Origin of the sequence: Legionella resiliens (genome assembly GCF_021344005.1) — a bacterium.
In the GTDB taxonomy this organism is placed as follows: domain Bacteria; phylum Pseudomonadota; class Gammaproteobacteria; order Legionellales; family Legionellaceae; genus Legionella; species Legionella resiliens.
Window position 1 is genome coordinate 403699 of sequence record NZ_JAJTND010000001.1, and the last position, 57671, is coordinate 461369.

Here is a 57671-nt window from a genome sequence, read left to right on the forward strand (position 1 = left end):
AATAAAACAAAAAGCGCACGATTTCACTTTAAAAATTTGGAGTGCCGGTTGTTCTTCAGGTGAGGAAATATATACCATTGCCATGCTGTTAGCTGAACTTTTACCGAATATGGATAGATGGGACCTCTATTTATTAGGCACAGATATCAATACTGCAGCACTGAAAAAAGCAATGGAAGGTACTTATGGACAATGGTCCATGCGTTCTATTCCCGAGAAATACATGCAACGCTATTTCCTGAAAAATAATCGTACGCATATACTTTCACCTGAAATTCGTGATTTAGTACAATTTAAATACCTTAATTTGTGTGACAACAGCTATCCATCCATAATTAATGGTATATTTGAAGTCGATTTAATCCTATGTCGCAATGTACTCATTTATTTTGATAATGAGCTTGTTGCTCAAATTATGAAAAAGATAAGCGCTTGCATGACTGAAGATGCTTATCTTTTATTGGGCGCATCCGATCCTATTGTTACGACGGGGACAAATCTTGCCTTTCATCATGATGGTGCGATCTATTTTTCACTGGATAAAGGTGATGAAACAAAAAAGGATTTTGAATGATGATACAAGAACAAAAGCATGCTTCAGAATTAATGCCTAAAAGTAAAGAAGCACTAAAGATACTGCATGCAAGAGCCAAACAACTTGCCCAACAGGAGCTCGATATCCGTAAAAATCATGGTATTGCTTTTGTTCGCTTCAACCTAAGCAAAAATGAAATTTATGGAATTTCTTATCAATACGTTCAAGAAATCCTGCATAATACCTCCATGGCGTTTCCCCCTTTCGCGCCCAATTTTATTGCCGGAGTAATTAACTGGCGTGGTGCGTTGATTACCGTGGTGGATCTCCTCAAATTTTTCCATCTAAATCATTCGAATTACAACAGTAAAAAGGATAATCAATTTATCATTGTTGTTCAGGCAAACAATATAACTCTTGGTTTGCTTGTTCATCGCATCGAGGGCAGTGAGACTTATGTGCCAAGTGAATTAGCGACTCCATTATCTTCTGCAAATGTGACCAATCCAGAATATATTCTGGGATTACATCATGCCGTCACAGCAATCATTAATATGGAGACTTTTATATCAAGCATAAGTCAAGAAATTAAAACACGTTTATACAAAATAGGAGAGGGTCATGGAAACTAAGGCGAATAAACGAGGTTTTGTTATCACAGTACGTGCCCGCTTGTTTATTGGATTTATGAGCCTTAGCCTACCTGTAATACTATTAATTATTTTGTTGTTGCCTAAAATAAATGAAATAGTCTATCTCAGTGGAAAAATTCGTAGTGAAAACTTACCCGAAATTCTTGATAGCCAAATCTATCAAACCCAAGACCTCCTCGAACATTGGGCAATGACAGGTGACCCACATACTAAAGAGCATTTGACCCGCTTGTGGAATGATATCAATGAGGTTAGGAATCAATGGGATCAAGTAATGCATTCGCTGGGCGATAAGCAATTACAGGAACAATGGGATAAATTGCAAGAATTGTATATCCCTCTTTATGATGTCCAAGCATCAATAATAAATGCCCCTAGAGATCCCAATAATGCAAATAATGTAGAAAACAGCAGGAACAAAACCAGGGAAGTCGAAAGCGCCATGATTGACCTTATTTTGGGCACCTATTCTGAAACTACAGGAAAGAGAACTGGTGGCTTGTACATGGTATTGGCACACGAAATTGAAAAAAATACAGACCAAATAAATCATAGCTTATATTCACTAAAGAAATACGCTTATGGGCTATTGATTTTGGCAATCCTTTTGACCCTTATCGTTCCTTACGCAACACAACGGTCTATAGCTCGTCCAGTGGATAATGCAATTAATATTGCCGAACGAATTGCTGCAGGCGAACGTAATATAGATATTAAAATTCGATCTGAAGATAAACTTGGCAAACTACTTTTATCGCTAAAAGCCATGCAAGAAGCAATTAAAGGGAATGAAGAAATTCTTCGCCAAAAAGAAGTAGAGTCTCGTGAATTATTTGAGAAATTAGTTAATTCATCGAAAAAATTTAGAATCCATAGCAGTAAAGTTGCTGCGGGCGATCTTAGAGAACGTCTTGAAATAGACCAAGAAGACATCTTACAAGATCTGGGCAAAGACTTAAATTCAATGACTGATGGATTGGCATCAATCACCAAAAAAATTAGTAAAGTCAGCAATGATATAGTCACTATGGTTGGAACCGTACTCACTTCAGCCAATGAACAAGCAGAAGGGATTACATCTCAAGCATCAGCTATAAATGAAATCAGTGCATCATTGGAAGAAATAGATAAGAGTTCAAAACAAACGATGGCTAAAGCGCAAACTCTGCGCGAAGTTGCTAAAAACACTTATGAGCAAGGAAAGTTAGGCACCGAGTCAGTAGAGCAAAGTATTCAAGGGATTAAAGCGTCAGAAGAAAAGATGAAGCTTATTGCACAAACTATTCTTGATTTAAGTAATCACACCCAACAAATTGGTGACATTACCTCTGTAGTAAATACACTTGCCCAACAATCAAAGATGTTGGCATTGAATGCATCGATTGAAGCATCAAAAGCAGGAGAGGCTGGAAAGGGTTTTGCCGCAGTAGCAACTGAAGTAAGAAATCTCGCTGAACAATCAGAACAGTCAACCGTACAGGTACAAAAAATTCTCGAGGATATCCGACGTACTACCGAAAAAGCGGTCACGGTTACAGAGGAAGGAGCCAAAACGCTTGATCTAGGGATTAAACTCATTGAGAAAGCAGGCAATGTCATCCAAGCCCTAAGTAAAATGATTAATGAAGCATCGATTTCGAGCCAACATATTGAAGTAGCCATTCGGCAAGAAGCTGTTGGGATTGAGCAAATCGTTGAGAGCATGAATGAAATTAATCGCACTACCTCAACTTTTTCCAGCAGCATAAAAGAGATGATGGCATTTATTCATAATTTGGATGATATTGCCAAACATCTAAAGGATGATGTGAATTTTTATAAAGTTTAGGGGCGCCATATGACTCCAGACGATCATTTATTAAAGCAGATTCTTGAAACCTTTAGTACGGAACTTGAATCATTATTGATGCTCATCACCGATCATTTAAAAAAGATTGAGCGTGGCGAATCAGTGAGTGATTTAAGCCAGTTGATGGAACAGATTTCTCGAGCAGGACGTAATATTAAAGTATCAGCACTTTCTGTAGGTATTGATGAGTTGGGGAAAATCGCCGAGTGCGTTGAAAAATTGTTTGAGCCTTCCCAAACCCTATCACCTGAACGAATTCATTTAACATTTCGTGCCACAGATGGAATGCGTGAAATCCTCCATGATTTTAGAGAAAAAAAGCCACTTTCAGCCGAGCTTCATGCATTATTAGAGCAACTCCAACAGACGTTAATTCATGAAGAAAAAAAAGAAGAAATTCAAATTATGGGGGAAAAACCGGCTTTATCTGAGCCTGCCCCTGTGACAAAGCCTCTGGCTAACGCTGCGGATAATGAATTTATAAAAAAACTCGTTGAAACATTCAAAGTGGAACTCCAGGAAAATTTAATCACGATAACGGATGGTTTGCTGCAGCTTGAAAAGGGAACTCGATCAGAAGAAGATTTTCAGAGTTTACTGGAAGAAATGTTTCGTGTTGCTCATAACATCAAAGGATCTGCACGTGGTATAGGCGTTAATGATATTGGTGAGATTGCCCATCATATAGAAACTTTATTTGCGGCGGTCCAGAAAAAAATCATTAAAATTTCCCCAGGGCTCATTAATCTGTGTCTGCAATCGATCGATTACATGAATGAAGCAATGCACTGTTACACGGAACAAAAACCCCTATCTTTTGATTTAGAAAACCACTTACGGCAGCTAGAACACTATACAGAATCACCTGCTCAAGAAATACCCTCCGCATTAGAACCCACGATTGAATCTTCAGCGACACTTGAAAAAGCACCTAAGACTCAAGAAATACAGGGTAAAACCAATGAATTTGAATCAATACGGGTCTCTTTGCAAAATTTAGATCGCGTTTCAGTTTATACTGAAGAAATCCAAGCCATTAAAATTGCTATAGAAGAATACTATTCCAAATTTACCAAGATGAATTACAAAATCGATCATCTGGTCCAATCATGGAAAAAAGATAGAGACTATTCCAATGCTTTTTCTGAAAATGAAATCAGCCCCTTAGCTACTTTATTCTCCGCAAGCCTTGTGGAATTATCTGAAATCAATAATTCAACTCACTTAATGCAAAGGGAGTTGCATACTTCGGTAAGCGAGTTATCCATTTTGTTAAATGCGCTACAGGAAGAAATTCGTACCTTACGGCTTATACCGGTAACGACTCAATTACGTTATTTACCGCGAATTGTACGTGATTTGGCGCATGAGCTAAACAAACAAGTGAATCTCGAAATAAATAGTAATGATGTAAAAATGGATAAAATGATACTTGATGGCTTAAAAGATCCTATAGTCCATCTTCTCCGCAATGCCATCGATCACGGCATAGAAAATAGCGAAGCTCGCAAAGCTGCTGGTAAAACACCACAAGGAAATATTTCGATTAACGTAAATCAAGAAGACAATCAGATCGTCTTTAGAATAATTGATGATGGTATCGGGATTAAAACAAATGATTTAATTCGCTCGGCACTACAAAAAAACATCATCAGCCAACCCGAACTTGAGACGATGAAAAAAGAAGAGCTTTACGAGCTCATTTTTCGTCCTGGTTTTTCAACTCGGGAAATTGCAACTGATATTTCTGGTCGAGGCGTGGGCTTGGATGTGGTGCGATCCAATTTACTCCGTTTAAAAGGCCAAGTCAGTGTTGAAAGTGAACCAGGGAAAGGAACTATTTTTTTCCTGAGAGTCCCGCTTACATTAGCTACAGAACGTGGATTGATTGTTGCATGCAATCACCAAATATTTGTGCTTCTTACCAACTCTGTAGAAAGTGTCATGTTATTAAAGAAACATGAGGTTATTACCGTGGAAGGAAGCCCTGCTGTTCTTGTCAAAGAACAACCAGTTTTGTTATGCTCTTTGTCTAAGATCCTCCGTCTTGATGAAAAGAAACAAAATAGAACAGAACATATCTCTGTTGTTATCATCAAAAAGAATGGAGATCGTATGGCCTTACTTGTCGACGAAATTATTGGTGAAAGGGAAATTGTACTCAAACCGTTGCAAGAACCACTATCAAATATACCTTGCGTCATCGGAGCTACTTTGACAGGCAACAATCAAATTAATTTCGTATTAAACTCTTCAGAGATTATTAAAAGAATGGTGCTATAGTGAACTACTGCCTATGATAAAAATTTTAATTGTTGATGATTCACCAACGGAAGCTGCAATAATTCAACACATCATAGAATCTGAAAAAGATATGGAAGTCATTGGTGTCGCAAAAAATGGCAAAGAAGCCGTTGAATTAACTGAAAGGCTGAAACCCAATCTTATCACCATGGATATTCAAATGCCCATCATGGATGGGCTTGAAGCCACACGTATTATTATGGCTCAAAATCCGACCCCAATTGTCGTGATCAGTTCTCTGGTGAATGATGAGTCACTCCATGCCACATTTCATATTCTTGAGGCGGGGGCATTAACTGCTTTGGCAAAGCCCGCGAATGTATTTTCTCCCTCTTTTGAAGAAAGCAGGCAACACATCGTTGATACCCTACGCAGCCTTTCTGAGATTCGTGTCATCAAAAAACCTTTAAAAAACCATTTGATTTTTGATGAGGGTAAAAAGCCTAAAACGGAACAGGCCAAAACAACACATTATGAGATCATCGCAGTGGGGGCTTCAGTTGGCGGCCCTATGGCATTGCAGACTATTCTGGCGCAATTAACTGCTGATTTCCCTGTACCGATTATGGTTGTTCAACATATGAGCCGTGGCTTTATTCGAGGATTTGCTCAATGGCTGGAAGAGAATGTAAGCCTCACCGTGAAAAATGCCGTAAACCATGAACCATTACAAAAGGGAACCGTCTATATAGCGCCTGAACACCAACATATGGTAATTGAACGTATTCATGAACAATTAGTCTGTAAATTAGTTGATGGCCCCCCTGTTTCGGGTTTTTGTCCTTCGATTACCCGATTACTGCAATCAGTTGCGAAAGTCTGTGGAAAAAATGCCATTGGTATTTTATTAACCGGAATGAGTGATGATGGTGCAGAAGGCTTATTGGAATTAAAAGAAGCTCAGGGGCATACCTTGATTCAAGATCAGGAAAGTTCCATAGTCTTTGGTATGGGAGCCGTTGCTCAATCATTGAATGCTGTAGATCAGGTCATTGAGTTGGAGCAAATTGCACGTTATTTAACAAAAATTTGTACCCGTGAAGATGAGTAACTCCTTTATGGAAAAAGAAAATCCGGTGATCTTGATTGTAGATGATAGCGCCACTATGCGTTTAATAACCTGTGATGCATTAACCAAAGCGGGTTTTAATGTCATTCAGGCAGAACATGGTGAAGCTGCCTTATCGCTACTCAAAACCACGAAACCTGACGCGATTTTGCTGGATGTGGAGATGCCTGGCCTCAATGGGTTTGAAGTATGTGCCGAGATTCGAAAATTACCTGACTTACATTATCTTCCCATCATGATGGTGACCGGTTTAGAAGACTATGAATCAGTGAATAAGGCGTACCAGGCTGGAGCTACCGATTTTACCACCAAACCCATTAATCCAACTCTATTAGGGTATCGCGTCCGTTATATGGTGCGCACCAATTCTTACTTTCAGGATTTACAGTTCGCGGAACAAAAGGTCAGGGCTCTCAATGAAGAGCTGATCAATAAGCTGGTCGAGATCCAGCAAAATGCAATTGCAGTAGCGCGTTTCGTCCCTCAGGATTTTCTCAAGGTGCTTAATCGTAAGAATATTTCGGATATTAAACTCGGTGATTGTGTTGAAAAGGTCATGACCGTTCTCTTTTTAGATATAAAAGCATTTACTACTATGGCCGAACGCTTATCGCCTGTTGAAATCTTCAATCTTTTTAATACACTTATGAGTTATTTAGATCCTGCCATTCTTAAAAATTCGGGTCTCATTGATAAATATATTGGTGATGCAATTATGGCTTTATTCAATGAGCCAGATGATGCGGTTGTTGCTGCATTGGATATGTTAGAAGCCTTGAAGGCTTTTAATGCCACGCGAATACGCGATAACCTGCCGCCCATTAATGTAGGAATTGGTATCAACACGGGTAATTTAATTCTTGGTACTGTGGGTTTTGAAAAACGTATGGATTGCAGTGTCATTAGTGATGCGGTCAATACCGCTTCCCGGCTTGAAACATTAACTCGAAATTTTAGTATTGAACTCATTATTGGTGAAGAAACCTATGAACAATTAAAACAAAAAGATGAATACGATCTGCGTTTCTTAGGTTTGACAACAGTAAAAGGTAAAAGTGTACCCATAAAAATTTATGAGGTCTTTAATCATAACCCTCCAGCCGAAGTGCAATTTAAAAAAGATTCAGCCTCTATTTTTGCCTCAGCATTGGAGCATTATGAGACGAAACAATTTGATGAAGCCGCAAGTCTTTTTGAACAAATCATAATAAGTAATCCCAATGACTTACCCGCAAAATATTTTCTGCAGCAATGCAAGGAAAAAATGAATTAGCAAGAATATACAGGAAATCTAATACATCTCTTCGAATTTTAATATTAAAGTCCAAATTTCTGGACCCCGCGGACAAGCCCTGAACGATCGTCAGTTTTTTAAATTTATCATGTACCCCTTAAGTTTCTCTACGTACCGCTTAAATTTCTCTACGTACTGCTTTAAATTTCTCTACGTACCGCGCTTTATGCCTGAGAGATGGTCACTTTTTGTGACCATCTCTCAGGGACAAGCCGCGGGAGGTAGGCAAGCTAAGCCTCAAACAGGAAACAGGTCGATTCTTAGCCCGTTCAAAGAAGCCTATGTTCAGAATCCAGCATTAAACCAGGTTTCACCGCTTCACCTTAACCTGCTTTAATTTGCTCAACTACTTGCTGATTGAGATGCGTCACGATAAGACTAACTAATTTAACTGCTTGATCATAATCGCGTTTATCAAACATCCCGGCTTGTTGATGCGCATAACGAATAGGAACACCAATATTAACACTAGGAACCCCTGAACCTGAGCCTTGTACTTTTGAACCATCTTGGCCATAACCTATTTCTGAGTCCAGCTGTACTTGAATGTTATTTTTTTGGGCTAAATCTAAAACCCAATTAAGTAATTCTTGATGGGGAATCATTATAGATTTAATTTTTTCATAACAAATGTCCTTATTTAAAATCCCGGCTAATCCCATTGAATACACCAACTTCATTATTTTTAACCCAATTATTGCGCCCATTATTCTACCATAAGCTCAACGTGACGTAAGAACCTCAGCAAGGTGCGGATTGAGCGTCACTATAGTAACCGTCTGATATTTAGGCTATTATTGGCTTTTTTTATATTGGACCATTTTTTGCCATGCACAGCGTCATTGTAATTCCTGCCCGTTACGCTTCAACTCGTTTACCAGGAAAACCTCTGGCAATGATTCGTGGCCAAACCATGTTGCAACGTGTAGTTCATTTATCACGTGCTGCTGCTGAAGGACTAAAAAATGTTTCTGTGCTTGTTGCAACCGATGATGAGCGAATTGTCCAGCATTGCAATGAAATAGGTGTTGCTTCAATAATGACCACACCAGAGGCACCTAGCGGAACGGATCGTGTCGCTGAAGCTATACGCTCTATGAAAAATAAACCGGATTTTATTATAAACATGCAAGGTGATGCTCCTTTAACACCGCCAGATTTTTTACGCGCACTCATTGATGCTTTTGCTGCCTCTCCTTGTGATGCAGTAACCCCTGTAACCCAGTTAAGCTGGAAACAGCTGGATGTGCTACGCCAAAATAAACTGACTACCCCCTTTAGTGGTACTACGGCTGTATTCAATGAAAAAACAGGCAATGCTTTTTGGTTCAGTAAAAATATTATTCCTGCCATTCGTAAAGAGGATGAGTTACGCCAGAAAAGTGATAAAAGTCCTGTATTTCGTCATATTGGATTATATGGTTATTCACTGGGCATGCTCGAAAAATACATTACCCTGCCAGAAAGCACATTTGAAAAAATGGAGGGGTTGGAACAATTACGTATCCTGGAAAACGGTTATACCCTTCGTTGTATTCCCGTTGACTATAAAGGCCGCGCCAGTATGTCAGGTATTGATAGCCCGGAAGATGTAATCCGTGCTGAAGCATTGATTGCCCAATACGGTGAATTATTAGAGAGTATGTAATTATGACCACACGATTACTTGTTGCACGCCATGGGAATACTTTTGCGCCTGGTGACGTGGTTAGACGAGTAGGAACCACCGATTTGCCCCTAGTCGATAGTGGTTTAAATCAAGGACGTATGCTGGGTATCTATCTTAAAAAGAATAATCTTATTCCTGACATCCTTTTCACTTCCCAGCTCAAACGTGCCAAACAAACTGCAGAAGAGGCACAAAGTGCCATGGGAATAAATTTACCTATTGAAACACTGGCTATCTTCAACGAAATTGATTATGGGCCTGATGAAAATCAACCTGAAGAGCATGTGGTTGCACGCATTGGGACAGAAGCAATTAATGCCTGGGAAACACAAGCCATAGTCCCTAACGGTTGGAAGGTAGATCCTACTGCGCTTATTAATAATTGGATGGATTTTTCCGCTCGTCTGCGTCAAGAGTACACGGGAAAAACATGTCTGGTAGTCACGAGTAATGGGATCGCTCGTTTCTCGCCTTATTTGACTGGTGATTTTGCAACATTCAGCGCGCGTTACGGAATCAAAATTGCTACAGGAGCATTGTGTATTTTTGAAAATGAAGAACCCTCTGAGATCTGGCATTGCCGTGCATGGAATGTGAAGCCAGATCGAACCATGTAACATACTCTGCAATGGATGAGAAAGGACTCTTGCGCACCTCTTTGCCTCCGCTCCGGCTTATCTGTGAGCTCCAATGTTTTTAGCGAAGAGCTCCCGGATCCGCGATAGCAGTAGGATCGGAGTAGAGTGAGGCTGGTTTTTCCGAGATATATATAAGATTCGCGGGAAGGTCCCCAGGCTGAAGTTTGAATTCAGGAGGGGGCAATAAATTACAATTCTGGAATATGATTCATGAAATTATGGGTGATGGGATTATCTTTGTTTATGAGTTTCATTTGCGATGAAGCTTTAGCAAATCAAGAAAAAAACCAATCGATTTCTCCTTTTTGTTTACCCACTCAATCCTGTTGGCCAACCAAAACGCAATGGGATGAATTAAATAGGCAAGTAAACGGGCGTTTGATACGAGGACATTCTCCCTTATATCCTTGCATTCAAAACGCTAAAAGCGCTGCATGCCAAGAGGTGCTCAACAAGCTAAAAAATCCTTATTTTATTGAAGCGCACCCTGGAGCGACACAATCGAATGGTTGGGTGGATGCCTGGCAATCTGCGGTAAGTCCTTATGTAATTGCTGTTGAAAATGCGCAAGAAATAGCTGCTGCAGTTAATTTTGCACGCAAACATCGCATTAAACTTGTTGTGAAAGGAACTGGTCATGATTACCTTGGCAGATCCAATGCACCCAATTCACTCTTGCTCTGGACACATAACATGCGTCAGGTGACCATTCACGATCATTTTATTCCCCAGGGATGTCCTCAGACGCATACCCCGACAACAGCCGTCACCCTTGCAGCAGGCACACGATGGCTAGAAGCATATAAAGAAGTCACTACGCATCATGGCCACTACGTTCAAGGAGGAGGGTGTGTCACTGTCGGCGCTGCAGGTGGATTTATTCAGGGTGGAGGATTTGGTAGTTTTTCTAAAAAATTTGGCACAGGAGCTGCTGGGGTTTTGGAAGTAGAAATGATTACTGCAGATGGAACAATACGCATTGTTAATTCCTGCCAAAATCAAGATCTTTTCTGGGCATTAAAAGGAGGCGGTGGAGGTACTTACGGCATCGTCAGTAAAATCACTTTGCAAACTCATGAACTCCCTGCCTTATTTGGGAAAGTCAAAGGAAGCATTACTGCAAAATCCGATACAGCGTATGCAAAACTGATTCATTACTTTATCCATTTTTATCGCCTCAATCTCAATAACGAACATTGGGGAGAGCAGGTTGCTTTAACGCCAAATAATAAGATGAATTTTTCCCTGGTTTTTGTTGGATTAAATAAAGCTGAAGTAGACAAACTTTGGCAGCCATTTCTGCACTGGTTAACAAAAAAACCGGAGCAATACCAAGTTCACTTCAACAGTATTACACGTCCAGCAAGACACTACTGGGATTTTGACTATTTGATTGAAAATGCTCCTGATGCCATCGAAGTTAACCAAGAAAAAAACGCATCTGCAGGCGAATTTTGGTGGGCATCGAATCAATCTGAGGTATCCGTATATATCAACTACTATCTCTCCATGTATCTTCCCTTCAAATTATTTGCCAAAGACAATTCAACGCATTTTGCCAGAACACTCTTTGCGGCATCCCGTTTTACTGAAGTCGTACTTCATTTCAATAAAGGGTTGTCGGGTGCCCCATCAGACGTTATTGCGCGTCAAAAAAATACTTCCATGAACCCAGAAGTACTCAATGCGGCAGCTTTAGTCATTATTTCTGGAGGCCAACAAGATACTTATGCCCATATTGCGGGTCATCAACCGGATCTCATCAAGGCCAAAGAGGCGATAAAGAAAGCCCGGAAGGCAATGGAGCTACTGCATGCTTTAAGTCCTGATTCAGGTGCCTATCCGAATGAAGCAGATTATTTTATTAAACATTGGCAATCCGCTTTATGGGGCAGCAATTATCCTAAGCTCCTGCAAATCAAGCACAAATATGATCCCCAAAATATATTTACCTGTCATCATTGTGTGGGGAGTGAATCAAGTTCAGGATCATAGAACTTTGAATTTACAATGTACATCCTAAGCCTTAATAGAATATCTACACCCATGGAACAATCCTCAGTGGGCCAATTTAAGTTCTGAATTATTGATAGATGGATCCCTGCCTTCGCAGGGATAACAGAATATGAGGGTTAAGAGTACGTAGGCTGGGCTGAAAACCCAGCAGCGAATGTATATCAGAACACCATTGATAAGGCTTTTCAGCCCAGCCTACGTTTATTCATTAAATGTTATCAAAGTAATTTTTTAACGTTTGTTGCACATCTAAATTGAGCTCGCCAGAATTAGGATCGATAGCACTTACCGTATCCCCTAGATAGCCAATTGCCCAAAAGAAAATGTTGTTTGTTTCCATATTCGCCTGTAAATAAGGCATTAGCGAATTGGTAAAAAATGCCTTTCCTTTTGCGGTTTTCCATGATGCCTCACCAAGCACAACGGGATAGCCTGCTTTATATAAAAATCCCCATGACCAATCGAAACGCAATTGACTTGGCATACCTGGTGCAGTTTCCCAACCAGCAACCTCAGCAGGGTATACATGTGGTGAAAAAACCAGATGACTGTTTTGAGCCTGTTCATCTCCCAACAACCATTGTAACGCAGACTGATTTATTCCTTGGGTGATTAACTGATTCCTAAATTTACTTTTATCAAATACAGCGATTCCATTTTTAGCCTGTTTTTCATCCAGTAAAGGCTTGAAATCCTCTCCCCAATTTCCTTTAAAAAACATACGCTCTAAATTGCCGCATAAAGAGGGGTCTGGAGAGTGGCTGTATCCGTTGTCATTCACTACCTGGGATTTAGGGACACAAATTATCGGATTATTTGCATCATCATTTCCTGAATCAGGACCTTCTACAAATAACAGCAAATTAGGATTGTTTTTCTGTACTGCATTCGCAGCAGTTGCTATGACTTTTGTCCAGGGTACTTGGGAGTCATGTGTTTTAAACCAATTTAAACGATAAGGCTCATTGAAAATATCAATTCCCAGTACATTATCTAAGTTGCGATTTTTAATTTCTGTAGCTAAAAGAGAAATATCATTTCCATATCGTTGCATATCATAAACAGTGCCATCTCGCATTGCATCGCCATACCCATGACGATGATGGATATCAATCATTACTTTGATATTCTTCTTTTTTAATTCCTGCAACACGATCCAAAACGCTTGTTGCGGGCTGACTGCTTTTTCGCAAGCGGTACCATTGCTCTGCCATGTTTTACAAAAAATACCATTCCCTGCGCTTGGGGAAGACTTGTCAGAAAGCGACTTATTTAAATCGACCTCATGTCGATCATCAGAAAGAACCTCGGGTTGGATAGGTAATCGCAAGGTTTTAAAACTTACTGATGAATTTTTATCTACCCCTGTACTAGGGAAATCCCATGGATGGCTAAGTAAATCCATCATTCCATAGGCTCTTGGATTGGAACCCAAAGATGGAATTGCATAAAAAGGATTGCTCTGTAAGCCTTGAAAAACATTCGTGTCCTGAAATCCAGACCATGATAGACCATCTACATGGACGATCTGACCCTTAGCATTGTAAATTTTACTTTCTCGGGTTTGGTAGGAGTGTGCATCCAATGCCAGCATTAATAATAACCAACATCCTAATACTTTCATTTTTTTCATTCACGTATCTCCAGAATACAAATACAATGTTTCAAAAGTGGTCGTAATTTAACCACTCATGAGCAAATTCAGGCTAACTTTTGGATGAATTTTACAAAAATCTAACAAATTAAGTGATTCAATTGGCGCAAAAAACAAACATCATGGCGGCCTGGGTGAAGCGTAACCTGAGTTTCGTACTCTCGAAATTCCCAGGTTACAACTAAAGAAAAATCTTTATCCTACGCTTGAAAAACGACGATCATTTTCATGAATTGAGCTTTTAACCAATTCATCCATATCTTCATTAGGCTCGCAGGGTTGATAAACAACTTTTAAGGGAGAAACATCCACAGTTGATTTGGTACTATCATTTTGCAAATAACCATCAAGGTTTCTGAAAGTAAGGTATTTATCTGTAGCAAACTCTTGGCACTGAGCCATGGTTTCATCTTGACATATTGAAAACTTAATTAAATGTTCTGCATGAAATGGTTCACGACTTTTTGAAAATACATACTGTAAATCGTACAGAATGCTATCAGCACCAGCACAAAAATAAGAACCGGATTGAAATTTATTATTCTCAAATACATCACTACGAATGAAGCGGCCTTCACCAGGTTGCAAGCCTGTAAGGGACACTTTGTGAGTTGCTATTTCTTTAGGATTGTCTGCAAAAGCATAACCAGTTAAAACCACACCCAATAGTAATGAGGCTATTTTCATCATTCTGTTTTAACTCCTAATATGAAATAAATATTCCCTGTAATGGTTATTATCCCTAAACCAATGCAAAGAACAATAAAAGCAAGAAATTATCTAAATAAAGGGATAACTCTTAATTTCAGTCCAACATTATACCCTATTTCATACGAATAGTGTAAAAATTTATAAATTAATTCTCAATTTGATCGAAAATCTTCTAATAATTCGACGTCCAATCTTGATAAAAACGAAGAGAATATCAAGGAAATGAATAAAAATCGCTTTCCTTCCACGGGCAGCTGAAGAGAGTTAATTTTTGATCTAATTGATTTTTTTATTAACTCAGATTCAATTATTTGTTATGCTTGTCCAACTAAAAAATAAATGTACCTTTATTTAATGGCCAAAACTTTAACTAAAAAGTTCAGAACTTCATTAATCCGTTATTTGAATAACCCCAATAATGTGAAAAATAAAAAATCACTAGCAGAGTCTTCTCTTGCAATATACGAAATTGCAACGACTCGATGTGGTAGTGAGCCTGATAAATTCATGGTTTGCATCGATGAAATCATAGGAATCGCTGTTCGTGGAATTAAAGTACACCCTCACCGCGGCGAACTGCTCGATTCGTTTAATCATCAATTAAGTCGATCAGAAAATGGAGCTGAAGCCCAGGCATTTCATGTGCTCACGCTGACCTATCATTTGTATTTAAAAAATAATTTAATTGACCCGGAACAAGCTGCTCGAGAGCAATTGGAAAAGCTACGAACAACGATTCAACAATTAACAGAGGCCAGTCCTTATGCTGAAGAACTAGAAAGCGCACTCGAACAACTTACACGAGTAGTTGGTGAACATTTTAAATTATCCCCTAAAATACAATTTCAACAGTATAAAGAGTTTGAAAAAAAGCTAAGATCAGTTTGTTCTGAATATAAAAGTACCATCGAAAATGATGCGTTCGTTAAATCTGCCTTTTACAGTTTTCTTGCAGCAATCCTCAACATCTTTACTTTGACAGATTCTGCTGAAACCTACCAAAGAAAAAGCAGGTTTTTTCAAGAGGTTTCTCTTACATCGCAAAATACATTGTCCGAATTTAATATTCCATCTGTTGAAGTTGAAAATATTCATGACGAATCAGAAGCAACATTGCCAATTCAAACTTACAATGCCAGTGGCTAAACATTCGAGTTCATTGAACTTATGCTTCTCAGAATGTTTAGGGTATATACCTAGATATAACCTCGATTAACTCATTACGGGACAAACACTTAATGCCTGGGGATCATCCTGCGCTTTATTCTGTAATGACTCTAATTTTTGATCAATACACTTTTTGATAGCCGCTACAGTGTCCGTTTCTCCGTAAACACCTCTGATTTTTTTTATTATCCAGATTTCCGATCGAAGTTCTTTAATAAATTTTAAATGTCCAGCAGGCTCTTTTCCTTTTAACTCCTCCCTTAATCGCAAAAGTTCTTCCATACTTAAATCTGCTTTTTCCAGCAATTTTACAGCATACACTTTATCTTGTTTTAAAGTCCGTAAAGGTTCTTCCCGCATTTTAGAGAGAAAGTGTTTATAGTCTGCCAGCGAATAAACTTTCGGAATCAGGATTGACGCGGAACTGGTTTTTTGTGCTTGAGCAATAACCAATGCATATTCATCTGCCGATAACCCATGCTTTGCCTTATGATGATGCAAATCACAAATCACATCTGCATAATAGACTTTCATCTGTACGTAATAAGGACCCAATGCTGACCTTGCAATTCCTGGATTTTTTAGTTTCTCTGCATATTTTTCAAAATTTGCGATTGCAAAATCCAATGCTGTATTTCCTTCACTGTCTTTATTATTCAGAATACCCTTAAAATATTTTGGTGTTTCATAACAACGATAACTTTGTGTTTGAATTGCAGCATGTAATGCTGGGGTATTTTTTTCGCATGCTTCCTGAATTGATTTCAACATCTTACGTGCTTCCATCTGATATCGCTTTATTTCATTGGGAGAGCAGTTTATTGCAATGCAATGTTGGTGTAATTCAGTAAGAATTGATTTGCTTGCCTCTTCATAATTATGGTGCAAATACTCTCTAAATTCCGGTATTGCTAAAAGCGCTACACGCAATTCGGCTATTTTGGAGGAGCTTGCCCGTTGCACAATGGTCAGAGTACTTTCAGTTTCAGGATCACTACCTACTTCATCCAGAGGCTGGTGCAAACATTTGGAAATAAAACTTTGCGGCATCGCTGCTTGCTTTAAAAAACGCATCCACTTTGCTTTCTGAAATTCAGGATCATCTTTTAAAGATTTATATGCAGCCCGATCTTCTTCATTATGATATGCTTTTGTACCTGTAGAAATAATAGCTCTTTTTGTCGGCCAATAATGATTTCCTGAGTCTTGCAGATCGGGAAATCCCAGCAAGTCGCGGGTAGTAATGCGAAATTTGTCACTGGAATAGCGAAGATTGGCAAAACGAGCATCCCGGGCAGCCATAATTTTATCACTGAACATCAAATCATGATCTATTTTAAAAAAATGAAAGCAGGGACGACTATTTTCATATGTAACATAATAACCAATATTTCCCTTGTGTAAATCATCTTCTTCTAGTCCATAGGCTGTAGTAAACACATCAGCCAATGAGTCCATATCAATATCTATTGCACCACGTTTTTTTTGTTCCAAAAGCCTCGCAAAGAAATTTTGTGGTAATTTGTCCTGAAAATTAACTCCCTCACCTACTCCATAGGTTTCCATTTCTGCTTCCAGTTTGATATTTTCTGCTTTTGTTTTAAGTTCTTGACATTTTCTTCTCAGCTTCTCTGCTTCAAAAATAACCTGAAGATGCGTAGACATCGGCTCTAAGATAGGTTTTAATTTTTGGGGAATTTTTTGGGCATCAAATCGAATAATTCCTTGATCTAATTGCTCATTACAAAACATAACTGCAACATCAAGATCTTTGGGATCTATATTTTTATATTCCCCTAGCTTTTTCCGTTCATCCCAATATTCTTCCAATCGTTTCTTATAAGCTTCCTCCAATTTTTGTGTTTTGTCTTGATAGACTCTTTTAAGAGCGATTGCTTCCCATTTATTTTTGACAGCAACTTTTTCTTCAATTGCCGTATGCCCTTTTATCCATTGCGCAAAGTCCTCTTCACTAACTTCACCCTTGGGCAATAAACCTGGCGCCTTCATAAAAACGATGTTCTTATCGTTCTTTCGCAGACGCAATAAAGCATGGCCTGCATTCTCAGTACATACACCGACGATTCCACCTTGAGAATCCGTTACTATGTCTTGTCTTAAAGCGCGATGGGGTGCAGCATACGCATTAGCAACCGCGGTAAAGCTAGCTTCCAGTTTAGACGCTTCTTGGCCCCTAACCCCAGGGTGTTTATTCTTTTTAAAAATTACATGACGACCATGCCCTGTTTGATCATAAGCAATCGTTTTTTTATGGACTTCATGAGCACTTTCTTTGGCGTCTTGAAAGCTAAAACCAAAAATACGAGATAACTTCATGATCAGCATGCTCTCATAATGTTCTTTATGATCTAATTATACACACAAAACCTTACTCTTTACTTAACAGCTCAAGTTCTTCTAGTGGTCAACTAATTACCATTATGGTAACTAGATAAATAACTAATTGATTTTAGGATAAAAAAACTTTGCTATTAAAAAAAAATGGGTTATAACTCTCTTACCTGAATCATGGAATGACAGGTACCTAAGATGGGGCAGCATGATGCTGAATATTATTTTTTCATGGAGTGAGAAAATGAACAGTAAAGTATTTTCGCAGCGCTTCAATCGCGAGTTAGCTTCACTGGGCTTTCCGGAAGAGTTAACTGAGAAAATCAAAGCAGTATCTAAAGTATTTGGTGTTTCACGTCATTTAGCAAACTCTTTAATTTTTGGCCACATACTTCCAGTAAAGGAACAACTTAATAAGATTGCCGAAATATTAGAAGTTTGTCCCCAATGGTTAGGGGGTGCAACTGACCGAAAAAAAACTTATCCAGCCCGTGAAACAGCAGATAGTGTATAATAGTTAAGGTTGAGATAATTATTATATATTGTAAAATGCTGTATCTGACTCTAATTATCGATTATCAGATACAGCAGAACATGTATCTATTTCATCGTAGAAAAGCTTTTATTCGCGGATTACTACCATCATGGAATGCTTAAGTTTTTGTATTGCCAAATCAATTGATTTACCACGTGTAGACAATTATTTTAAAAATGATTCAACTGACTTTACTTCACTGAAAACTCGGGATGTTTTAAAGTTAAGCTCGAATCACAACAAAAATCATACCATCTTCATTTTTAAAAACGGTACTGTGGTTTCCTGGGGTATTAAGCGGTATCAAATTAATGATTATCTGAATACCATCAAACTTTTGATTGATAAACCTGTTACCATTTTAGTGCATGATGAATTTCATTATCAATTTGATGATAAAACAACTATAGAACCCCATGATTTTTTCGATGTCGACTGCTTGACTATAGAAGAGGACAGTGACGAACTCAAACTCAGTTTATCTTATGGGTTTTCTCAATCAGTCAAGTTACAATATTTTGAAACCATCATTGATGGGCTGATTGAGAAATACAATCCTATGATCCAAAAACTATCGCATACAGGTGAGATGGAAATTAGCCGTACTCAAATTCAGCAGATTATTGGAGAAATCCTTGGAGCAAAAAGTGAAATGAATTTAATTAGTAATTTCCTTTATCATCCAAAATATTTTTGGCAACATCCAACCTTAGAAGAGCACTTTACTATGTTGGAACGTTACTTACATATCCAAAGACGCGTCAATGCGATTAATCATCGATTGGATACTCTTAATGAAATCTTTGATATGTTTAATGGTTATCTGGATAATCGACACGGTCATAATTTAGAGATTATCATTATCGTATTAATCATTTTAGAAATCGTAGTCGCTGTTTTAAACTTGCATTTTTAATAAATCCATTTTAATAACGAGCAAATTAACGTAAAACAAGCTATCTTTAAAAAAACGAATAATATTTATTAATACCAATTATGCTTAGTAAAACGACCCAACTTAGTGAAGACCAACTCAAAGAACTAGAAGGATTAAAAGCTGCCTGTAAAAAGAAAGATGGCAGCGTACCTAATTTGTATACTCACTTGCTCATCCAAAAAAGAAATTTACCTACGGTCTTGATGTATCATGATAAACAAAAACTAGTCGGATTTTTAAGCGTCTTTTTCTTTTATGAGGATGCAGTTGAAGTGTCAGCGCTTGTTCATCCAGATTATCGCCGGAAAGGTATTGTCAAAAAAATGCTGCGCAATGTTTTACCCCTCGTGAAAGAGCAAGGCTATTTTAAATTGATTTTCTCTAGTCCGTACCTGTTGAACAGTAAATGGCTGCCTGAGCTTGGTTTTTCCTACATGCATAGTGAATACTATATGGAGCGGCATGATTTAACTCCTTTACTGGATCACCAAAAAAACCTGACCTACCGCACAGCAACAGAAAATGATATTCCACTGCTTTGTGTTCTGGACGAGGCATGTTTCTTTAAAACGGAAACAGAATTACTTCCACGCTTTGAACACATATTGAGTGATAGAACATATCAAGTAATATTGGCATTTGAGGACAACCACCTTGTAGGAAAAGCACATATACGCTGGGAAAAAAATGGCGCAACACTTTCTGATATCGCCGTTTTGCCAATCCGACAAGGGAAGGGTCTGGGAACAGCTTTGATTTCATACTGTATAAATCTTGCATTAAGTGAAGGCAAACCCCACCTCAACCTTGATGTAGAAACACATAATCAAAAAGCACTTAACCTATATACTCGGCTTGGTTTTCTAACTCAAAATTCGTGTGATTATTGGGAAATTGATTTCTACGAATTGCAAAAACGAGTTATCGCAAAAAAAAGACGTTAATTCATCCCGTGCTTATCCGGAACGAGTGTTGACTACCTAGTGAATTGTCAGTGAAGAAAAAGCTGGAATACTTAAATTTAAAAACTGGTGTTTTATATCGGCGGTTGTTAGGCAACTTTTTCCTGTAAAGTAGAACCTCTTCATATAGAGCTTGACAGAATTTAAACCCCACCTTTAGTATTGTCCTTAAAAAGCTGGAACAACTATTTACAGCAAAATTGTTTTCAACTTACATAGAAAGTTTCATATTAAAAATAAAAAGGATCATGATGAAAAAAAGGGTTGTTATAACCGGCATGGAAATAACCTCTTCCATAGGAACAGGCTTAGGCAAATTCTGGGAGGCTGCAAAACAGGGACAATGCGGAATAAAACGCATTCAAAACTATGATCCTTCTTCGTATCCCACACAAATAGCAGGCGAAATTACCGATTTTTCCCTGGAACATCTGCCCGAGTTTAATAAGAATAAACGCTATCCGCGAGTTGCTCAATTCGCCCTCTATTGCACACATCATGCAATAGAACAAGCCAAACTCACTCCCCATGAGCTCAGCAAAGCAGGGACTTTCATGGGAACTGGAATGGGAGGATACCCCGAATCAGAAGCAAGTTATAAATTCTTCTTCACTGAAAATTGGAAAAAAATGCAGGCCTTGACTGTGATCAAAGGAATGTCCAATTCCATTGCAAATTTTATCGCCATCGCATTCGGCTTAAGCGGACCTAATTCAACTATTTCTAATGCATGTGTTTCATCAGCTGACGCGATAGGGACAGCCTACCAGCAAATCGCTAACGGCAGAATTTCCACGGCGATCTGCGGAGGTACAGAAGCACCACTTTGGGAATCAATGATGTCTGCGTGGTGTAAATTAAAGGTGATGTCCACTAATAATGCAAATCCAACAAAAGCCTGTCGCCCATTTGATCTAAATCGTGAGGGGATGGTAATGGCAGAGGGGGCTGGAGTTTTAATTCTTGAAGAACTAAATCAAGCGAGAGCACGAGGAGCTACTATTTTCGCAGAAATTATCGGTTTTGGTTCCAGCTGTGATGCATTTCATATTACCGCACCCTCTTCAGAAGGACAGCAACGCGCGATACAAGGAGCATTGGATGATGCAAAATTATCACCTCGAGATATTCAATATCTCAAAGCGCATGGAACTGGAACGCCATTAAATGATATAGTCGAAACACAAACAATTAAATCACTATTTGGTGAAAGAGCCTATGAGCTCCCAATTACGGCACAAAAATCAATGATTGGACATGCAATAGGTGCCTCTGGTGTAATGGAGGTCATTTCCACAACACTTAGTCTGCAACATGATTTGTTATTACCTACAATAAACTTAGAAACTCCAGATCCTGCCTGTGATTTGGATTATGTAGCGAACGAAGCCCGTAAAAAGACCATTGATATTGTATTGTCCAATCATTTCGCTTTCGGAGGCGCTAACGTTGCTTTGATCTTACGCAGATACATAAGATAAAAAATAATGGATCCCGCGGACAAGCCGCGGGGCTATGAAGTAAACCACACCCAGGCTGTTTTAAAACATATAGCTTAAGCTAAACAAAGCGCCAACAGTATATATATGGGGGGTTCCTGGACCTTTGCTCAATGTAAGGTTATCGTCCCCCAAATGATGCTTCCCCCAATCTGCAAATTCAGCTCCTACACCTACCTGCCAATTCGGGGTGAGCATTTTTTGCACTCCAAACCCAAGAGTATACGAGAAAGCAACCGTACTCACCGTTTCAAACCAGAATGCTGGAAAAAGGACAGGATCGATTGTCGAAGGAACCCAGTTATGAGCATGGTTCCAACCTACACCAAAACTACCACTTAAATAAGGTTGGAGAGTTTGAAAGCCACAGGCAATAAGCTTTCCTTTAAGCTCTGCGCGCACATGGCTCACGCTATAATAGTATGTATATACATCAGGGAGGCCATTTACATTAATTGTGCCTGAAAAATTGACGTCACTCGCTGCTGCAACCCCAAGTCCAAACTGGGCGATAAAATTGCTTGCGCCAATAAAATGCTGTAACCCGAAAAATAATTCACCAGTACCTAACCAATCAGATTTCGAATCAGCAAGGTACAGGTTGTACTGTGGCGGCGGAAAAGGATAGAGATATTGATCACTCCCTGGATGAGACCACGCAGGTCCTCCGCTTACAGTAATAATTGAGGACCAAACCCGAGGTAAAAGAGGAGCGAACGGGTCATCGCCAGCGTATACTTTTACTGTAAACAGTCCGCAAAACCCTAAGGCTACGATTATTTTTTTCAACATACCTATCCCTTTGATTTTTAATCATGAAATCCAAAGTACTCAGGCTAATTTTATACCGTATTTGGGCTTACTTTTCTATACTTCATTTTTCAATGGCGGCAAACTGAGTTTTGAGATCTGGTCTTTTCCTTCCGGATTAGGAGCAGAGATCCATTACCCCTCCTCATCATAAAGGTTAGGATAATGGGTTTTGATTCCAGCTTATTTCGTAACTCCAGTTTGAAATGTTGTATCAATCGCTGCGTGATCGGAAGGATTTCCTTGTGCTTGCGTGTAAAGTAAGGCATTTTTCAATGTTGCCTGGCGAAAATAAACAAAATCGATCACAGAATTTCCAAAGGTTGGTCCTATGAATGTTCCCTGTTCTTTAACAGCAACAAGACCATAATTAACAAAAGTTGACTCCATGATTTGAGCCTGATTTAAATTATCCTGCAAATTATTAAAATCACCCGTAACAAATGTCGGAATCTTTGCTGCTGCAGAGTAATTTTCAAGGAACTCACTTATTGTTCGCGCATCTTGATTATGGGCAGTCATCTGCCCGCCGACACAATCAGCGTGCCCACCCCAGGCAATACAAAGATGGGTTGTAGCAATTGCTACAACCTCCCCGCTTTTTAAGTTTTTAAATTGAGAAAATACAGCGAGCCTTTGCCCTCCCCCATCAGAAACCATAGGTATCGTTTGGGCGTTTTTTACCATCGCCCAACGAGACCTGTCATAAAAAATAGAAGCATCTTCTTTGTTTCCAGCCAATGTATATTTTGAATCAAGCTTATAAATACTATCCATCAAGGAGTAATCATTTTCTTGAGTAGTAATAAAATCAAAATTATGCACATTAATATAAGAGGTCATCCGGGTAATTGGCGGAGGATTCTTTTTTTTATCCATAGTAGACCAAGAAAATAAGTTGGCTTGCAAGATATGCACCATCGTTGCATTAGCCTTTGTAATAAACAATAAACTGAATAAGACACTTGAAAGGGCGAATCGTAAAAAGCGCATAGTGACTCCCAAAACAGTACTCTAAAAACAGAGCACCTAAGGCGAACACTTTACCATACAGGGCTCAACAGAATCATTTTGATTAATATCTTTTCAATAAATTAGCAAATAAATTGATGAATCATCCTGCTTCAATTGCGCCTGACACATCTTCCCGCTAATAGCTGCTTTGCTCTGGAACCACACACTCAGAGTTTTTGGTTGGAACTAATGAGATACTGCTTTTACAATCTTTTGCATAAAATCTTTGTTGATACAATCTAAGATTCATAAATTTCCCTTCTTCATTTTGATCAGAATACACCCAAAGATTTGTTCTCAGAGGCTCTAAAGAAATCGAATCTAAATCTGGGACTGTATTAGGAAAATATTTAAGTAATGGAATAAAATCTTTAAATGAAACTTCTGACTCTGGCGGCTTAAGCCAACCCATCAATTTATCATAGTCTTCTTTTGTAGGGTTCAAGCCTTGCTTATCCCAAGCAATAACGACCGAATATTGAGCTGAGTTCCCGTTATAGTCAAATAACTGCTCCTTCGCTTCAGCAGTCCATTGAAAGCTGCTCCAATATTGGCTTTCACCATTATCAGTAAGAATGGGGAGGCTTAGGCTTTTACTCAATTTCTCTACAGTTTTATAAGGATTTGGACTCGGATTAGGATTGGGATTTCGTGGAACTATATCGCCGCCTTTATTACTAATACTTATGATTTTACCGATGGGACATACACAAGCGTGGCTTTTGTCTTTACCTATACGGTGGGTACCACCCCATATGTAATTTTTAAATAGCATGACATATAATTCAGCATGCCTAATTCCTTCAGCAGTCAACGCATGCTCTCCGGACTGCGTATCTTCGGCATGGCGAATAACGAATACGACGGGCATACATCCATTGGCATTTCTAAAAGCCCCTTGAGGACTACAGGCAGAGTCCGACGCCCAAACATCCACAGAGATTAGCCCCAAAAAAAGAACCCACATAAATCGCATATTTGCTAACCAGTTTCAGTCTTTTAAGTAGTTTAGCAAATAATCAATGTTTTTGTTCCTGAGAAATTCTTAACACCCCCCACATTTTTTAGGATATTCGATTTTTGCGTTATAAACATTCCTTATTATAAAGGCATCCCAACCTGTAACAAATGTCAGGTTTTCCGGGTATTAATGACAAACTATTATGTTTTTAGGGGCTTTTAGCCCCTGACAATAAACATAAGGAGATGTTATGGGTAAATTTAAATTATATTCATTTTTTTCATGCGCTTTTATTTTTTCGATAGCCACTCATGCCGCAACAACGATCTATATCGATGATAACAACATGAATAACTATTTAACGGTTGGCAAGAATGCACTTATTGGTAAGAACAATGATTATCAGTTCAAATTGTCGAATAAAGTGGCGTTACCTAATGGAGTGATTAAAAAGAAATATAATTTATATTACAAAGACATCCCCGTATTTAACTCAGTCTTAACGAGTTCGGAAATAAATGACAATGAAATGGCGTGGTATGGCCAAATGATGATTGATATTGAGGGCGATATTGTCAACATGGCTCCCGCTATTGATGAAAAAACTGTACTAAATATCACTAAGGGTAAAATCCAACTGAAAGAAAATGATTTAATCAAGAATGAGAAAATTCAACTTTATGTACGCATAAATGATAACAATAAAGCTGAATTGATCTACTTGGTTTCTTTTAATGTAGAGGGATATAAAGTGCAACGTCCTTACTATATAGTGGATGTGCATACAGGCGACCTAATTAGTTCTTGGGATGGCCTGACAACACGGGATGCTGAGGGACCTGGCGGAAATCAGAAAGTTGGGAGCTATTACTATGGACGAGATTTTGGTTTTCTTAACGTTTCGGATAACTGCCAGATGACCAATGCTGATGTGGATACCTATGATATGCAAAATCAGAGAAATGGAGGCACTCTATATCGTTTTGCCTGTCCTGTTAATAGCAGTGACAGACCGGTTAATAATGCTCGGCCTGTGAATGGGGCTTATTCACCACTTAACGACGCCCATTATTTTGCCAGCATGGTTCTTAGCATGTATCGAAATTGGTTTTCAATAAATCCACTCAAGTCAAAATTTAAAGTGCGCGTCCATTTTGGAACAAACTATGAAGGCGCTTTTTGGGATGGCCAACAGATGACTTTTGGTGACGGCGGCAACAACTTATATCCGTTGACTGCTCTTGATGTAATGGGCCACGAGGTAAGCCATGGAGTCACTGAGTTTAATTCCGGTCTTGTTTATAGGGGGCAATCTGGAGGAATTAATGAGGCGTTCTCAGATATGGCAGGGGAAGCAGCTGAAAATTATATGAATAGGCAAATTGGAAAAGAGAATGATTGGTTAGGGGGTGCAGCTATTATGAAAAACCAAGCCGCCATGCGTTATTTTATAAATCCCACCCTGGACGGCGCATCTATAGACAATGCTAAAGATTATAATGACTCTATGGATGTACATCATACTTCGGGAGTATTTAATAAAGCGTTTTATACTTTATCTACGACCCCGAACTGGGATATAAGAAAAGCATTCAGCGCATTTTTACTTGCGAATCAAGTATATTGGCAACCCGAAGCAACGTTTAACAGTGCCGCATGTGGCGTAGCTAGGGCAGCTGCAGATCTTGGATATGAAGTGAATGATGTCCTCGCCAGCTTTAAAGGAGTGGGGGTTAATGCAAATTGTAATGTAACTGATCCAGAATCAGATGATGAAGTAGAAATATCCAATGGTACGATAATAAATAACATCAAAATAAACGCTGGCGATGCGCATCGCTACTTGCTCGAAGTGCCCGTACTCAATAGGTATCCTTACAGCTACGATATGCTTTCCATACACGTATATAACAGCGAAAATAACGCAAAAAATAATGTGCAGTTATATGTTCGTTATGAAAATGGAAGCTTGAAAAAAATTGATCAAGTAAAAAAACTTGCTGGGAATGAATTTTTCAATATTAAAAAGCCAGCCGCTGGAAATTATCATATTTTAATTAAAGGGGTCGCTCCGGATACAGTAAATTTGAACGCTTTTTATGGTAATTTTCAGTAAAGTTTATAACGCACTGTTTTGATTTTAATGCTTCTTCACGAATATTCAAATGGAGGATTGGTTGTAGGTGGCCAATCCTTATGTGAATCATCAATTCGCCATGTTTTTTCTAAAAGTATCGGGTCGAAGCATTAAAACGGATAGATTGATTCAAGAAGTTCAAAAATTAAAATCTATAGCATCGAGGTTTTCACAGTTTTATTGACCGTTTGTAACTACCCGATTCTTTTGAATAATAAAATATCACCCACTCAAAAACTTGTTTGCAGAAGTTTTCGAAGGGCTTACTTTTCAATTAAGGATTAGTGATGCAGGCAATAAAAACACGCATGGCAGAAGTAAAGACCATAGAAGAGTTAAATTCTCTATTAAAAAATTATTTTGCAAGCATTAATATAAAGAGTCTGGCGTTCACCTATTACAATCAGCATACAAAGACTGGCAGCAAATTAGTTTATGAGTGGGCAACAACGTCGCTAGAATGTTGGCATAATTATTATTTGCAAGAAGGTTATGCAGACATAGACAGGACGCTTGAATCTACAGAGCAATCACTTTTACCTGTTTTTTGGGATGTTAAAGAACAATTGCGTTTAGCAAAAAATAAAAGGGGGCGGCGTTTTAAGCAAGAGTCTATCAATTTTGGTCTTGATAAGGGATTATGCATTCCTTTACATGGACCCAAAGGAGAGTTCGTAATTCTGGTTCTGCATCAACGTGTCAATGAAAACGGATTGCAGCATTGGGAAAAGCATATAGATTCCTGGTTCGGCATCCTACATACTTATTTTCATTTCTTAAGGTTGCTGCTAGGGGCAAAAATTATAGGGGAAATTCCGCTCACAAAGCGAGAGCAAGAATGCTTGCGATTGACTGCCGAAGGATTTCGCTTGGAAATGATAGCAAAATCACTGAAAATTAGTAAACGTACGGTCAATTTTCATTTACAAAATGCTAATAAAAAATTGGGGGTAGCAAATAAATATCTAGCTATTATGGCTTTATGGAGCAACTCAAACTAACCTAAAAGAAAGCGAATAGATATTGCGGACTTTCAAATCTTCGCTTCATAAATTCCACTCATTTTACTATTTTTTAGTATCAGTATGGCAAAAATAGCTATATTAATGGGTATACTTGATTTTCAAAAAGATAAAGAACCTGAAAAAATTTTGGAACAGCCCATTTATATAAAACGCGAATTCAAGAGCTACTAGAACGTGTTGAACAGGGATACCAAGACATTTCCAGAAAGGCGAGCACTGAAATGCAAACACTTAATGAACTCATCATCCCTCAAGTTGATGAAATAATTTTTTTTGCTTTTAGGACATTATGAAGCAATTCAAATATGTATAAATAAAGCGCAGTTTAGCATGCATCGCAATGGAGTGATTAATCGTCTTTTTCGAGCTTTCCAGGCAAAAAATCAAGTCGCCTAAAACATAGCTTTGGAGGTTTCTTGGGTATATAATCAGCTATTTTATAAAAAAAGGCCAATAAATGAGTTATTCACTAGGTGATATAGCAAATAAGGTACAAGGGGTAGTCATAGGGGATGACTCAATAAAAATTTCTTTCTTATCACCTATTGATGAGATTATGCCGGGAAGCCTGGTGTTTGCTGACAGTAATGAAAATGTAAAATTAGCAGAAGCATCGCAAGCAGCTGCCATATTAGTCAATGAACAAACTTCTGTTGTAAAAAAACCATTTATACAAGTAAAACATCCGTTCAAAGCCTTTATCACCCTGATGCATTTTTTCAATCCGCCACAAAAAGTCATTCCTAATATTCATCCTACTGCAGTCATTGGCGAAGGAGTGACATTGGGGAAGGAAGTATTTATAGGACCTTATGTAGTAATTGAACCAGGCAGTAGCATTGGCGATAACTGTATTCTAAAAAGTCATATTCATATTGGTCGTGAAGTGACTCTGGGAGATAATACTACCCTCCATTCCCATGTTACTGTGTACGATAAGTGTCAAATTGGTTCCCGAGTCATCATTCATGCCTCTACGGTTATAGGCTCCGATGGTTTTGGTTATACCTTTGTTGATGGCAAACATCTCAAAGTTCCTCATGTTGGGCGTGTCACTATTGGGGATGATGTAGAAATAGGTGCAAATACCGCTATAGATCGCGCCACGATGGGTGCAACTGTTGTTGGTGAAGGGACTAAAATTGATAACCTCGTCCAAGTAGCACATTCTGTAAAATTAGGTAAACATAATATTCTATGTGGTTTTACCGGCATCGCTGGAAGCACCACCTCAGGCAATCATGTTATTTTTGCTGCCAATGTTGGAGTCAGTGACCACGTTCGCATTGATGATGGCGTGGTATTAGGTGCTCGCACAGGAGTACCGCCAAACAAACATCTGAAAGAAGGGAACATTTATTTAGGAAATCCAGCACGCCCTAAAGATCTTGCGATTCAGCATGAACTCGGCGTCAATCGCATTCCTTTAATGCGCAAAAACATTAAGGCTCTTTCTGAACAAGTCGAATTACTGAAGAAGCAACTTGCCAAAGAAGAGGCAGAATAACTATGACACCCCCCTTGATTCTCATTGACGGCTCATCCTATTTTTTTCGTGCATTTCATGCATTACCACCTTTGACTAATTCAAAAGGACAACCCACGGGAGCCATCTATGGGGTGGCCAATATGATTAAAAAACTCATTAAAGATTATCAGCCGGAGGAACTGGCTGTAGTCTTTGATGCCAAGGGAAAAACATTCAGGGATGAATGGTATCCAGAGTATAAGGCGCATAGGCCGCCAATGCCCCAAGAACTAAGTAGTCAATTTGCCCCCTTAATCCAGCTACTGGAGTCTATGGGACTTCCTATTCTGATTATTGAGGGAGTCGAAGCAGACGATGTAATCGGTACCTTGGCAAAGCAGGCTACTGAGCAGGGAATCCCTGTAGTAATCTCTACAGGCGATAAGGATATGGCGCAACTCGTCAATGAACATATTACGTTAATCAATACCATGAGTAATACCATTTTGGATATTGGGGGCGTCAAAGAAAAATTTGGGATAACCCCGGCACAAGTGATTGATTATCTTACACTTATTGGTGATAGCGTCGATAATATTCCGGGAGTTACGAAATGTGGGCCGAAAACAGCAGTCAAATGGCTTACCGAATATCACTCTCTGGATAATTTGATTCGCCATGCAGATGAGATTGGGGGCAAAATTGGCGAGTATTTGCGTGCAAGCATCCCGCAATTGCCATTATCCCAAAAATTGGTAACAATCAAAACCGATGTTGATTTACCCTTAAGCTGGGGCGAATTAAAACCTAACCCAATAAATAAAGAACGACTGCTCGAATTAACCCGTGAATTTGAATTCAAAAACTGGCTCAAAGAGCTTTTGGGAGAAGAAGGAGGAACCTCCTCAAGTAAGTCCGTTATTTCCAGCGTTCCTTTTGAATTGATTACAACCAACCAGCAATTAAATCAGTTGCTCAATCAACTGGAGCAATGCCAAATATTCTGCATCGATGTAAAAACAACCAGCATAGATATTATGCTCGCAGAACTTGTCGGGATTTCCTTAGCAATTGAAGAAGGAAAAGCAGTGTACATTCCCTTTACCCATACGGATGGCTCTGCGCAATTAATTCGTGAAGAAGTTTTAACTGCTTTAAAACCTATTTTAGAAAATTCTAACATAAAAAAAGTCGGCCAAAACCTCAAATACGATTATGCTGTATTGAAAAATCATGGCATTAACCTACAAGGGGTAAGTTATGACACTATGCTAGAGTCTTATGTACTCAACAGTGGTGCAGGACGTCATGACATGGATTCATTGGCCTTAAAATATCTGGGTCACAAAGCGATGAGTTATGAAGAAGTTGCTGGGAAAGGCGCGAAACAACTACGTTTTGATCAGATTCCAGTGGAAAAAGCGGCTGCTTATGCTGCGGAAGAGGCAGAGATTACCTTGCAACTACACAATAAGCTTTTTCCTGTAATTCCAGAATCCGTACAAAATGTGTTCACCGATATAGAAATGCCATTAGTTACCGTTCTTGCAGACATAGAACGACGCGGAGTACTCATCGATTCCGTGACTTTGAAGAAACATGGAAATCGTTTGAAAGAACGAATTAATGCATTGGAGCAAGAAGCATTACAATTGGCTGGCAGACCCTTTAACCTGAACTCTCCCAAGCAATTACAAGAAATTCTCTTTGATTCGCACAAACTACCGATAATCGCAAAAACGCCAACGGGACAACCCTCTACAGCAGAGTCTGTATTACAGGAGTTGGCTTATGATTACCGCCTTGCCGCCGTGATCCTTGAATATCGCAGTCTTACTAAACTCGTTTCTACGTATATTGACACTCTGCCTAAAAAAATTAATCCCAAAACACTCAGAGTACATACATCTTATAACCAGGCAGTCACGGCAACTGGTAGACTTTCCTCAAGTGAACCCAATTTGCAAAACATTCCCATACGGAGCGAAGAAGGCCGTTTAATTCGTACTGCATTCATAGCTCCTGAGAACTTTCTCATTCTTGCAGCAGATTACTCCCAAATTGAATTACGGATCATGGCTCATCTGTCACAAGACGAAAATCTGTTAAAAGCCTTTGCTCTGGGATGGGATATTCATGCAGCAACAGCCAGCGAAATTTTTCAAACTCCATTGGATGAAGTCAGCAGCGAACAGCGCAGGAGAGCTAAAGCTGTCAATTTTGGCCTGATTTATGGAATGTCTTCTTTTGGCCTGGCAAAACAAATTGGTGTGGAACGTCAGGATGCGCAATATTACATCGATACTTATTTCCGACGTTACCCTAAAGTTTTGGAATACATGAATCGAACCCGTCAACAAGCTCATCAGCTCGGTTATGTAGAAACCTTATTCGGAAGACGTTTGTATTTGCCTGAAATTAATGCGCGCAATTTGGTACGGCAAAAAGCAGCGGAACGAACAGCGATTAACGCGCCTATGCAAGGAACAGCAGCAGACATAATTAAAAAAGCCATGATAGCCATTGCTAAATGGCAAAATGAGCAAAAAAATCCAGCTGCAAAAATGATCATGCAAGTTCATGATGAATTGGTTTTTGAAGTATATGATAAAGAGGTTGACTCAAGCAAAAAGATGATTCGTGAATTAATGGAGACTACGGTAAAACTCTCTATTCCGCTTGTAGTCTCTATTGGTACAGGTACTAACTGGGATGCGGCTCATTAAACATTCGAAAATCTAAAGAGTCAGCGCAAACTCAGAGGTATGTCAAAACGTATTCTGGATGCCGCGCATAAGCGCGGTACATAGGAGTGGCAATGCAGTGGAATCTGGGTTTCAATCCTTCGGACTTGCCTGCTTGGTTAGGGAACTCAATGTCATTATGAATGATGCGTTGCCCAATAAATATTCAATGCATCACCGTATTCAAGGGGTTTAATGATTTGTCCTCTCACATTTAGGTCTTTGATTGCAAGCTTATCCTCCTTTGTATAAGCATTTGTCAAAATGAATACCTCTGTAAACGCCAATGACGGATCCTTACGAATAATTTTCAGCAAATCAATCCCATTTACTTTGGGAACATTAATATCAAGAAGAATTACTTTTGGATGAATTTTATTTTCCCCTTTTCGTCCATACAGTTTATTTAAGGCTTCTTCACCATTTGAAGCAACCTCAATAGCACAGGACTCTTTAACTTTTTTAAAAATTCGCTTTACACCCTCAACATCAACAATGTCATCTTCAATATACAATATATCAACGATGTTTTCGTGGGATCCCATAGTCATTCTCCTACCGCGTTCATCTGCTTTAAAATGGCTCTTAAAAGCTCACGGAAATCAGGAAGTAGTTTATCTAAAAAGACTTACATTCATTACATTGAATTCATATGTTAATTATAGTATCAATAAAAATCATTTTGTGAAAAAATTGAATTTATTGCCTATAATCTATATTAAATTAATAGAAGGAATAACAAATGTATGAATTAGATAATTCCATTAATTTTATGCTTGTAGATGATGATGAAATTGATATCAAAGACATACAAAGAACTTTTAAGAAAAATAAAATCAATAATCCACTGCACATAGCAACAAATGGGGTCGATGCATTAAATAAATTATTGGGTATCAATGGAGAAAAAAAATTAACCCCCACGCCCAAAATAATCATTCTGGATATTAATATGCCCAAAATGAATGGCATAGAGTTTATGAAAAATATCCGCACAAATAAAAAGTTAAAATCACTACTGGTTTTTATTCTTACTACTTCAAATAGTGAAAAAGATAAAATAGATGCATATAACTTGAATGCTGCAGGTTATATTGTAAAACCATTTCAAGTTTCAGAATTTATGGAAATGATTTCCTCACTACATCACTATTGGAATCTACTTGAGTTTCCTAGCAAAAGTGCAAGTTAGCGCTCACAATTTCTTACTGATACCCAATTGCTGAAGCGTGTTCTTTTTTTTGATTTGCTTAGGCCAGGTGAATGACATCGTAGTCCCATGCCCTACCTGAGACTGTACCATCACTTTTCCGCCCTGAGATTCGACAATTTTTTTAACAATACTTAAGCCAATACCTGTAGACTCCAACTCATCCCTTGCTTTGAGCGTCTGAAAAACAACAAAAATCTTATTAAAAAATTCAGGCGCAATTCCTGGGCCATCATCTTTAATAGTAAACAGGTAAAAAGCACCCAATGTATCAACCTCGATGGTGATCGTACCTTTTTTTCGATGATGGTGTTTAAAGCTATTACCCAGTATATTAGAAAATACTTGAATCAATGGAATTTTAGCGGTTTTAAAAATTGGGAGGCGTTTAGGGTAATGCACTTCAAATCGACCCTCCGGATTAAGATTTTCAATGATATCTTTTAGAATTTCTTTGGTATTCACACGTTCGACGTTCAAATCCAAACGACCTGCTCGTGAATATTGCAATATTCCATCAATTAAATTCGCTAAGCGTAAAGTCCGTTGACGTAATAAGGCCAAATGCTCTTTTGATTTATCATCCAATTTATCGGCATTATCCTCTTCAAGCCAGGTAGCTAATCGTTCAATAGCCCGTAAAGGAGCTTTTAAATCATGGGATGCGATGTAAGCAAATTGCTCCAACTCCTCATTCGTTTTTAGCAGTTGATTTTCGATACGCTTCGCTTCTGTAATATCTTTGGAAATCATAACGTAGCCAACAGGACTTCCCTTATCATCTCGACGTACTGTTAGAGTAACTGCAGCAATAAAACGCGAGCGGTCTTTACGAACACGTTCAAACACTTCTTCCGCGTTTCCTTGTTCTAATGCTCTTTTCATAAAATCCTGAGCCGCTCCGGATTTTATGTCTTCGCGTGTATGGAGTGCAAAAATATTTTTTTTATTCACCATTTCAGAAGCAGTGTATCCATAATTACGGGATGCGCCCTCATTCCATAAGATGATTTTTCCCTGCAAATCTATTCCTATGATTGAATATTCCACCGAGCTGTCCAGAATATTTTGCAGCATACTTTTTGTATAAAAGGTATCTTCTGTTTTAATAGTTTGTACCTCCAAGTCGAACAAACTCTTTTTTGACTGCGTTTTTCTCCGATGTTTTTTAGCCTCTTTTAATGGTTGCATAAGGGAACCAGGCTCATTCGTTTTTTTATCAATTTTTTTGTTTTTACGTATTTTTTTGTGATCTGAGGGGCTCTGTGTCCGGTCATAGTTCATCATCTGGTTTTCCTTAAAAATAGATTGATGCGTCACAGAAATAGGATAATTCTAATTATAGCGCGTGTTTCAGGTGCTTGCTGATTTTTACGTTGATATCACTCTGAAATAATAGATTTCAAGCCAGATGAAGTAATCAAAGATGATAGCTGGCTTGTCTTTTAGAACGAGTTATATGTGAAAAAGCCTGTGTTTCAGCGACCGATTCATCGAAATAATACGCCCAGGTTTTTTGAATGCATTCTGGACTCACAGTTTTAGTCCAAGTATTGTACTCATTCACCAGACGATTATACTGGATCAAAACTTTAGCGAAAGCGCCACGCATAAATTCAGAATCTGACCAGGTGATAAGAGGGAGATGAGGATATTTTTGCAGTATGATTGCTGCAAGTTGTGGTCCATGAGTAGAATGTTCGTTAATCAAATTCAACTCACCATCAATGACAACTAAATCCGGCACATGAGTATCTATAAAAGACAGGGCATCCTGACTATTACTTGCAACATCGATTGTTACTGAAGCAATAACTGACTCTAATAGTCGAGACAAGCAAAATGCATTAAAAGCGTTGTCCTCAATAATTAATACACGCATCGCGTCCGGGCTCCCTGTTAGTTCATCGTTAAGTATAAAGATCAAACCTTAAGGAAGAATTAAGAAATTATTTTTTAAAAAAATTTATTTTCTCCTTATTATAAATAGACAGAACAGTCTAAATTAGACTATAGTATATTTATTTAAATTCTGTTGTTCTGATATGAAAAAGGCAATTAAAAATTTTTTACCCACAGCGGAGGCAATCCAACGTTTATTGTCTCCTTATGCAGAAGTTATTGTGCATGATGTAACGCAAAATAAAATTGCGGCTATTTACAACCCGTTTTCCAAACGCCGAGTAGGTGATTCATCACTGCTAAATGAAGGGGATCTACAACTTCTGAATGATTGTGTTGGCCCCTACGAAAAAACAAATTGGAATGGAAACAAACTCAAATCAGTTAGCAGTATGATTCGTGACGAAAACCATAAGGTAGTGGGCATGTTGTGCATTAATCTTGATGTTTCAGTAATGGAAAAGTTTAATGAATCTTTGCAACAATTTCTTCAGTGCACTCAGTTAACAGCAAAGCCAGAACCCCTATTTAAAGATGATTGGCAAGAGCGCATTAATACCTACATTCATCATTACTTAAATGAACATCAAATGCTTCTTGATTCATTAAATCGAAAAGAAAAAAAAGCCTTAATAGATCATCTGTATGCGATTGGTGCTTTTTCTGGGAAAAATGCAGCCCAGTATATTGCGCAAATTCTCAATGTGTCACGCGCCACTATTTATAATTATCTACATCGATCCTTGGGAGAAACATGAATGTTTGATGTAAAAACCGAAGTACTTAAAGCTGAAAATCGAATTCGTAGCCATATTCGTGAAACACCTTTGGATTTCTCTTTGCCGCTAAGTAAACTTACCAATGTGAATCTTTATTTAAAATGTGAAAATTTACAATATACAGGCTCATTCAAAGTTCGGGGAGCACTTAATGCCTTACTCTCTCTAAAAGAAGACCAGCAAAATGGTATTGTCGCCGCATCTACAGGAAATCATGGAGCAGCGATTGCATATGGGCTGCATAAATTAAATCTTCCAGGAGTTATTTTTGTACCTGAAAATGTGTCTCCTGTAAAAAAGGAAAATATTAGTTTTTATAATGCCCCACTTAGGCTTTATGGAAAGGATTGCGTTGAAACTGAATTACAGGCAATAGACTATGCAAAGCAACACGCTCTTGTTTACGTGTCACCTTATAATAATGCGCAAGTCATTGCGGGTCAGGGCACTATTGGTATTGAGCTTATGCGCCAAGTGGATTCAGACGTTATTTTTATCCCTGTAGGCGGTGGTGGATTAATTAGCGGAATTGCGGGATATATTAAAGCAGTTTCTCCTAAAACAAAAATTATTGGATGTTTACCTGAAAATTCTCCGGTCATGTCAGAGTCGATTAAAGCAGGAGCAATTATTTCCATGGAAACCTTGCCCACTTTATCCGATGCTACAGCAGGAGGAGTGGAGCCTGCTGCAATAACCTTTGATCTGTGTCGCGAGTACGTTGATGATTTTGTTTTAGTCTCCGAAAACGAAATTCGCTCTGCCCTACTTACGGTATTGGAAATCCAGCATCTGTTAATCGAAGGTGCCGCTGGCGTAGCTCTGGCTGCATTTTTAAAATGTGCTCCATATTATCAAGGAAAAAATGTAGTGGTTGTTTTAAGTGGGGCGAATATTAGCCTGGAAACATTAAGAAATGTAATCCAGTAATTAAATAATCACATTTCAGTCATTATTGAATCCTGCCCGAACGGGGATAGTTGAGTGCAGGTTGTGAGAAAATTTTTCCAAGCAAGCGCAGCATACATCAGTATGTGAGCATTGATTAGGAAAATTTTCTCGCAAGATGCGCCAAATATGCCCGTTCCTTGATGGATCTAACGGCCGCCGCCATCTCCACCATACCCCTTTTCATTATGTGTAGAAATCGGTTGATTGACATTACATGAGCTAGCAAATACAGTGACTCCTACTAAACAAAAAGCAAGAATAATTCTTTTCAATTGTTTCATTGTTGACATGACTTTCCTTATAAATAATTATTCCATAAATTTCCTATTTATTTATTATATTATAATCTGTAATTATCTCTTTGATTACTTTCCAGGACTTTTCAATATCCAATGGGTTGGTACCTGGTAATTTTGCACATACAATCAGTGCCTTCCATAACGCCCACCCGCGAGCGCGTGCCCATGTTGCCGTATCAAGTTCGAGCACTTTACGAAACACATTGCGACTTGCCTCTTTAAAAAATGTCCAAGCAATTGCCAAATCACACGCAGGATCACCAATCGCCAGTTGGCCAAAATCAATAACGGCGCAGAGACGGCCTTCTTTGATTAATAAATTGCCTACAGCAATATCTCCATGAATCCAAACGGGAGCACCTTGCCAAAGCTCACCTAGTGCCTCAGACCATATTAAAGAAAGAATCCCGGTGTCAGTATATTTACCCAAAATTTTAATTGCTGCGTTTACCTCAGTATCATAAGTTGACAGTGGTCCTCCACGATAGAAACTGTGCTCGCCCGCCGCTGGACCACCCTCGGCATCAATTTTTTGTAATTCTAACAAAAATTGGGCTAAATCAGAGGCAAATAACTCCATATCCTTAATTCGCTCAATTGATGCTGTGTGTCCTTCAATCCATCGATAAATTGACCAATGCCAAGGATAGTCCGCAACAGGCTCTCCTTTAGCTAAAGGCGTAGGAATCGATAAAGACAAATGAGGCGCAAGATACGGTAACCAGAGCTGCTCTTTTTCTACTTGCAAGGCATAAGATGGTGCACTTGGAAGCCGAACGGTCATTTCAGGGCCTAAATGAAACGTTCTATTATCCCAACCGCTGAACGCTACAGGTTTAATGGGTAAATCTGACCATCGTGGAAATTGTGAATCAATCAATTTGCGTACAAGTGACACATCGATAGGTACTGTCATAACGCCCCCGAAATTTTGACTGAGCCGGGCCAATTTTTACCGAACACACTTTATGCGTTTTTGGAGAAAAATTTTATACCTCAACATCATGTGCTAACAAACGCCTGTTCGCACGGAAATAAGTTACAGGAGAGTGTTCCAATAAATCAGAAAGTTTTTCCATATAAATACAAGCAAAGCGATCGACTTGATAGGCAAAATAACTTTCCTCCGCTCCAGCGCGAAAAATACGCTCCCATTTTGGATTAAAATAGGTTTGTTGTTCTTTTAACAATTTAGTAAGTTGCGCATCAATCCTACTGATTTGTGCCTGCAAATCTTGTATTTCATGGCTGTGTTGTTTTGAACCTTCATCAATCATTTTTGTGTATAAATTGACGTATTGCTTTTCTAAATCCTTTTTTATTTCCATCACTTCACTGATTTTTTTTTCTATAGGCATTGCCCGCGCTTGTGCAGCTATTTCCTCTCCAAGCTCTTCCACAACTAAAGCGGTTCGCCAATTGCAATCTTTTTTTAACCTTAAGATATCGCCATAGATGTGATCGCCAATATAAAGAATCTCATCGCCGCGAACATGCAAATCTTCGGTAAATTTTTTGGCATTACCTCCTTGGTACACGCCTGAAACTATGGGACCCATTGTATTAGTCATTGTTCCAGTAGCTGGATGAATTGATAAAAAGCGTAGATTATCGTAGAAAAAGCGAGGCTTATTGGCTAGTGTAATGACAAATTCAAATAAATCGATCCAGCTTTCACCTCTCTGCAAAAAAGGGTTAATCGCATATTCCAATAATAGCTTTGTATAGGAATAGTCGGAATTTGTTAGAATAAATATTTTTTTGCCATGGTGCATGAAATGCTTCAAGCCCTCTACCAGTGCACGCTCTTTAATAACATAGGTAGGCAAATTTTTACTAATAATTGTTTTTAAACTGCCGTCAGAATGAACTTTATCCACGCAAAATTGTACGTCTTGTGCGATGGTTTGATAACTGGGTATTTCCTCAGGATACAATGAATCCTTTAAATCAACTAATTGGCCATATAGAACACAGAAAGCAATCGAAAAAGCTGTATCTATAGCCATGTAATTAGAATCACCCAAATCAACATAAATACTTCGATAAATTTTTTGCTGTTCCGCAAAATCAATCATTTTCGTACCATGATAACTTTGGCGAATTGCACCGTAACGACTTAACTTTAAAATATTGCCGTTTTTACTATCAATAACCAAACCACGAATCGCATCGTGATAATTAAAATTCAATTTTTTAATGTGTTCAGGATAATGTTTTACCTCTACCAACTGTTCTTTAACGAGTTGGTAAACCAAAGACTCAAAATTCTCAGAATTATAACGAATCAAGGTATGATCCATGTCCAGACCAATCAACTTGATTTTTTTCATATTCAGAATTCGGTTTACATAAACTTTATGTTCATTCATTAGCCTAAAACCTGTTTTGTTAAAGTAACGTGGGTAAAGCGAAACATCGCTGCCTCATCCTACGTCCCGTCCCCACGACTTGTTCGCGGGGGTTGTCCGCAGAAATCAAGGAATCACAAGACGTCCTATATCTTGCGGACAAGTCCTGAGAGCCCCATTTTTTTCACCTTACGTACACGCTTTATGCGCGGTATCCAGGAGATCTTGTCTATTGAAACAGTCTCAAATTATAGATTCGTTAAAATATTTTCTGGATACCGCACCTAAAACGCGGTACGTAGAGGATTTTCTATTTCACTTGTTTCACACCATCCTGGGAAGCCAATAAAATTACATCTGCTGCACGATGCGCAAATATCCCATTTTCCACAACTCCGGTAATTCGATTAATGCGATCTTCCATATCCATAGGTTCATTGATTGTTAAATTGAACACATCAAGAATAATATTACCATTATCAGTTATGAACCCCTCTCTATATTCAGGATCACCACCTAATTGAACTAACTTCCGAGCAACCATACTGCGTGCCAGTGGAATTACCTCTACAGCAACTGGAAAATTTCCCAAATGCTTTACCAGTTTTGAATCATCCACGATACAAATAAATTTTTCTGCTACCTGGGCTACAATTTTTTCACGAGTGTGAGCGCCACCGCCTCCCTTAATCATTTCGCCATGCTCAGTCACCTCATCAGCACCATCAATATAAATCGGTAAATCCTGTACTGAGTTTAAATCAATAACAGGAATACCCTCTTGCCGTAATAAAGCTTCCGTCGCTTTGGAGCTGGATACACAAGCATCAATCCTATGCTTTATAGTAGCCAGTTGTTTGATAAAAAAATTTACTGTAGATCCGGTACCTACACCAACCACCATATCGTCTTCGATGTATTGCAATGCGGCTTTTGCCGCTTTCATTTTTAATTCGCTCATTAAGAACCACTCCCCTTTCTTTGCCTTACAATTTCATATAAAGAAACGCCGGTAGCTACAGAAACGTTTAAACTGGCTACACTGCCTAACATAGGCAAAGAAAATAAACCGTCACAATGTTCGCGTGTCAATCGGCGCAGTCCTTCCCCTTCTGCTCCCATCACAATCGCGACATTTCCAGCGCAATTTGTTTGATATAAGGAGTTGGTTGCCTCGCCAGCCGCCCCATAGATCCAGACTCCGTGTGCTTTTAAAAGTTCCATGCTACGTACTAAATTAGTTACTCTCGCCAAAGGCACCGACTCCGCTGCGCCGCATGCAACCTTGCTTACTACAGGAGTAATGCTGGCACTTTTGTCTTTAGGGATCACCACAAAATCAACTCCGGTTGCATCAGCAGTACGCAAGCATGCTCCTAAATTATGCGGGTCGGTAACTCCATCCAGGATCAGAATCAAAGCAGGCTGTTTACTGGACTCCAATAATGCCAGTAAATGCGACTCATTGTAATCGGGCAATGAAGATGCACTTGCTACAACGCCCTGATGGGCAAAATCCGCAAAGCGCTGGTTCATTTTTTGCATACTTAATTTTTCAATATTGATGTGTGCTTGCATCGCTTTATCAATAATATTTTGCAGCCGTTTATCCACCCGCTCTTCACTAATATAGAGTTTTTTAGTTACTCGATGCGGGTTGGTTAATAAAGCAGAAACTGCATGTACCCCATAGACATACTGCTCACTCATGACCAACAGCTTCCTCGACTGGCTCAAAATCAATTTTACGCTCATCTAAATCAACCCGGGCTACCAAAACCGTCATTTTGTCTCCCAAATGATATACATGACCACCCCGCGTGCCTGTCAGACGATGTTTTACAGAGTCAAAAGTATAGTAATCATTTTTTAAAGAAGTAACATGGACCAGACCTTCAACATAAATTTCATCCAGTTCAACAAAAATTCCAAAACTGGTCACTGCAGAAATTCGCCCATTGAAGACCTGTCCCAATTTGTCCTGCATGTATTCACATTTTAACCAGGCTATCACTTCTCTTGTTGCTTCATCAGCACGACGCTCAGTCATTGATGAATGTTTTCCCAATCGATTCATATCTTCGTGGGTATAACTAAATTCATAAACAGGCTGATTATCTAATAAATGACCTATTGCACGATGAATTAACAAATCTGGGTAACGCCGGATAGGCGAAGTAAAATGAGTATAGGCAGAATAGGCAAGGCCGAAATGTCCTTCGTTGGCTTCAACATAGTGCGCTTGCTTCAGAGAGCGGAGCATGACCGTTTCAATAAGATGTCTATCCGGCCGATCTTCTATTGCATTCATAGTGCGCTGAAAATCTTTGGGTCCAGGCTTTTTGTTCCCCCCTAATTGCAATCCTAATTCACCTAAGAACTGTCTTAATGCAGTAATCTTGTCTTCTTCAGGAACGGCATGCACACGATAAAGTGTAGGAATCTCAGCTTTTTCCAAAAATCGTGCTGTAGCGACATTCGCGGCTAACATACACTCTTCGATCAATTTATGCGCATCATTGCGAATCACTGGCACAATACATTGAATTTTTTTATTTTCATCAAATTCGATCCGTGTTTCTGTAGTCTCGAACTCGATCGCACCGCGAAGCTTACGAGTAACCAATAAAACGTGATACAAATCATATAGAGCTTGTAAGGTCGGCCACAAAGAAGCATGTTGTTCATCGGTAGCACCCTGATCAAGCCAAGAGCCAACCTGAGTATAGGTCAATCGCGCATGTGAATGAATGACGGCACGATAAAACCGAGAGCGCGATATCTTACCTTCATCACTGATTGCCATTTCAGCAACCATACACAGGCGATCCACATGAGGATTTAGAGAGCATAAACCATTGGATAAAGCCTCTGGTAACATGGGAATTACTTTTCCCGGGAAATACACCGAGTTACCACGGCGAGCAGCTTCCTTATCCAGGGCAGAATCTTGCTTCACATAATTACTGACATCCGCAATGGCAACATACAATTGAAAACCGCCCTTTGGCTTCTTATAACAATAAACTGCGTCATCAAAATCTTTGGCATCATCCCCATCAATCGTAACAAAAGGGAGGCTACGCAGATCCGTGCGTCCCTTGATTTGCTCTTCAGTAACATGCTGTGGAATTTTTGCAACTTCAATATTTACATCCTCTGGCCATTCGAAGGGAATTCCATGTGCATAAAGTGCAACTTGAATTTCCATGCCAGGAGCCATATGTTCGCCTAAAACATGAATCACCTTACCAATAGCTTGTGTTCGTTTACTGGGAAAAGCAATTAATTCGACCAAAACAATTTGACCGTTCTTGGCGCCATTGATCATTTCTTGGGGAATAGAGATATCTTGGGTTAAATGTTTGCTATCAGGCAATACAAAACTGACCCCATGATCAGTAAAAAATCGTCCTACAACAGTGGCATTGGCATGCTCGATCACCTCATGGATTTTTGCCTCAGGCCTTCCTCGTCGATCCACACCAACCTGATAGGCAAGAACAAGGTCTCCATGCATCACGGCCCGCATTTCTTTAGCGGACAAAAACATATCTTCTGAACCATCATCAGGAATAAAAAAACCAAAACCATCGGGATGTGCTTGAACGCTACCACGTGATAGATTAATTCTTTGCATAAGACAAAATCGGCCGCGGCGATCTTGCATAATCTGTCCATCACGCAACATGGCCTTCAGCCTAAACCCCATAGATTCTTGCTTGCGCTCATCACTTATATGGAGTTTATCGAATAATTGATTACGCGACATAGGCTTGCCGTATTCATTAAGAATTTCAATAATGAATTCGCGACTTGGGACAGGATCGGTATATTTTTCACTTTCCCGTTCATAAAAGGGATCTTTTGTTTTTTTGCTCAACGCTTATCCTGTTTGTATTTTGTTGTCATCATATTTAAGGTATACATCATTTGCTCAGTTCTACCACTTATCCATGAAAGTAGCAAGATAAGTGGTCAACCACCAGCAATTCCCGTCAAGTAACGTGTCAGCAAAAGCCGTCTTCCTAGAGGGCTTTTTACAAACCTTTAGCAGTTATTGCTGGGGGCATATCTATTTACTATATCTTCTTGAATCTCTTTTGCAGAGAGATTTGCATAAAACAATGAACCAATCAATATCTTCTGTTTCATCTCGTTACTTATTGATGGGTCACGAGATAATACAGAATAAATGTTAGACACAAACTGGATTCCTTTTTCCTTATCCTCTTTTTTGTCTGATTTTTGCTCAAAAAACTTCGTATACATCCTACATCCTCCAAAATGGATAGCTGGTATTATTGTCAACTGCTTCCTTATGACTTCTTGGGTACAGGAATCACAAACCCTCGTGCGCCTACCGCAGCAGTTAATGCGGATAAAGACATATCTTCTGCTGCCCAGAACGTACTGTCTTTACCTTGAGCAGGAATTTTCACCTTCTTCCATTTACACACGGCAATGAGGCCCTCACAAGGTGCTTGTTGTTCGTGGCCAGGCCTGGATTCAATGCAATTTAAAACAAATGGGCCTTTATGCAAGGCCAATGCAGACCAATTTCCACCTTGTATCCGTGTTGTCCAACCGGCACTGGCACTGGGATTAGCAACTGGATGTGTAATCCAGACATCTGTAGAAGCAAGATTATGAATAAATACCAAACTGCTTTTTTTAGCTTGTAATGTCACTGATTCACCCTGAACAGCAACAGCATGACATCCAACAGGCAGAGTCGATTCTGCAGCTGCAACATAAAAAGATAACACTGAACAACAAAAAAAAGCGACAATCCTCATTACGTTCTCCCAAAATAAGAAATAGAAACCTATAGCGCCACTTAGTTCTATACATCGTTACAAGCTCGTTCGACTCATTCATGTACTTGAGTACGCTTGCGCCTTGTCTGGAACTTATTGGATGTCGCTATAATTCTTTCAACCTCAACAAAGTTAAAATTATATGATTAGCCTATGTTGCTTGTCAGCCTTACTTGCTAAAATCATTCTAATTTATACTGGCCAATTCAATGAATATGCATATCTGGGTAGATGCCGATGCGTGCCCCAAAATAATTAAGGAAGTCTTATTTCGCGCTGCAGTGCGTACACAAACGTCGCTAACCTTAGTGGCGAATTCCTTCCTTACTCATCCAAAATCACCATTCATCCGCTTTGTACAAGTCGTTAAAGGCTTTGACAGCGCAGACCATTATATTACTACCCATTTAAAACCCTTTGATTTGGTCATTACCGCCGATATCCCCTTGGCAGCAGAAGTTATTGCCCAAAAAGGATTGGTGATTAATCCTCGTGGAGAGGAATATACCGAGAACAACATCAAACAACGTTTAAATTTAAGAGATATGCATGAGCAGTTACGGGCAACTGGACAACATTCAGGCGGCCCTGCTGCATTAAGCATCAAGGAAAAAACCGCTTTTGCTAATGCTTTAGACAGATGCTTGGCAAAGAAAGGGCAGAAATAACGACCTCCGTTCTTGCCTACCCACAGAATTCAGCTGTAGCATGCAGCTCCCCATGACTAGCTCTGAAGGATATAACAGAGTTCTGGATAAGTCACTCAATTTGACAAATAATTACCCTCAACCTAAATTTTAACTATACCCAAGAAGGATGGTAAAACTGCATGAAGCTGCTCCGACATATCCTGTTCCTTGTTGTTCTTTTAGTGGGAAATTCTCTCGCTTACGGTGACAGCATTACAGTAGGAGTCTCGCGATCTGCGCCTCCATTTTCTGCAGTAGATGGCCACAATCATTATTTTGGTTTTTGTATCGAACTAATGAATGAAATATGTAAACGTCTCAATGTAGCATGCGAATACAAAGCCATCACCATGCAAAATCAGATGGATGAACTGAATTCGGGAAACATTGATCTCACTTTTCCACCAGGCCCAATACCTGCAGCCACGTCACAAAACTACGTTTACAGTTTACCCTTTATGATAAGTGATGGCCAATTTCTGACCAACTCTTCAGATATAAAAACAATTGCAGACATTAAAAACAAAAGAATAGGAGTTGTAAGAGCAACCCACCTTAAAGATATTCTTTTGCGCTATACGAGCAAAGATAATATAAAAGAATACCCAAAAATTTCTTTAATGATCATGGCATTACTCAATGACGAGGTCGATGCAATCTTAATGAACTTCGATATGTTTAAGTACCTTACAATCAATAAAGTAATAAACTTTCAAACTGTAGGAAAGCCTATTATTCTGGGAAATGGATATGGAATCATAGCACTTCCCAAAAATGCCGATCTCATTAACAAAATCAATAAAATCTTGTTGCAAATAGAAAATGATGGAACTTATACAACTATTTACAATAAGTACTTCGGATCCTAATTTGTAGCCCTATGCAGTATGGGTTAAACTGATCATTTTCAAATGATACAGGATAAAATATGCAAGATAGCATTAATATCGAAAAAATCACCTCGCTACATAAAAACTCCATCATCCAATGGAAAGCTATGGGTATAGTACATCAATACGAAGAATTCTATCGCTTGGTTGAAGAAAATCACGCGTTTAACTACCAACTCTGGCATGCAGAAGATAGGGCTCGTCGTGATGACCAGGGATATGAGTTTGTATATCAAGCGAAACGAGAAATTGACCGCTTCAATCAATTGCGTAATAACCGCATGGAGGCAATGGACGAATGGCTTTTCAACAAACTGCAACCCGCAGATTATCGTAAGTGTCCCGTTCACTCTGAATCACCAGGAATGATCATTGACAGGCTTTCTATTTTATCCTTGAAATCTTATCACATGGAACTCCAAACCAAGCGTGAAGACGTTGTGGAGGAACATCGGAAAAATTGTGCTCATAAATTAGCAATCATTAATCAGCAATTAGAACAATTGGCTCAGTGCTTCAAGGAACTACTCGAAGAAGTAAAGGCACAAAAACGTACTTTTAGAATCTATCATCAATTTAAAATGTATAATGATCCTAATCTAAACCCTGAATTGTACTGCCGGTAGTAGTTGGGTAATGATTTAGAGAGGTATCGCTCAATGAATGAGTCAGTGTGGAGTCTTGTGGCGGTTTTTTAGGCTTTGAATTTCTAGGAGAAAAGAAGTTCCAAAAAAATGAATCGTGTCGTGACAGGGAATCAGAGGCTTTACTTTTACGCTCACGTGATTCCCCTTGAGGCTGGGTTTTTATTTTATCCTTCGACACATCGCCAGGAGCAGTTCCTTCTATTTCAGTAGTAATAACCTGTCCTTTAGGCGGACGCCCCAATCCTCGAGCCAAAGCCCGAAGTCCAAGAGTTAATGAAAATAAGACGCCACTCGCTATCGCCAATGCCCCCATTACCGGAGTATCATGATAGTCTCCCTGGGAATCAACTTCCTGACAAGAAGTCATTACAAAATTGGAGAAATTATTTCCCTTGGATAAACCAGAGAAAAGAGAACGGATAACTTCCAACCACTCTTGAAAAAAAGTCTGCGGCGAAGGATCCAGTTTAAGTCCATCTTTTAATGACGCATCGAAATTCTCTGCAGTTAAAATCTTTACATCCTTTTCCTTTTCTATATTTTTCTTCATCTCCAGAATTTGGTCGTAAGGATGCTCCTTTTCAAGCTCTGCTTCTCGTTTCTGCATATGTTGATAATGCGCATGCAACGTATAGGCCATCATCCCAATCATAAATGCCAGACCAGAAACGATAAATACAGCCAATAAAGCAGGGGGAAAGCTGACGGCAGCGATTGAACATACTGCGGTAACCGTAAATAAGATTTGGGTCAATACGCCGTACGCATATAAACCATACTTCACTCCTAACAAACCCGCAGTTAAATAACTTTGAGTTGTTTGCTCCCTTAATAATTGACGTTCTTCTTCAAAGTTCTTAATTAACTTACATACCTCTGATTTCAATCTTTGAATTTCGAGCAAGTCTTCCGTTTTTTTATCTTTTTTGTCTTGCAACTCAAGTAATTTGGCATAAGTTAATTCCAACTCTTTAGTTGTGAGTGCGAATTTACATCGAGTTTGAGTTGCTTCGAGACGTAATTGAAAATCATATTCTTCATAAATTCGTGAAACAACACAGGTGAGTGTGTAAATCGCACCAATGATTGACATGGCGATAAGAAGATGGGGGGAAAGAACAGCAAGACTTACCACTCCAACATAAAAATATAATCCATCCAGTAAGCCGCCTGTCCCTAATGCTAAATAAGCATAAACACGATCTTCATCAGACTGGTATTCGATTCGTGATAAATAGTACTCTCGGTCTAATGGAGCTAAGGAACTCAACTGTTGGATTTCAATTAAAAGCTCTTTATTTTTATCCATTTGCTTTTTACGCTGCTCAACCATGCTACGTATCCAAAAACGGTTAGCAGCAGCAAATACACCTAATACCAGTCCAACAGGAACAACCATATATTTAAGGTCCATCCCACTAATCAGACTTAAAATTTGTACTGTACTTCGCCATCCTTTATACGCATTTTTTAAGCCCTTCATTACATCGCGAAAATAGGGCCAAGCAGTCGCTATGAATTTTTTTACGGAATCTTTTTCTTCTTTCTCAAAAACACTTGCCAGGAAAGAAAAAGAAACTAAAAAAATTGCTTCGGCAGCAATTGCAGCAATTCCTTCAGGGGAAGTGAGTATTTTGTGTATCGATTCAGCATCCGTCTTACGCATAAATACTTCCATAAAGTATTTAAACATGCTGTAAGAGGAGCTGAGAGAATCTACAATGGCATAAGCATGATAAATGTAACGATTTTTATCGAGTTTTTGAGCGAGGAGTCTACTTTGCGCGTCGATACGACCGGCGATTGCCAAGAGAAAAACAAGTTCTTCTGAATTTAAAGGTAAATCTTCTTCGCCACTAAGAGACATTCTTACCCACAGAAATGACTATCGGTTAGTTGGGGCGGATTATATGGATCAATGATCTTGATGTCAATAATCGTTTCATCATGAATCAAAAAGATACAAATTTTTTGTAAACCGATTAATAGAGATCACACTCACTTCGTACAAAAAATATTTCATTAAACCTACTTACGGGTTGTGACTTATGAGGCAAACCTGCTACGATATTGCACTAAATAAAAAACAACTCAGGAAAGAGGATTCAATGAGATCAATACTTGCTCTCTTTATTTTGGCAGCACTAATGACTGGACCTGTTATGGCATCAAATGAAACACAAATTTATGGTTATGTTGAGAAAGTTTCGTTTCCCGAGAAAAATTTGACCTTATCAGCAAAATTAGATACTGGGGCTAAATCCGCATCATTAAATGCGACCAACATAACTGAAATTACTAAAAATGGAGTACCTTATTTGCGTTTTATTGTTCCCACTAAAAGTGGAGAATACGTATTTGAAGCAGAATATAAAGGTCGAGTAAAAATTAAAGTTCGTGCTGGGGAACATGGATCAGAGATAGTGGAGCATGCACCAATCAAACGCCCGGTGGTCCTGCTTAATTTACAGCTTGGAGATAAAGTTAGAACAATTAAAGTGAATTTAACCAATCGCAAACGGTTCCTCTATCCTTTGCTTTTAGGAAGAGATGCAATCATTGCTTTTAATGGTGCAGTAAACCCAGCACTGACATTTACGTTAAGAAATCAGAGTCTTAAGAAACAATGAAAAATAATACGCGTCATGTTTATGGACTTATTTTTACTTTATTGATCCTTGGATCAGGAATTTTTTTGTATCGACACTTTGTACTCGATGTGCCTTTAACTGACACAGAAACGATAAACAGTTGGATGGTTGAATCCAACTTACGATTTGTTGCAGATCCCAATACACCAATTAAAGCAAGTTTTAACATTCCTTATTTACCTCCACATTTTGCAATTCTTGATGAATACTTCGTATCAAGGAATTATGGGGTAACAACGAACTTAAATGGTGATAACAGGGAAACAGTTTGGTCAATTAGGCGCGCTCATGGTGCCCAATCGCTGTATTACAGAGCAATTTTCCGTCAAGCCGAAGGAAATGAATCACCATTAGGAGCGCCCCCAGCTGCAAAAACCCAACCGCTTGCAGAAAGTCAAAAATCAGCTGTTGAAACCATTACCAGCCAGGTACGACAATCCTCTGCGGATATTAAAACCTTTGCTCAGAGCACGATTAAAGAACTGAATAAAAAAGATGGAAATGCCAAGTTACTGACAAGCAATGATTTTAGTGATGAACACCTTATCAATGCAGCAATTTTAATTTTGAATCAGTCTAAAATCTCTGCCCTTCCAGTAAAAGGAATTTATTTGTCCCAAAAAAGCAAAGCCGAGTTAAGTTCCTTTTTGGCCGTATTCAATGGTAAAAGCTGGATTTATATTAATCCTAGAACCGGTGGAGCAGGTTTACCTAAAGATTTCCTTATTTGGCAATATGGTAATGAACCTGTATTTAATGTCATTGGCGGTAAAAAAGTCCAATTTAGTTTAACCGTGTCTCCCACCCCCATAAACGCTTTAAGTATTGCCAAATCACGCGGTTTACAATCCGATTCACAGCTGTTACGTTTCTCATTATTGCAACTGCCAGTCAATGTGCAGGAAACGTATAAGATTTTATTAACGGTACCTATAGGTGCTTTTATTATCTTAATTCTGCGAAACTTTATCGGGATTAAAACCTTTGGTACATTTATGCCTGTTTTAATCGCTTTAGCCTTTAGAGAAACCCATGTGATCTGGGGAATTTGCCTCTTTGTCATTATTGTATCTTTTGGTCTATTGGCGCGTTTTTATCTGGATCAACTAAGGTTACTTTTAGTCCCACGCCTCGCGGCAATTCTTACCGTTGTCATTTTGCTCATGATCTTTATTAGTGTATTCAGTCTCAATCTTGGCTTGGATGCGGGACTATCGGTTGCCTTATTCCCGATGGTCATTTTAACTATGACTATAGAACGCATGTGCATTACCTGGGATGAGCGAGGTGCTTCAGAAGCCATAAAATCAGGTATAGGCAGCCTGGTCGCTGCCGTTATTTCTTATTGGGCAATGAGCTATGAACCCTTACAATACCTAATCTTCGCTTTCCCTGAATTGGTTTTAGTTTTATTGGCTTTAATATTGTGGTTCGGCCAATATCGAGGATATCGATTGTTCGAGTTGAAACGCTTTAAGTCACTTGCGGGACATGTAGAATGATCACTCTGTTTCGCCGTTTAAAAAGTCACGGAATATTAAGTATTAACCAGCGCAATACGGATTTTGTATTACGCTACAACCCGCGAAAACTGTTTCCTCTGGTTGATGATAAGTTAAAAACAAAAAAGCTGGCTCTAAAATCTGGTATCGCAGTTCCGCCTTTATACGATATCATTGAAACAGAGCAACAAATTAAAACCATAGAGGAACGCTTAGAGCCTTATACTGACTTCGTGGTTAAACCTGCACGTGGTTCTGGTGGGGATGGCATTTTAGTTTTTAAAGATAAAGTCTATGGCCGTTATCGGCAAATTAATGGAAAACTTACTACAGCCCAGGAACTTAGTTATCATTTATCGTGCTTGCTTTCAGGAGCATATAGTCTTGGCGGCTCCTCGGATTATGCAATTATAGAGAAACGAGTAGTAGTAGACCCCATATTTGCCGAAGTAAGCTACGAAGGTATTCCTGATATTCGAATTATTAGTTTATTGGGTTATCCTGCCATGGCCATGGTGAGACTTCCAACTCGTTTGTCCGGTGGAAAAGCAAATTTACATCAAGGAGCAATTGGTGTTGGAGTAGACCTCGCCAGTGGGAAAACTCTTGGCGGAGTATTTCATAATGACATCATCGATTATCATCCGGACACGCTGAATCCCATTGTAAATATAGAAGTACCCTATTGGAATAAAATACTTGAGATTGCCTCCAGTTGCTATGAACTGACTGGTCTGGGTTATCTTGGCGTAGATATCGTCCTTGATAAAGAGCAAGGGCCTTTAATGCTTGAGCTGAATGCGCGTCCCGGATTAAATATTCAAATTGCAAATAGGGAAGGAGGGTTAAAACGATATCGAGCAATTGAAGCGCATCATCAAGAACACCCGAATGAGACCGTTGCTGAAAAAGTAGCCTTTAGCCGAGAACATTTTGCCCGTTTAAAGTAAACCTAAACATTGCTATTCTAAGTTAATTTAGGGTCATCCTGACCCCGAGGGATCGACACGTTTCATTATCTTTAATTTCTACGTCCCGCGGCTTTGTCCTCGAGACCCAGGAAATTTGCAATAAAGCTGGATCCCGCGGACAAGCCCTGAACGATCGTCAGTTTTTTAAATTTATCATGTACCACTTAAAGTTCCGTACGTACTGCTTTAAATTTCTCTACGTACTGCTTTCCTACGTACCGCGCTTTATGCGCGGTATCCAGAACGATATTTTAAGATGCCGCTGAGCATTTCTAGAGCAAGATCCCCTGGATACCGCGATAAAGCGCGGTACGTAGACGAAGAAATTAAGCGCGGTAGGTAGGCGAAAAATTTAGTGGAGGTTTCTCAACACTGACGATACCTCAGATCATCTTGACCCATGAATCAGGGGGAATTACTGAAATTCCGGTCGCTGGGAGTCGTTGTAGCAAGATTCTCCTCCTTTTCATCCTCTGTGATTTCTGAGCTTTTTTGTTTTTTGTTCGTGGCATTTCCACCGAATTGGAACGATGGACTCCAAGTCGACTTCCTTTTTTCAAGGATGCTTGCCTTCTCAATGGAACGCTCTTCTCCCATATGCGAAGGAGATTCGTCGTCAAATAAATCTAAATTATAACCAGGTGTAAGGATTCTCTCATTCTCATCTAAATCAGAACCTGTTGGAAGCACCCACTCATTTTTTTGTTCTTCCTCAGAATATTTCGTCGAACGGGGTGGCTCACTCACTTCGAAACTATCTAAATTATAACCAGGAGTTTTAGGAATCACATACTCCATATTAATTCCTGTTTCATTCCAGGTAGCTTGGTAATAATATTGGGATTCATTAAAATCAGCGACCACTTGCGATAACGTAGTAGGGGAAGAGCTGTAATCATAATTCTCATAAAAAGCAAGAATTTCTTCACCTGGTCGAATTTCACGTGTCGTTATATAAGAATTAGTTTTAAAATCAAATCGTACATTCGCTTCACTTTTCTGCTTCGCTCCTTCTATGCAATAGGCTTCTGAGGCTTTTTCTTTAGTATAAAGATATCCACCTTTACTTGTTTGCACTAAATAATTCGTATCTATACCCTGCTGCATCGCCCATAAGTGCATTTCACTGTTCCTTTTGGGAACATCATCTCTTTGCTGACCAACGAGCTGACATAGAGCTTTTCGCGCTGGAATTTTCTGTCCACTAAATAAAGAGTAACGATATTCTCTTTTTCCTCGCTCTGTAGGTGCAATAACTAAGTGGTAAGGCGAGTTTCTCTGCAGTTCCATTTTTTGATTTTTTTCAAAGCGCGCCACATCTTCTGATACATGCAAATCATAAAGCTTAGGATCTAAATTTTTATCCAAATACATTTGTCTTTTAGCTTCTATTTTTCGCATATCTGCTCTCAATGTTAATAAACTGAAAAATTTCTTTATTTCTTCACGGGTACTTATCGTACTTGTTGCCAGGTCTTGATCTTGGGCTTTGCTCAGCTCATGCAGGATTTCAATTAAAGTTTGTGGTTGACGTATGATTTGCGGACGCGCTTTTGTAAAATAATCATCCCCATATGAAATAGTCAACTCCTCACCAAAAGCGATTCTATGGGTTGCAACATAATAGGCATGGTAATCAAATAGAGTATTTCCGTACTGGTCTTTTCGTTGATGACAAATGACTTTTACTTCCAAATTAGGAGTTCTCGCATGGTTTACCCAACGTGTATTGGTCCCTGCTTTCAACAAATCAATTACTACAGCATATTGATCGTGATCATCTAAATTTAATTTCCAAACATAAGTGGAATTTTCTTGATATTTTTTGACTCTTTGATTTATTTCGGAGTCAGGTAGTACACCGAATAAATCAATGCCTTTTATTTCTCCAACAATTTCTCCTTGCGCAAATGATTTGCCAGCATATACTGCCAATTGCCTGGAACCGAGATTAGGAGCCGCAGCTATAACTATGTCCTTATCGTAAACGGTGGATAGATAATTAAAGCCTGGTTGGCTGCCGTTATTTTTCAAATAATTACATAGCCTGAGTTGCGACTCGGCCTCCTCGGGAAAAAAAACCAATTGTTCTGTAAGCATTTCCTCAGCAGCTTGTTCTCGATCGATGCTGTTTAAAAATTTAACGGGTCTTGTCATATTGATTCTTCATAATTGGATTCGCGGCGAATTCTAATAAAAAAAATAGTCTGTCAAAAGAGAAATTTACATTATTGGTTTTTAATCAAATTCGGACAGGCATTTAAAAAACTGAAATTTATAGCTAATGCTTACATGAGAATAAATATCCTAGCCGAGGAATAGTGTGCAAGCTCTTATTCTTTGCCCTATTAAAGGAATGCATTTCTCAACTTAATGAAAAATTTTTGTCAGACCTCGGGTTTCCATTGGGACCCTGTTTGAGCGCGGCGTACAAATCTTGTCGTGCCTTTAGCCAGTCAATCGTTTCTTCTCTAATTTGCAACACCTCTTTTGTTGCAATTTGATTCATTTCCTTTTGTTTCAGATTCCAGAATAATCCGATAATACTGTATCCTTGAGCAAGTCGCTTTTGTGTTGGGTTAACGCAGGTTTCTTTAATTCGATTTAAATTATCTTTTTGCTTTGCTTGCAGATCCAGTAAAATTTTTTGCTCTTCTTCTAAAGTCTTAACTAATTTCACCAATCCCTTTTCTTTCAACTCTGTTTGAAATTCTTGCGCAATGGTATCAATGGTGGTTTCAGGGGGCATACGTCTAAGACAAACCGTAGAAATACTTTTTCAGTGCGAAACAAAAAATCTTCCAAACGAACTGGAGCCAGTTTGAGCAAAAATACGACTGTACATAAAGGCTATCCTTAATCACGCCACTAATTGACCATTATGTCATATAAAAGAAGCATTAAATAAATATTAATCAGTGTGATTAAATAAAAGGGTTTCAGGATAAATGCATCCAATTTTTTAATGTGAATCAATTCAAAAAGATATAATGGAAATAGAATTTGATATCGTTATAGAAAATTACTGCTGCACACCCTGCGCATGTTGAATAAATAACCGCTTTATAGAGGTAAATCCATTACATAAATTTAAACCCAAACCACGCAGGGCAACAAGGGGCATAAAGGCATTACTGAATAAACGTTTGAATCCTTCCATCAACATGATGATTTGCCATACCTCATGTTTACGCTCGCGCTGATATGCACCTAATGCTTTCTTGGATAAAAGAGTATCTTGAGCTGCATCCAGATAGCGAATCCAGGAGCTTACATCAGCCAAACCAACATTTAAACCCAAACCTGCTAAAGGATGGATCGTATGTGCTGCATCGCCAAGAAGTAACCAACGATCACCCACATATTGTTTCACATGCCTCATCTGTAAAGGAAACTGATGACGCGTACTAATGACTTCTACCCGACCTAACTTTTTAGCAAAGGCCTGTGTTAAAGACGCATTAAATTCCTCATCCGAAAAACTCATTAATTTTTTTGCATGGGAGGGATCCGTGGACCAAACTATGGAGCATTGATGTGCATCCGCCAGCGGTAAAAATGCTAAAGGGCCATCCGCGCGAAATACTTGATATGCCGTTTGTTGATGTGGCTTCTCCACAGAGACTGTAGCAACCAATGCATGCTGCTCATAAGACCAGCTGCTTAACGGTACTTTGAACTTTTGTCGTGTTGGTGAATTGGCTCCATCCGCAATCATTAACAGTTGCCCTTCCCAAACTTGCTGTTTGCTGCATACTTTAACTCCGGTTTCTTCACTCAATGCTTCTTCAACCTGACTTTCAGGAAATAAATGAATGGAGGACTGGAGAGCTACCTGGTGCAATAAAGCATGTTTCAACACAGATTCCTCAATAATACTTCCTAAGTTTTGCGCACCGACATAGCGAGAGTCAAAATCAATATGTGCTTTGCTTTCAGCATCCCAAACATACATGCATCTGTATGGGGAAACTCGTGACATATCCAGATGCTCCCAGGCATTTAACTGCTGCAACAGAGTCCGTGATGCATGATTAATTGCATAAACTCGAGTATCGGACCGTTTGCTATCGACTTTTAATGAGCCCGCGTCAATAACGGCTACAGAGTAACCGCGCTGTGCCATAGCCAAGGCAGCGGTTAAACCGACAATACCGCCGCCAATGATTAATACATTAAATTGCAGACTCATTTCTTTTCCTTCATAACTGTTCTTGTAGCTTTGGCAAAGCAATCTCACAAACCAAATCAGGAATCACTCCTCCAAATCCTCGCGCATATCGTGCTAAAAGGTTTTTTAAAGCAGGAATATTATCAAGAGCAATCAATCCCAACCCACGCGCCACACCTAATCCAGGGAAACGACTGGTAAATACTTGAATTAAACCATCTGTTAAACGGGTAATAATTTTTTGGTCATGCGATCTTAATCGTACATAATGGTGCAACATCTCTGCATTGAGCCCTTGCTCAGCAATGCATTGTGCCAAAGTAGCCACATCTCTAAGCCCCAGATTAAATCCCTGCCCAGCTACCGGATGCAACGTATGTGCGGCATTGCCTACAAAAACTACTGGCCATTTGATTTGCATTGGCATTAACACTTGGAGTAAAGGATAAGAAAAACGTTTGCCTACTTTAGCAAAACGACCTAAACGATAACCAAAAGTCTGTTGGAGTTCCTTTAAGAATTCAGCCTCAGATAAAGACAACAAATGCTCTGCCTCCTTGGGAGAAACAGCCCAAACCAAAGACATTCTGTTTTCTTGCATCGGTAAAAGTGCCAAAGGCCCACGCGCGGTAAAACGCTCATAAGCACGGTATTCATGCGGCTTAAGCAAACCCACATTAGCTACAATCGCTTGTTGACCATAGAGCTTGGTCTTTGCCGATAACGAACACAAACGACGTACCGCAGATTGTGCGCCATCTGCAGCAACAATAAGACGTGCACTAATATTTAGTTCTTCGAAATCCGTGCGAATTATTGCTGAACGCTTCTCATAATCCAAAGAGTGCAAGCTCGCCGGAGCAATAAGTCGGTCATGAGGTAATAATTGATGCAAAGCCTGATTTATATGTTGCATTTCCGCCACGTAGCCCAACGGGGCATTCAATTCACCTTGCAGACGCGATATCCCAAAATGATGTTGATCGGAAACATGGATTGTGTTTATGGGCGTTGCATGATCTTTGAGGAGATCCCAAACTCCAAGCATATTTAAAATACGCCGGCTTGCAGGTGAGAGTGCTAAGGATCGTGCATCAAAATCAGATTTTATTTTATCACTAAACGGCTTGGCCTCTACCAACAAAGTGTCATAGCCTAATTCCTGTAAAGCAAGCATTAGGGTTGCACCTGTTAAACCTCCACCAATAACCAATATATCAATTTCTTTATTAATCACGCATTAATGCCTCAATCTCATGTACATCCACAGGTAATGCTGCAGTTAACACTTCATGACCTGTTTTTGTTACAACTACATCATCCTCAATACGCACACCAATACCCCACCAGCGTTTATCTACTCCTGGAGTATTCGAGCTAATGTATAACCCTGGTTCGACAGTTAAAACCATTCCAGGTTCTAAAGGGCGCCACTCGCCATCAATTTTATACAGACCACAATCATGAACATCAAGTCCCAACCAATGTCCAGAGTTATGCATGTAGAACGGTTTATAAGCCTCTTTAGAAATTAGTTCGTCCACATCTCCTTGCAAAATGCCCAACTCATTTAGTCCTTCGATTAGAATACGTACCATAATTTGTTGCACTGCATTCCAGGGCAGGCCGGGCTTAATTGCCGCGATTCCTGCTTTTTGTGCTTTGAGTACCAATTCATAGATATCTTTTTGTTCTGGACTGAATTTACCATTGATTGGAAATGTTCTCGTAATGTCAGCAGCATAATTTTCATACTCCCCTCCTGCATCAATAAGCACCAAACTGCCTCGATGTAAGGGTTTACTATTCTCTGTGTAATGGAGTATGCACGCATT

At 39.1% G+C, this 57671-nt stretch carries 50 protein-coding genes and 1 pseudogene (2 of these 51 only partly in view); 27 read left to right on the forward strand and 24 right to left on the reverse strand.

What is annotated here, in order from left to right; genetic code table 11:
* The 6 genes in view from LXO92_RS01715 to LXO92_RS01740 are tightly spaced (at most 13 nt apart) and all read left to right on the forward strand, a layout consistent with a single transcriptional unit that may run on beyond the window.
* Positions 1 to 574, forward strand: the 3' portion of a protein-coding gene (locus LXO92_RS01715; protein WP_232890290.1) for a CheR family methyltransferase. 299 nt of this gene lie to the left of the window's left edge; only the last 574 of its 873 coding nucleotides appear in the window; its start codon lies off the left edge, out of view; its stop codon occupies positions 572 to 574.
* Positions 571 to 1167, forward strand: coding sequence for a chemotaxis protein CheW (locus LXO92_RS01720; RefSeq protein ID WP_182351039.1), 597 nt, complete (start codon positions 571 to 573; stop codon positions 1165 to 1167). Before LXO92_RS01715 ends, LXO92_RS01720 begins: the two co-directional genes overlap by 4 nt.
* Positions 1157 to 3016 (forward strand): methyl-accepting chemotaxis protein, encoded by a 1860-nt coding sequence (locus tag LXO92_RS01725; RefSeq protein WP_182351040.1) that lies wholly within the window; start codon positions 1157 to 1159, stop codon positions 3014 to 3016. Before LXO92_RS01720 ends, LXO92_RS01725 begins: the two co-directional genes overlap by 11 nt.
* A 9-nt stretch (positions 3017 to 3025) precedes the next feature.
* Positions 3026 to 5320, forward strand: a complete 2295-nt coding sequence (locus LXO92_RS01730) for a chemotaxis protein CheA (protein WP_182351041.1) — start codon at positions 3026 to 3028, stop codon at positions 5318 to 5320.
* A gap of 13 nt (positions 5321 to 5333) precedes the next feature.
* Positions 5334 to 6392 (forward strand): chemotaxis-specific protein-glutamate methyltransferase CheB, encoded by a 1059-nt coding sequence (cheB, locus tag LXO92_RS01735; protein ID WP_182351042.1) that lies wholly within the window; start codon positions 5334 to 5336, stop codon positions 6390 to 6392.
* A gap of 7 nt (positions 6393 to 6399) precedes the next feature.
* Positions 6400 to 7683 (forward strand): response regulator, encoded by a 1284-nt coding sequence (locus LXO92_RS01740; RefSeq protein ID WP_182351043.1) that lies wholly within the window; start codon positions 6400 to 6402, stop codon positions 7681 to 7683.
* A gap of 344 nt (positions 7684 to 8027) precedes the next feature.
* Here the strand turns inward: LXO92_RS01740 and LXO92_RS01745 are convergent.
* Positions 8028 to 8309 (reverse strand): annotated as a pseudogene (locus LXO92_RS01745) (M42 family metallopeptidase); the annotation flags it as partial.
* Between the two features lie 224 nt (positions 8310 to 8533).
* Here LXO92_RS01745 and kdsB point away from each other — a divergent pair.
* The 3 genes from kdsB (at position 8534) to LXO92_RS01760 (ending at position 12006) form a co-directional block, all read left to right on the forward strand.
* Complete coding sequence (kdsB, locus tag LXO92_RS01750; RefSeq protein WP_182351044.1) at positions 8534 to 9352, forward strand: 3-deoxy-manno-octulosonate cytidylyltransferase; 819 nt, start codon at positions 8534 to 8536, stop codon at positions 9350 to 9352.
* A gap of 2 nt (positions 9353 to 9354) precedes the next feature.
* Positions 9355 to 9990, forward strand: a complete 636-nt coding sequence (locus tag LXO92_RS01755; protein ID WP_232890293.1) for a histidine phosphatase family protein — start codon at positions 9355 to 9357, stop codon at positions 9988 to 9990.
* A gap of 231 nt (positions 9991 to 10221) precedes the next feature.
* Positions 10222 to 12006 (forward strand): FAD-dependent oxidoreductase, encoded by a 1785-nt coding sequence (locus LXO92_RS01760; protein ID WP_232890295.1) that lies wholly within the window; start codon positions 10222 to 10224, stop codon positions 12004 to 12006.
* A 229-nt stretch (positions 12007 to 12235) separates the two neighbouring features.
* Here LXO92_RS01760 and LXO92_RS01765 read toward each other — a convergent pair whose 3' ends face one another.
* Together LXO92_RS01765 and LXO92_RS01770 are read right to left on the reverse strand one after the other, a co-directional pair.
* Positions 12236 to 13660: a cellulase family glycosylhydrolase gene (locus LXO92_RS01765; protein WP_232890297.1), complete on the reverse strand. Its 1425-nt coding sequence runs from the start codon at positions 13658 to 13660 to the stop codon at positions 12236 to 12238.
* Between the two features lie 216 nt (positions 13661 to 13876).
* Positions 13877 to 14371: a hypothetical protein gene (locus LXO92_RS01770; RefSeq protein WP_232890299.1), complete on the reverse strand. Its 495-nt coding sequence runs from the start codon at positions 14369 to 14371 to the stop codon at positions 13877 to 13879.
* A gap of 375 nt (positions 14372 to 14746) precedes the next feature.
* Here LXO92_RS01770 and LXO92_RS01775 point away from each other — a divergent pair, with 375 nt between their 5' ends.
* Positions 14747 to 15538: a hypothetical protein gene (locus LXO92_RS01775; protein WP_182351049.1), complete on the forward strand. Its 792-nt coding sequence runs from the start codon at positions 14747 to 14749 to the stop codon at positions 15536 to 15538.
* A gap of 66 nt (positions 15539 to 15604) precedes the next feature.
* On the opposite strand, the gene LXO92_RS01780 is transcribed toward LXO92_RS01775, so the two are convergent.
* Positions 15605 to 17896: a hypothetical protein gene (locus tag LXO92_RS01780; RefSeq protein WP_182351050.1), complete on the reverse strand. Its 2292-nt coding sequence runs from the start codon at positions 17894 to 17896 to the stop codon at positions 15605 to 15607.
* A gap of 259 nt (positions 17897 to 18155) precedes the next feature.
* Between LXO92_RS01780 and LXO92_RS01785 the strand changes: the two genes are divergently transcribed.
* The 4 genes from LXO92_RS01785 to LXO92_RS01800 all read left to right on the forward strand — a co-directional run bounded on the left by LXO92_RS01785 (position 18156) and on the right by LXO92_RS01800 (position 21826).
* Positions 18156 to 18425: a hypothetical protein gene (locus LXO92_RS01785; RefSeq protein ID WP_182351051.1), complete on the forward strand. Its 270-nt coding sequence runs from the start codon at positions 18156 to 18158 to the stop codon at positions 18423 to 18425.
* A 130-nt stretch (positions 18426 to 18555) separates the two neighbouring features.
* Positions 18556 to 19362: an RMD1 family protein gene (locus LXO92_RS01790; RefSeq protein ID WP_182351052.1), complete on the forward strand. Its 807-nt coding sequence runs from the start codon at positions 18556 to 18558 to the stop codon at positions 19360 to 19362.
* 80 nt (positions 19363 to 19442) lie between these two features.
* Positions 19443 to 20327, forward strand: coding sequence for a GNAT family N-acetyltransferase (locus LXO92_RS01795; RefSeq protein ID WP_182351053.1), 885 nt, complete (start codon positions 19443 to 19445; stop codon positions 20325 to 20327).
* 269 nt (positions 20328 to 20596) lie between these two features.
* Positions 20597 to 21826, forward strand: coding sequence for a beta-ketoacyl-[acyl-carrier-protein] synthase family protein (locus LXO92_RS01800; protein WP_182352900.1), 1230 nt, complete (start codon positions 20597 to 20599; stop codon positions 21824 to 21826).
* A gap of 60 nt (positions 21827 to 21886) precedes the next feature.
* Here the strand turns inward: LXO92_RS01800 and LXO92_RS01805 are convergent, their stop codons facing one another.
* From LXO92_RS01805 to LXO92_RS01815, 3 genes are all read right to left on the reverse strand, one after another.
* The gene (locus LXO92_RS01805; protein WP_182351054.1) at positions 21887 to 22636 is read right to left on the reverse strand and encodes a hypothetical protein; all 750 of its coding nucleotides are present in this window, start codon (positions 22634 to 22636) and stop codon (positions 21887 to 21889) included.
* Between the two features lie 201 nt (positions 22637 to 22837).
* Positions 22838 to 23647, reverse strand: a complete 810-nt coding sequence (locus tag LXO92_RS01810) for an endonuclease/exonuclease/phosphatase family protein (protein ID WP_182351055.1) — start codon at positions 23645 to 23647, stop codon at positions 22838 to 22840.
* Positions 23648 to 23804: 157 nt separating this feature from the next.
* Complete coding sequence (locus LXO92_RS01815) at positions 23805 to 24644, reverse strand: hypothetical protein (RefSeq protein ID WP_232890301.1); 840 nt, start codon at positions 24642 to 24644, stop codon at positions 23805 to 23807.
* Between the two features lie 235 nt (positions 24645 to 24879).
* Here LXO92_RS01815 and LXO92_RS01820 point away from each other — a divergent pair, with 235 nt between their 5' ends.
* The 4 genes from LXO92_RS01820 (at position 24880) to polA (ending at position 31985) form a co-directional block, all read left to right on the forward strand.
* The gene (locus LXO92_RS01820; RefSeq protein WP_182351057.1) at positions 24880 to 26745 is read left to right on the forward strand and encodes a M4 family metallopeptidase; all 1866 of its coding nucleotides are present in this window, start codon (positions 24880 to 24882) and stop codon (positions 26743 to 26745) included.
* Positions 26746 to 27053: 308 nt separating this feature from the next.
* Positions 27054 to 27767, forward strand: a complete 714-nt coding sequence (locus LXO92_RS01825) for a helix-turn-helix transcriptional regulator (protein ID WP_182351058.1) — start codon at positions 27054 to 27056, stop codon at positions 27765 to 27767.
* 481 nt (positions 27768 to 28248) lie between these two features.
* Positions 28249 to 29298, forward strand: coding sequence for a UDP-3-O-(3-hydroxymyristoyl)glucosamine N-acyltransferase (gene lpxD / locus LXO92_RS01830; RefSeq protein WP_182351059.1), 1050 nt, complete (start codon positions 28249 to 28251; stop codon positions 29296 to 29298).
* 2 nt (positions 29299 to 29300) lie between these two features.
* Positions 29301 to 31985 (forward strand): DNA polymerase I, encoded by a 2685-nt coding sequence (gene polA / locus LXO92_RS01835; RefSeq protein ID WP_182351060.1) that lies wholly within the window; start codon positions 29301 to 29303, stop codon positions 31983 to 31985.
* Positions 31986 to 32140: 155 nt separating this feature from the next.
* Here polA and LXO92_RS01840 read toward each other — a convergent pair whose 3' ends face one another.
* Positions 32141 to 32548, reverse strand: a complete 408-nt coding sequence (locus LXO92_RS01840; RefSeq protein WP_182351061.1) for a response regulator — start codon at positions 32546 to 32548, stop codon at positions 32141 to 32143.
* Positions 32549 to 32745: 197 nt separating this feature from the next.
* Here LXO92_RS01840 and LXO92_RS01845 point away from each other — a divergent pair, with 197 nt between their 5' ends.
* Positions 32746 to 33195, forward strand: coding sequence for a response regulator (locus tag LXO92_RS01845; protein ID WP_182351062.1), 450 nt, complete (start codon positions 32746 to 32748; stop codon positions 33193 to 33195).
* A gap of 3 nt (positions 33196 to 33198) precedes the next feature.
* Here LXO92_RS01845 and LXO92_RS01850 read toward each other — a convergent pair whose 3' ends face one another.
* Both LXO92_RS01850 and LXO92_RS01855 read right to left on the reverse strand, forming a co-directional pair.
* The gene (locus LXO92_RS01850) at positions 33199 to 34500 is read right to left on the reverse strand and encodes a sensor histidine kinase (RefSeq protein ID WP_232890303.1); all 1302 of its coding nucleotides are present in this window, start codon (positions 34498 to 34500) and stop codon (positions 33199 to 33201) included.
* A 133-nt stretch (positions 34501 to 34633) separates the two neighbouring features.
* Positions 34634 to 35095: a response regulator gene (locus tag LXO92_RS01855; RefSeq protein ID WP_182351063.1), complete on the reverse strand. Its 462-nt coding sequence runs from the start codon at positions 35093 to 35095 to the stop codon at positions 34634 to 34636.
* A gap of 163 nt (positions 35096 to 35258) precedes the next feature.
* Between LXO92_RS01855 and LXO92_RS01860 the strand changes: the two genes are divergently transcribed.
* Together LXO92_RS01860 and LXO92_RS01865 are read left to right on the forward strand one after the other, a co-directional pair.
* On the forward strand, positions 35259 to 35873 hold the full coding sequence (locus LXO92_RS01860; RefSeq protein WP_182351064.1) for a helix-turn-helix transcriptional regulator: 615 nt from the start codon (positions 35259 to 35261) through the stop codon (positions 35871 to 35873).
* A complete protein-coding gene (locus LXO92_RS01865) occupies positions 35874 to 36824 on the forward strand; it encodes a threonine/serine dehydratase (RefSeq protein ID WP_232890305.1) in 951 nt (316 codons plus the stop codon). It abuts the gene before it with no gap.
* 167 nt (positions 36825 to 36991) lie between these two features.
* Here LXO92_RS01865 and LXO92_RS01870 read toward each other — a convergent pair whose 3' ends face one another.
* The 8 genes from LXO92_RS01870 to LXO92_RS01905 all read right to left on the reverse strand — a co-directional run bounded on the left by LXO92_RS01870 (position 36992) and on the right by LXO92_RS01905 (position 44294).
* Positions 36992 to 37135, reverse strand: coding sequence for a hypothetical protein (locus tag LXO92_RS01870; protein ID WP_182351066.1), 144 nt, complete (start codon positions 37133 to 37135; stop codon positions 36992 to 36994).
* A 34-nt stretch (positions 37136 to 37169) separates the two neighbouring features.
* A complete protein-coding gene (locus LXO92_RS01875) occupies positions 37170 to 38060 on the reverse strand; it encodes an aminoglycoside phosphotransferase family protein (RefSeq protein WP_232890306.1) in 891 nt (296 codons plus the stop codon).
* Between the two features lie 73 nt (positions 38061 to 38133).
* Positions 38134 to 39516 carry an HAD-IG family 5'-nucleotidase gene (locus tag LXO92_RS01880; RefSeq protein ID WP_182351068.1) on the reverse strand — a complete coding sequence of 461 codons (1383 nt, stop codon included), beginning with the start codon at positions 39514 to 39516 and terminating at the stop codon, positions 38134 to 38136.
* 289 nt (positions 39517 to 39805) lie between these two features.
* The gene (gene rpiA / locus LXO92_RS01885; protein ID WP_182351069.1) at positions 39806 to 40456 is read right to left on the reverse strand and encodes a ribose-5-phosphate isomerase RpiA; all 651 of its coding nucleotides are present in this window, start codon (positions 40454 to 40456) and stop codon (positions 39806 to 39808) included.
* Positions 40456 to 41205, reverse strand: coding sequence for a 23S rRNA (guanosine(2251)-2'-O)-methyltransferase RlmB (rlmB, locus tag LXO92_RS01890; RefSeq protein WP_232890308.1), 750 nt, complete (start codon positions 41203 to 41205; stop codon positions 40456 to 40458). Before rlmB ends, rpiA begins: the two co-directional genes overlap by 1 nt.
* Positions 41198 to 43378: a ribonuclease R gene (gene rnr / locus LXO92_RS01895; RefSeq protein ID WP_182351071.1), complete on the reverse strand. Its 2181-nt coding sequence runs from the start codon at positions 43376 to 43378 to the stop codon at positions 41198 to 41200. Before rnr ends, rlmB begins: the two co-directional genes overlap by 8 nt.
* 167 nt (positions 43379 to 43545) lie before the next feature.
* Positions 43546 to 43767 carry a hypothetical protein gene (locus LXO92_RS01900; RefSeq protein ID WP_182351072.1) on the reverse strand — a complete coding sequence of 74 codons (222 nt, stop codon included), beginning with the start codon at positions 43765 to 43767 and terminating at the stop codon, positions 43546 to 43548.
* 47 nt (positions 43768 to 43814) lie between these two features.
* Positions 43815 to 44294 (reverse strand): hypothetical protein, encoded by a 480-nt coding sequence (locus LXO92_RS01905; RefSeq protein ID WP_232890310.1) that lies wholly within the window; start codon positions 44292 to 44294, stop codon positions 43815 to 43817.
* Between the two features lie 236 nt (positions 44295 to 44530).
* Between LXO92_RS01905 and LXO92_RS01910 the strand changes: the two genes are divergently transcribed.
* The 3 genes from LXO92_RS01910 (at position 44531) to LXO92_RS01920 (ending at position 46520) form a co-directional block, all read left to right on the forward strand.
* Positions 44531 to 44983: a YaiI/YqxD family protein gene (locus LXO92_RS01910; RefSeq protein ID WP_182352902.1), complete on the forward strand. Its 453-nt coding sequence runs from the start codon at positions 44531 to 44533 to the stop codon at positions 44981 to 44983.
* Positions 44984 to 45144: 161 nt separating this feature from the next.
* On the forward strand, positions 45145 to 45873 hold the full coding sequence (locus LXO92_RS01915) for a transporter substrate-binding domain-containing protein (RefSeq protein WP_232890311.1): 729 nt from the start codon (positions 45145 to 45147) through the stop codon (positions 45871 to 45873).
* Positions 45874 to 45932: 59 nt separating this feature from the next.
* Positions 45933 to 46520 (forward strand): DUF4254 domain-containing protein, encoded by a 588-nt coding sequence (locus tag LXO92_RS01920; protein WP_232890313.1) that lies wholly within the window; start codon positions 45933 to 45935, stop codon positions 46518 to 46520.
* Here LXO92_RS01920 and LXO92_RS01925 read toward each other — a convergent pair.
* Positions 46489 to 48408 (reverse strand): hypothetical protein, encoded by a 1920-nt coding sequence (locus LXO92_RS01925; protein WP_232890315.1) that lies wholly within the window; start codon positions 48406 to 48408, stop codon positions 46489 to 46491. The two genes, LXO92_RS01920 and LXO92_RS01925, sit on opposite strands and share 32 nt — an antisense overlap.
* 241 nt (positions 48409 to 48649) lie before the next feature.
* On the opposite strand from LXO92_RS01925, the gene LXO92_RS01930 reads away from it, so the two are divergent.
* The 3 genes from LXO92_RS01930 to LXO92_RS01940 are packed head-to-tail and all read left to right on the forward strand — an operon-like array spanning position 48650 to position 51644.
* The gene (locus tag LXO92_RS01930) at positions 48650 to 49171 is read left to right on the forward strand and encodes an ATP-dependent zinc protease family protein (RefSeq protein ID WP_182351077.1); all 522 of its coding nucleotides are present in this window, start codon (positions 48650 to 48652) and stop codon (positions 49169 to 49171) included.
* Positions 49168 to 50694, forward strand: coding sequence for an inactive transglutaminase family protein (locus LXO92_RS01935; RefSeq protein WP_182351078.1), 1527 nt, complete (start codon positions 49168 to 49170; stop codon positions 50692 to 50694). Before LXO92_RS01930 ends, LXO92_RS01935 begins: the two co-directional genes overlap by 4 nt.
* On the forward strand, positions 50691 to 51644 hold the full coding sequence (locus LXO92_RS01940; protein WP_182351079.1) for an alpha-L-glutamate ligase-like protein: 954 nt from the start codon (positions 50691 to 50693) through the stop codon (positions 51642 to 51644). The genes LXO92_RS01935 and LXO92_RS01940 overlap by 4 nt, the downstream gene beginning before the upstream one ends.
* Positions 51645 to 52070: 426 nt before the next feature.
* Here LXO92_RS01940 and LXO92_RS01945 read toward each other — a convergent pair whose 3' ends face one another.
* From LXO92_RS01945 to pepP, 5 genes are all read right to left on the reverse strand, one after another.
* On the reverse strand, positions 52071 to 53822 hold the full coding sequence (locus LXO92_RS01945) for an SET domain-containing protein-lysine N-methyltransferase (RefSeq protein ID WP_232890317.1): 1752 nt from the start codon (positions 53820 to 53822) through the stop codon (positions 52071 to 52073).
* A gap of 208 nt (positions 53823 to 54030) precedes the next feature.
* On the reverse strand, positions 54031 to 54414 hold the full coding sequence (locus LXO92_RS01950) for a hypothetical protein (RefSeq protein ID WP_232890318.1): 384 nt from the start codon (positions 54412 to 54414) through the stop codon (positions 54031 to 54033).
* 273 nt (positions 54415 to 54687) lie between these two features.
* Complete coding sequence (locus LXO92_RS01955; RefSeq protein ID WP_232890319.1) at positions 54688 to 55857, reverse strand: UbiH/UbiF/VisC/COQ6 family ubiquinone biosynthesis hydroxylase; 1170 nt, start codon at positions 55855 to 55857, stop codon at positions 54688 to 54690.
* Positions 55858 to 55867: 10 nt separating this feature from the next.
* The gene (gene ubiH / locus LXO92_RS01960) at positions 55868 to 57073 is read right to left on the reverse strand and encodes a 2-octaprenyl-6-methoxyphenyl hydroxylase (protein WP_232890320.1); all 1206 of its coding nucleotides are present in this window, start codon (positions 57071 to 57073) and stop codon (positions 55868 to 55870) included.
* On the reverse strand, positions 57066 to 57671 hold the final stretch of the coding sequence (gene pepP / locus LXO92_RS01965; RefSeq protein WP_232890321.1) for a Xaa-Pro aminopeptidase. The gene runs 702 nt beyond the window's last position; the window shows 606 of its 1308 coding nt (coding positions 703-1308); its start codon lies off the right edge, out of view; it ends in the stop codon at positions 57066 to 57068. The genes ubiH and pepP overlap by 8 nt, the downstream gene beginning before the upstream one ends.

Coding starts and splice junctions, on each gene's coding strand:
- LXO92_RS01720 (WP_182351039.1), top strand. CDS start 571: ATGATGATACAAGAACAAAAGCATGCTTCAGAATTAATGCCTAAAAGT.
- LXO92_RS01725 (WP_182351040.1), top strand. CDS start 1,157: ATGGAAACTAAGGCGAATAAACGAGGTTTTGTTATCACAGTACGTGCC.
- LXO92_RS01730 (WP_182351041.1), top strand. CDS start 3,026: ATGACTCCAGACGATCATTTATTAAAGCAGATTCTTGAAACCTTTAGT.
- cheB (WP_182351042.1), top strand. CDS start 5,334: ATGATAAAAATTTTAATTGTTGATGATTCACCAACGGAAGCTGCAATA.
- LXO92_RS01740 (WP_182351043.1), top strand. CDS start 6,400: ATGGAAAAAGAAAATCCGGTGATCTTGATTGTAGATGATAGCGCCACT.
- kdsB (WP_182351044.1), top strand. CDS start 8,534: ATGCACAGCGTCATTGTAATTCCTGCCCGTTACGCTTCAACTCGTTTA.
- LXO92_RS01755 (WP_232890293.1), top strand. CDS start 9,355: ATGACCACACGATTACTTGTTGCACGCCATGGGAATACTTTTGCGCCT.
- LXO92_RS01760 (WP_232890295.1), top strand. CDS start 10,222: ATGAAATTATGGGTGATGGGATTATCTTTGTTTATGAGTTTCATTTGC.
- LXO92_RS01765 (WP_232890297.1), bottom strand. CDS start 13,660: ATGAAAAAAATGAAAGTATTAGGATGTTGGTTATTATTAATGCTGGCA.
- LXO92_RS01770 (WP_232890299.1), bottom strand. CDS start 14,371: ATGATGAAAATAGCCTCATTACTATTGGGTGTGGTTTTAACTGGTTAT.
- LXO92_RS01775 (WP_182351049.1), top strand. CDS start 14,747: ATGGCCAAAACTTTAACTAAAAAGTTCAGAACTTCATTAATCCGTTAT.
- LXO92_RS01780 (WP_182351050.1), bottom strand. CDS start 17,896: ATGAAGTTATCTCGTATTTTTGGTTTTAGCTTTCAAGACGCCAAAGAA.
- LXO92_RS01785 (WP_182351051.1), top strand. CDS start 18,156: ATGAACAGTAAAGTATTTTCGCAGCGCTTCAATCGCGAGTTAGCTTCA.
- LXO92_RS01790 (WP_182351052.1), top strand. CDS start 18,556: ATGGAATGCTTAAGTTTTTGTATTGCCAAATCAATTGATTTACCACGT.
- LXO92_RS01795 (WP_182351053.1), top strand. CDS start 19,443: ATGCTTAGTAAAACGACCCAACTTAGTGAAGACCAACTCAAAGAACTA.
- LXO92_RS01800 (WP_182352900.1), top strand. CDS start 20,597: ATGAAAAAAAGGGTTGTTATAACCGGCATGGAAATAACCTCTTCCATA.
- LXO92_RS01805 (WP_182351054.1), bottom strand. CDS start 22,636: ATGTTGAAAAAAATAATCGTAGCCTTAGGGTTTTGCGGACTGTTTACA.
- LXO92_RS01810 (WP_182351055.1), bottom strand. CDS start 23,647: ATGCGCTTTTTACGATTCGCCCTTTCAAGTGTCTTATTCAGTTTATTG.
- LXO92_RS01815 (WP_232890301.1), bottom strand. CDS start 24,644: ATGCGATTTATGTGGGTTCTTTTTTTGGGGCTAATCTCTGTGGATGTT.
- LXO92_RS01820 (WP_182351057.1), top strand. CDS start 24,880: ATGGGTAAATTTAAATTATATTCATTTTTTTCATGCGCTTTTATTTTT.
- LXO92_RS01825 (WP_182351058.1), top strand. CDS start 27,054: ATGCAGGCAATAAAAACACGCATGGCAGAAGTAAAGACCATAGAAGAG.
- lpxD (WP_182351059.1), top strand. CDS start 28,249: ATGAGTTATTCACTAGGTGATATAGCAAATAAGGTACAAGGGGTAGTC.
- polA (WP_182351060.1), top strand. CDS start 29,301: ATGACACCCCCCTTGATTCTCATTGACGGCTCATCCTATTTTTTTCGT.
- LXO92_RS01840 (WP_182351061.1), bottom strand. CDS start 32,548: ATGGGATCCCACGAAAACATCGTTGATATATTGTATATTGAAGATGAC.
- LXO92_RS01845 (WP_182351062.1), top strand. CDS start 32,746: ATGTATGAATTAGATAATTCCATTAATTTTATGCTTGTAGATGATGAT.
- LXO92_RS01850 (WP_232890303.1), bottom strand. CDS start 34,500: ATGATGAACTATGACCGGACACAGAGCCCCTCAGATCACAAAAAAATA.
- LXO92_RS01855 (WP_182351063.1), bottom strand. CDS start 35,095: ATGCGTGTATTAATTATTGAGGACAACGCTTTTAATGCATTTTGCTTG.
- LXO92_RS01860 (WP_182351064.1), top strand. CDS start 35,259: ATGAAAAAGGCAATTAAAAATTTTTTACCCACAGCGGAGGCAATCCAA.
- LXO92_RS01865 (WP_232890305.1), top strand. CDS start 35,874: ATGTTTGATGTAAAAACCGAAGTACTTAAAGCTGAAAATCGAATTCGT.
- LXO92_RS01870 (WP_182351066.1), bottom strand. CDS start 37,135: ATGTCAACAATGAAACAATTGAAAAGAATTATTCTTGCTTTTTGTTTA.
- LXO92_RS01875 (WP_232890306.1), bottom strand. CDS start 38,060: ATGACAGTACCTATCGATGTGTCACTTGTACGCAAATTGATTGATTCA.
- LXO92_RS01880 (WP_182351068.1), bottom strand. CDS start 39,516: ATGAATGAACATAAAGTTTATGTAAACCGAATTCTGAATATGAAAAAA.
- rpiA (WP_182351069.1), bottom strand. CDS start 40,456: ATGAGCGAATTAAAAATGAAAGCGGCAAAAGCCGCATTGCAATACATC.
- rlmB (WP_232890308.1), bottom strand. CDS start 41,205: ATGAGTGAGCAGTATGTCTATGGGGTACATGCAGTTTCTGCTTTATTA.
- LXO92_RS01900 (WP_182351072.1), bottom strand. CDS start 43,767: ATGTATACGAAGTTTTTTGAGCAAAAATCAGACAAAAAAGAGGATAAG.
- LXO92_RS01905 (WP_232890310.1), bottom strand. CDS start 44,294: ATGAGGATTGTCGCTTTTTTTTGTTGTTCAGTGTTATCTTTTTATGTT.
- LXO92_RS01910 (WP_182352902.1), top strand. CDS start 44,531: ATGCATATCTGGGTAGATGCCGATGCGTGCCCCAAAATAATTAAGGAA.
- LXO92_RS01915 (WP_232890311.1), top strand. CDS start 45,145: ATGAAGCTGCTCCGACATATCCTGTTCCTTGTTGTTCTTTTAGTGGGA.
- LXO92_RS01920 (WP_232890313.1), top strand. CDS start 45,933: ATGCAAGATAGCATTAATATCGAAAAAATCACCTCGCTACATAAAAAC.
- LXO92_RS01925 (WP_232890315.1), bottom strand. CDS start 48,408: ATGTCTCTTAGTGGCGAAGAAGATTTACCTTTAAATTCAGAAGAACTT.
- LXO92_RS01930 (WP_182351077.1), top strand. CDS start 48,650: ATGAGATCAATACTTGCTCTCTTTATTTTGGCAGCACTAATGACTGGA.
- LXO92_RS01935 (WP_182351078.1), top strand. CDS start 49,168: ATGAAAAATAATACGCGTCATGTTTATGGACTTATTTTTACTTTATTG.
- LXO92_RS01940 (WP_182351079.1), top strand. CDS start 50,691: ATGATCACTCTGTTTCGCCGTTTAAAAAGTCACGGAATATTAAGTATT.
- LXO92_RS01945 (WP_232890317.1), bottom strand. CDS start 53,822: ATGACAAGACCCGTTAAATTTTTAAACAGCATCGATCGAGAACAAGCT.
- LXO92_RS01950 (WP_232890318.1), bottom strand. CDS start 54,414: ATGCCCCCTGAAACCACCATTGATACCATTGCGCAAGAATTTCAAACA.
- LXO92_RS01955 (WP_232890319.1), bottom strand. CDS start 55,857: ATGAGTCTGCAATTTAATGTATTAATCATTGGCGGCGGTATTGTCGGT.